At 61.4% G+C, this 44,663-nt stretch carries 36 protein-coding genes and 1 riboswitch; of the genes, 10 read left to right on the forward strand and 26 right to left on the reverse strand.

The features are described 5' to 3' along the window. Positions 1 to 95: 95 nt before the first annotated feature. The 19 genes from E7T06_RS17025 to E7T06_RS17120 form a co-directional block, all read right to left on the reverse strand. Positions 96 to 1,988 (reverse strand): DUF11 domain-containing protein, encoded by a 1,893-nt coding sequence (locus E7T06_RS17025; protein WP_136366964.1) that lies wholly within the window; start codon positions 1,986 to 1,988, stop codon positions 96 to 98. A 1-nt stretch (position 1,989) separates the two neighbouring features. Next, on the reverse strand, positions 1,990 to 6,882 hold the full coding sequence (locus E7T06_RS17030) for a porin family protein (protein WP_240741128.1): 4,893 nt from the start codon (positions 6,880 to 6,882) through the stop codon (positions 1,990 to 1,992). Continuing rightward, the gene (locus E7T06_RS17035) at positions 6,883 to 9,783 is read right to left on the reverse strand and encodes a DUF11 domain-containing protein (protein ID WP_240741129.1); all 2,901 of its coding nucleotides are present in this window, start codon (positions 9,781 to 9,783) and stop codon (positions 6,883 to 6,885) included. It lies immediately after the preceding gene. 186 nt (positions 9,784 to 9,969) lie between these two features. Continuing rightward, a complete protein-coding gene (locus tag E7T06_RS17040; protein WP_136366965.1) occupies positions 9,970 to 11,997 on the reverse strand; it encodes a DUF11 domain-containing protein in 2,028 nt (675 codons plus the stop codon). Between the two features lie 122 nt (positions 11,998 to 12,119). Then, the gene (locus E7T06_RS17045; RefSeq protein ID WP_136366966.1) at positions 12,120 to 12,644 is read right to left on the reverse strand and encodes a hypothetical protein; all 525 of its coding nucleotides are present in this window, start codon (positions 12,642 to 12,644) and stop codon (positions 12,120 to 12,122) included. Positions 12,645 to 12,710: 66 nt separating this feature from the next. Next, a riboswitch (cyclic di-GMP riboswitch) is annotated at positions 12,711 to 12,794 on the reverse strand. 187 nt (positions 12,795 to 12,981) lie between these two features. Continuing rightward, positions 12,982 to 14,166: a glutamine-hydrolyzing carbamoyl-phosphate synthase small subunit gene (gene carA, locus E7T06_RS17050; protein WP_136366991.1), complete on the reverse strand. Its 1,185-nt coding sequence runs from the start codon at positions 14,164 to 14,166 to the stop codon at positions 12,982 to 12,984. Between the two features lie 277 nt (positions 14,167 to 14,443). Further along, the gene (locus E7T06_RS17055) at positions 14,444 to 16,174 is read right to left on the reverse strand and encodes a hypothetical protein (RefSeq protein ID WP_136366967.1); all 1,731 of its coding nucleotides are present in this window, start codon (positions 16,172 to 16,174) and stop codon (positions 14,444 to 14,446) included. Positions 16,175 to 16,249: 75 nt separating this feature from the next. Then, complete coding sequence (locus E7T06_RS17060; RefSeq protein ID WP_136366968.1) at positions 16,250 to 16,900, reverse strand: DNA alkylation repair protein; 651 nt, start codon at positions 16,898 to 16,900, stop codon at positions 16,250 to 16,252. Next, complete coding sequence (locus E7T06_RS17065) at positions 16,897 to 17,424, reverse strand: N-acetyltransferase (protein ID WP_136366969.1); 528 nt, start codon at positions 17,422 to 17,424, stop codon at positions 16,897 to 16,899. Before E7T06_RS17065 ends, E7T06_RS17060 begins: the two co-directional genes overlap by 4 nt. A 97-nt stretch (positions 17,425 to 17,521) precedes the next feature. Beyond that, the gene (locus E7T06_RS17070) at positions 17,522 to 17,992 is read right to left on the reverse strand and encodes a GNAT family N-acetyltransferase (RefSeq protein WP_136366970.1); all 471 of its coding nucleotides are present in this window, start codon (positions 17,990 to 17,992) and stop codon (positions 17,522 to 17,524) included. A gap of 153 nt (positions 17,993 to 18,145) precedes the next feature. Further along, on the reverse strand, positions 18,146 to 19,222 hold the full coding sequence (locus E7T06_RS21920) for a GNAT family N-acetyltransferase (protein WP_240741130.1): 1,077 nt from the start codon (positions 19,220 to 19,222) through the stop codon (positions 18,146 to 18,148). Continuing rightward, positions 19,222 to 20,622, reverse strand: a complete 1,401-nt coding sequence (gene argH, locus E7T06_RS17085) for an argininosuccinate lyase (protein ID WP_136366971.1) — start codon at positions 20,620 to 20,622, stop codon at positions 19,222 to 19,224. Before argH ends, E7T06_RS21920 begins: the two co-directional genes overlap by 1 nt. Continuing rightward, a complete protein-coding gene (locus tag E7T06_RS17090; RefSeq protein ID WP_136366972.1) occupies positions 20,619 to 21,110 on the reverse strand; it encodes a GNAT family N-acetyltransferase in 492 nt (163 codons plus the stop codon). The genes argH and E7T06_RS17090 overlap by 4 nt, the downstream gene beginning before the upstream one ends. Further along, positions 21,107 to 21,577: a GNAT family N-acetyltransferase gene (locus E7T06_RS17095; protein WP_136366973.1), complete on the reverse strand. Its 471-nt coding sequence runs from the start codon at positions 21,575 to 21,577 to the stop codon at positions 21,107 to 21,109. Before E7T06_RS17095 ends, E7T06_RS17090 begins: the two co-directional genes overlap by 4 nt. Continuing rightward, the gene (locus E7T06_RS17100) at positions 21,574 to 22,011 is read right to left on the reverse strand and encodes a DinB family protein (protein WP_136366974.1); all 438 of its coding nucleotides are present in this window, start codon (positions 22,009 to 22,011) and stop codon (positions 21,574 to 21,576) included. The genes E7T06_RS17095 and E7T06_RS17100 overlap by 4 nt, the downstream gene beginning before the upstream one ends. Positions 22,012 to 22,015: 4 nt before the next feature. Continuing rightward, a complete protein-coding gene (locus tag E7T06_RS17105) occupies positions 22,016 to 23,245 on the reverse strand; it encodes an argininosuccinate synthase (RefSeq protein ID WP_136366975.1) in 1,230 nt (409 codons plus the stop codon). A 273-nt stretch (positions 23,246 to 23,518) separates the two neighbouring features. Beyond that, entirely contained in the window at positions 23,519 to 24,007 is a 489-nt protein-coding gene (locus E7T06_RS17110; protein WP_240741131.1) for a hypothetical protein, read from the reverse strand. A gap of 138 nt (positions 24,008 to 24,145) precedes the next feature. Next, positions 24,146 to 24,616, reverse strand: coding sequence for a hypothetical protein (locus E7T06_RS17115; RefSeq protein ID WP_240741132.1), 471 nt, complete (start codon positions 24,614 to 24,616; stop codon positions 24,146 to 24,148). Between the two features lie 77 nt (positions 24,617 to 24,693). Further along, positions 24,694 to 25,824, reverse strand: coding sequence for an aminotransferase class I/II-fold pyridoxal phosphate-dependent enzyme (locus E7T06_RS17120; protein WP_136366976.1), 1,131 nt, complete (start codon positions 25,822 to 25,824; stop codon positions 24,694 to 24,696). Between the two features lie 246 nt (positions 25,825 to 26,070). Here E7T06_RS17120 and E7T06_RS17125 point away from each other — a divergent pair, with 246 nt between their 5' ends. After that, positions 26,071 to 26,685, forward strand: coding sequence for a LysE/ArgO family amino acid transporter (locus E7T06_RS17125; RefSeq protein ID WP_136366977.1), 615 nt, complete (start codon positions 26,071 to 26,073; stop codon positions 26,683 to 26,685). A 59-nt stretch (positions 26,686 to 26,744) separates the two neighbouring features. Here E7T06_RS17125 and E7T06_RS17130 read toward each other — a convergent pair whose 3' ends face one another. Continuing rightward, on the reverse strand, positions 26,745 to 27,668 hold the full coding sequence (locus tag E7T06_RS17130; protein WP_168733613.1) for a GGDEF domain-containing protein: 924 nt from the start codon (positions 27,666 to 27,668) through the stop codon (positions 26,745 to 26,747). Between the two features lie 472 nt (positions 27,669 to 28,140). Here E7T06_RS17130 and carB point away from each other — a divergent pair, with 472 nt between their 5' ends. Then, a complete protein-coding gene (gene carB / locus E7T06_RS17135) occupies positions 28,141 to 31,233 on the forward strand; it encodes a carbamoyl-phosphate synthase large subunit (RefSeq protein WP_136366979.1) in 3,093 nt (1,030 codons plus the stop codon). A 6-nt stretch (positions 31,234 to 31,239) separates the two neighbouring features. On the opposite strand, the gene E7T06_RS17140 is transcribed toward carB, so the two are convergent. Beyond that, positions 31,240 to 31,590 carry a type II toxin-antitoxin system PemK/MazF family toxin gene (locus tag E7T06_RS17140; RefSeq protein WP_136366980.1) on the reverse strand — a complete coding sequence of 117 codons (351 nt, stop codon included), beginning with the start codon at positions 31,588 to 31,590 and terminating at the stop codon, positions 31,240 to 31,242. Continuing rightward, positions 31,581 to 31,823 carry a ribbon-helix-helix domain-containing protein gene (locus tag E7T06_RS17145; protein WP_136366981.1) on the reverse strand — a complete coding sequence of 81 codons (243 nt, stop codon included), beginning with the start codon at positions 31,821 to 31,823 and terminating at the stop codon, positions 31,581 to 31,583. The genes E7T06_RS17140 and E7T06_RS17145 overlap by 10 nt, the downstream gene beginning before the upstream one ends. 94 nt (positions 31,824 to 31,917) lie before the next feature. Between E7T06_RS17145 and E7T06_RS17150 the strand changes: the two genes are divergently transcribed. Further along, a complete protein-coding gene (locus E7T06_RS17150; RefSeq protein ID WP_240741133.1) occupies positions 31,918 to 32,313 on the forward strand; it encodes an excalibur calcium-binding domain-containing protein in 396 nt (131 codons plus the stop codon). Positions 32,314 to 32,413: 100 nt separating this feature from the next. Here E7T06_RS17150 and msrB read toward each other — a convergent pair whose 3' ends face one another. Further along, positions 32,414 to 32,875 (reverse strand): peptide-methionine (R)-S-oxide reductase MsrB, encoded by a 462-nt coding sequence (gene msrB / locus E7T06_RS17155; protein ID WP_136366982.1) that lies wholly within the window; start codon positions 32,873 to 32,875, stop codon positions 32,414 to 32,416. 81 nt (positions 32,876 to 32,956) lie between these two features. Between msrB and E7T06_RS17160 the strand changes: the two genes are divergently transcribed. Both E7T06_RS17160 and E7T06_RS17165 read left to right on the forward strand, forming a co-directional pair. Then, positions 32,957 to 33,745 (forward strand): DsbA family oxidoreductase, encoded by a 789-nt coding sequence (locus tag E7T06_RS17160; protein WP_136366983.1) that lies wholly within the window; start codon positions 32,957 to 32,959, stop codon positions 33,743 to 33,745. An 8-nt stretch (positions 33,746 to 33,753) separates the two neighbouring features. After that, the gene (locus tag E7T06_RS17165) at positions 33,754 to 33,969 is read left to right on the forward strand and encodes a hypothetical protein (protein ID WP_136366984.1); all 216 of its coding nucleotides are present in this window, start codon (positions 33,754 to 33,756) and stop codon (positions 33,967 to 33,969) included. A 49-nt stretch (positions 33,970 to 34,018) separates the two neighbouring features. On the opposite strand, the gene ftsH is transcribed toward E7T06_RS17165, so the two are convergent. After that, positions 34,019 to 35,887 (reverse strand): ATP-dependent zinc metalloprotease FtsH, encoded by a 1,869-nt coding sequence (gene ftsH / locus E7T06_RS17170; protein ID WP_240741134.1) that lies wholly within the window; start codon positions 35,885 to 35,887, stop codon positions 34,019 to 34,021. A 275-nt stretch (positions 35,888 to 36,162) separates the two neighbouring features. Here ftsH and dnaK point away from each other — a divergent pair, with 275 nt between their 5' ends. The 5 genes from dnaK to E7T06_RS17195 all read left to right on the forward strand — a co-directional run bounded on the left by dnaK (position 36,163) and on the right by E7T06_RS17195 (position 41,115). Continuing rightward, complete coding sequence (dnaK, locus tag E7T06_RS17175) at positions 36,163 to 38,049, forward strand: molecular chaperone DnaK (RefSeq protein ID WP_136366986.1); 1,887 nt, start codon at positions 36,163 to 36,165, stop codon at positions 38,047 to 38,049. 107 nt (positions 38,050 to 38,156) lie between these two features. Next, positions 38,157 to 38,855, forward strand: coding sequence for a nucleotide exchange factor GrpE (locus E7T06_RS17180; protein WP_240741135.1), 699 nt, complete (start codon positions 38,157 to 38,159; stop codon positions 38,853 to 38,855). Between the two features lie 7 nt (positions 38,856 to 38,862). Beyond that, positions 38,863 to 39,111 carry a VF530 family protein gene (locus E7T06_RS17185; RefSeq protein ID WP_064013758.1) on the forward strand — a complete coding sequence of 83 codons (249 nt, stop codon included), beginning with the start codon at positions 38,863 to 38,865 and terminating at the stop codon, positions 39,109 to 39,111. 369 nt (positions 39,112 to 39,480) lie between these two features. Continuing rightward, positions 39,481 to 40,419: a DnaJ C-terminal domain-containing protein gene (locus tag E7T06_RS17190; protein WP_136366987.1), complete on the forward strand. Its 939-nt coding sequence runs from the start codon at positions 39,481 to 39,483 to the stop codon at positions 40,417 to 40,419. Positions 40,420 to 40,479: 60 nt separating this feature from the next. Further along, positions 40,480 to 41,115, forward strand: coding sequence for a LysE family translocator (locus tag E7T06_RS17195; RefSeq protein WP_136366988.1), 636 nt, complete (start codon positions 40,480 to 40,482; stop codon positions 41,113 to 41,115). Between the two features lie 66 nt (positions 41,116 to 41,181). Here the strand turns inward: E7T06_RS17195 and E7T06_RS17200 are convergent, their stop codons facing one another. Beyond that, complete coding sequence (locus E7T06_RS17200; RefSeq protein WP_136366989.1) at positions 41,182 to 41,604, reverse strand: CBS domain-containing protein; 423 nt, start codon at positions 41,602 to 41,604, stop codon at positions 41,182 to 41,184. A 303-nt stretch (positions 41,605 to 41,907) separates the two neighbouring features. Beyond that, the gene (locus E7T06_RS17205; protein ID WP_240741136.1) at positions 41,908 to 44,433 is read right to left on the reverse strand and encodes a S8 family serine peptidase; all 2,526 of its coding nucleotides are present in this window, start codon (positions 44,431 to 44,433) and stop codon (positions 41,908 to 41,910) included. Between the last annotated feature and the right edge of the window lie 230 nt (positions 44,434 to 44,663).

A 44,663-nucleotide genomic window follows, 5' to 3' on the forward strand; every position in this document is an offset into this window, starting at 1 on the left:
AATGGTTCAAGTCCCACTTGAGTTCATCGAGCGCCTCACAGACGCGCTCTGCTATACCGCCTGACCCTCCTCAATGGCCAAAGTCGAGCTAAGGTTCAGCCGATGGTGGCGCGGAAGCAGACGGTGTACTTGGCACTGGGAACCAGCACGAAATTATTTGGATTGACCGTGACTCGGCCTGCAGCCAACACACCTTTATCGGCGTCGGCGGCAGAGGTGAGGAAGGTATCGCCGGTGGGATAGGTCACGCGAATATCTTTTCCTGCACCGTAAGCACCAACCTTAAAAGTGGTGTTGGCAGGCACGTTATCGCCGAAGCCGAGGTTGCCGAGGCCAACGTTACCGGTGTTGGTGGTGGTGATGCAGTACTCCAACACTTCGCCGGGTTTACCAGTGCCGGTGGTTCCGACAGGGCCGATAGGCGTACTAGAGATGTTCTGTACGGTCTTGGCAACAGTGGCAGCAGGAGTAGGCTTCACGCAGCCGAACAACTTGACGTCGTAGCCGAAGTCGTCGCCTACTTCGCCTGCTGCACTGCTGGATTTGAACACCAACTTGAAGGCCGTGATGCTCTTCACATCGGCAGGCAAGGTCAGCCACAGGCGCGAGAAGGTATAGCGGTTGATAGTCAACGTGGTGGCACCACCCACGAAGGTTGCGCCGTTTTCAGCCGTGCCACTGGCCTGACCGCTGTAGCCTGCTTCAGTGCGTAAGGTGGCATAAGAGGTGCCGTTCACGACAACTTGTAAGGTGCTGGCGTTACTGCCGGGGCCATAGCCGTTGTTGAAGTAGTAGCCGCCATCTATGACAAAGCGGTTGTTTGCTCCAGCAGCGGTATAGGTTTCAGCAGCTGGAATAAAGGTGGCGATGTTTTCTATGGTGGCGTTGTCGTTATCGTCGTACCGTCGCAAAACAGAAGACAAGAGGTTGACGGGTTGCCCGACAGCGCAGACCTGAATAGGGTCGGGACGAGCCGTCACCAGTGTGGTGTTTTCAGCGCACTGTTCGCCAAGGATGCAGGTCACTGGATCAGGCAAAGGCTGAGGATCGCTGCCGCCGCCAATGCTGGCGCGGTTGGTTAGAGAACCGGACGCTGAACCTGTGACCGTGACTGGGATAGTTAAGGTCACCGTGCCACCTTTGGGGATGACGTTGTTGGTCGTGCAGGTCAGGAGCTGCGCTTCATTCGGATCAGGTGCATAAGCTGTCGCCGTGGAATTTTGTTCGGCCTCACCGCTGTAACTGCAAATCCAGCCCGCAGCCGGAGAGAATCTGCTTGCCAACGCCGCACCGATGCCGCGTGGCAATTGATCGGTCAGGGTAATAAGGCCCGAAGTATCAGCGAACCCACTCAGGTTCTTCACGGTCAGCGTGTAGGTTGCGCCAGACTGAAAGGCTGCCCAAGGGCCGTTGCTGGCCTTGGTCACATTCAGCCTTGGGGGATCGCCTGCACAGATGTAGACCTGATCGGTATTGTTGACAGGATTGCTGTCTATTACTCCAGCGGGCGGGGTAATGTTGGACGTGCTCCTCAGTTGTGGATCTTCGGCGGTTACTTTGGCGGTGTAAGTCACGATAATATCGCTGCCCGCAGGGAACACAGGAATGGCAAAGTTAGGCAGTCCGGTGCCGATGGCAGCAGGACACTGTGCCCCGTTCTGACCGACACAACTCCACTGCACGTCTTCCAGGCCAGCCTCGGTCGTTTCTTTCAGTACAGCATTGTTGGCTGCGCTGGGGCCGTTATTGCTGGCGGTCAGGATGTATTTGACCCTCTGGCCCACATAGAACTTACCCTGAGCAGGGATCGGGCTATTAGACAGGTCGATGGTTTCGGTCACGGCCAGATCGGTGGTCTTGACCGTAGCCGTGTCGGTCGTTTGTGCAGAAGCGCCGCCTGCCAAGAGGGGCAAGGCAAGGGCGAGCACGGCCACAGATCGGCCTACAGTGCGGCCCAAGTGGGCAAAGCGTTCAGAAAAGTTCGTCATATCAGCGGCTCCCTTCCGGAGTGGTTCCTGTGGTCGGAGCGTAGGGGTCGGGCAAGGCAGGCTGGCCTACCACTGGGGCGGGGGTGCCGACTGCGACGCCGTTGGGCTGGCCGTCATCCAGCATCAGGTCGAGACGGAGGTACGCGCCCTGACGGGTGTAGATGTTGGTGCCGATGCCCTGAAAGCCCAGTGGGTTGTAGCCCAGCGTGACCCACGTGCCGGGGAGGGCGCGGTAGCTGCCTTCTACGCCCACGCTGAGGGCGCTGTAGCTGGTGGCAGGCTGCACGAGGGCGCGGGCGGCGAGGCCCAGACCCAAACGATCCGTGACGTAATAAGTGCCGCTGGCCGACGCCTGATAGGTGAGGCTGCCGGGGGTTGCCAGCAGCGCACGGGCGGCCACTCCACCGCGCACCGCAAACTGAGGCACGTGGTATTCGAGATTGGCTTCGGCAATCACTTCGGGTTTACCGCCCGACAGCACGCCGTCTTTGTAGCGCAGGTAGGCGAGGCCTTGCCACTGGCTGGCCCGCAGCGCACCCGACACGGCAAACGCGGTGCCACTTTCGGCGGCGGTTTGGGCAAACACGCGGGTGCCGTCGGCGCTGACCGTCCATTCGTCGTTCAGGCTGTAGGTGGCTCCGCCCTTCAGAACGGCGCGGAACTGGTTTCCGGTGTTGCTCACGTCGCCGCCAATGGTGGCGCTCAGGCGCTCTTCTTTGTAGCGCAGGCTGGCTCCGGCGTTCCAGCCGTCTGCGTCGCCCGCCAAGTCCATCACGTAGCTGCCGTTCAGGCCCAGCGACAGCTTGTCGGAGAGGGGCAGGGCGGTGTCTGCGCCGAAGCGGGCGCGGTTGCCTGCGCCGTCTGCGGTAGGCAGGTCGTAGTTGACGGCCAGATTGGTCATGCCCAGTTTGGCTTTCAGGCCCACCGAAGCGTTGTGGCCGACGCCCCACGTGTACACGTCTTGGGCTTCAGCCGTCACGTTTTCGATGACGGGCACGCTGGCTTTCAGGGTGGTAATGGTCGGCAGGTCGCCGCTGATGCCCTGTGCATGATCGAGGGTGACGCTGGTGCCGCCGCGTGCATAGCCCACGCTGCCCACCACGCCGAAGCCCTGCTGATCTCCGATGCCTGCCCGAATACCTGCACCCAGCGTGAACGGGGCGAAGGTGTAGAGGCCGCGCAGATCGGCGTAGCCGCCGCTGGCATCGTCGGCAGGATTGTTGTTGGTGTCGGCGTCGCGGTGGTAGGTGCCGCGTGCGTTCACGCCAAAGTTGTCGGTGAGTTTGTAGGTGGCGTCGGCAGCCACAGCCAGACCGGGTTTGACCCTGTTCAGGCCGGTGTAGCCGTCGCCCTGAAGGCGCACGCTGCCGCTGGCGCTGAAGCGGTCTGTTTGGGCGCTGGCCGTGCCGTTGAGCAGCAGACCCGATCCGGCGTAGGCGGCCAACACGTCGGCGCGGCTGGTGCCGTCGTCGTACTGGGCACGCGCTCCCACCGAGGTTACGCTGTCCATCTGAACCACGGCGGCCCCGACTTTCAGGTGATCACCGAGGCGGGAAGAGGCTTGCACGCCCCACGCCAACTGGCGCTCTCCGAGCGGATCGTTCAGGCGGTAAGACACGCGCACACGCACCTCGTTGCCGCGCTCATCGACGAGGTTCATGGGGCGCTGGAAAGACAGCACGCCCGCCGCCGGATCGAGGGTGTAATCGGTCATGCGGCGCAGGGTCTGAATCTGCTCGGCTCCGGTCAGGCGATCCAGCGTGACCAGTTCCACCGTTTCGCTGTCGGGTTGCAGGTCGCTGCTGCCCAACGTCAGGATGCGCGTGCCGTTGGCGGCAAAGGTTTTGGTGACCAAATCGGCGGGGAGTAAGGCCGCGAAGCCCGACACCTGCGGATTGCTGCGGGTAAAGCCGCTGAGCGCGGTGGGCGTGACGCCGACATTAAACACATCGACGGGTACGGCGGATTGGCGGTACTGCACATTAAAGGCGGGATGCTCGTAGCGGGCGGCAATGGGGTCGATGCCCTGCAATGGAATCTGCTCGCTGGAAGAATCGCCGTAAGTGGGGTAACGCTCCAGAGGGTTGGCGGTGGTGGGCAACTGAACGCCCAGATCGCGGGAAAAGGTCGTGCCCTGCCCGGTCACTGCGCCGCTGGCGGTCACGTACAACTTGCCGTCGCCAATCGGGGTCTCCAGGTAGCCATGCCCACGAGCTTCGCTGGCGATGGTGCCGCCCAAGTCGCCGCCCTGCTGCAAGATCGCGCCCACGCTGACCATGCCGATGCCCACGCGGGTTTTGCTGGGAACAGCTTCAAACGAGCGGCTGACTACTTTGTCACCCAACAGCAGACGCACCGTAAAGCTGGTGGGGGCACTGAGGGGTTCGAGTTCCAGTACACCCACGCCGTCGGTCAGCTTGACCTGATAGGAGCCGACACGCTTCTGGCTGTCGCCCTGCGTCACTTCGAGGTCGACTTGCACGGTCACGTTGGAACTGGCGGTGGTAATTCCGGCGGCGTCGGTGAGGCGGATGCCTACGCGCAGAGGAGTCGTGCCGTCAGCGACCAGTTGCTGGGGCGTAAACTGCGCCACCACCGGGCTGCCCGACAAGAACACCTTGACGCTCTGGGTGCCGTAAGTGATGGTGTTTTCGCCGGTTCGCAGCGGAATGCCGAAGTATTCCTGACGCTGGCTGGTCCCCGCAGGATCGACGACGGTTTTGCCGAGGGTGGCCGCGTCGATGGGCACGCCGTTGACGCTGGGCAAGGCCTTGTCGGTCACGTCGCCCTGCACCGCGATGGTAATCCGGTCACGGTCACGGAAGACTGCGCCCTCTAAGGGCAACTTCACTGCACCGTCGTTCTCCTGCGTGGCCGCCGCACTCTGGGCCAACGAGGTCAGGATAGTCAGGTCGTCGAGTTGACCGTCTCCGACCAAGACTTCGAGGCGGTCTTTGGCGTATTTGCCGATCAGGGTGGGGCTGGCGAGCGCGGGCAGATTGCCTTCATGCGTGACGCGGTAGGTCAGCACGCCGCTGGCTGCGCCGGGGGTCGTCCAGTAAAACTTGCCGCTGGGGCCGGTTTGGGGGTCGGAAATAGCCTTGCCGCTCAGGGTGCTGGTACCCGTCACGTACACCGAATCGGCGGGCGGCTGGTGCGCGATGACGATTTGGGTGGCCGCTTTGGGCGCGTTGAAGGGAATCCGCACGGTGCTTTCGCGGGCCATCGACACGACGGGCGTCGGGGCCACCACCACAGGCGGCGGGGTCTGTACGCCCAACACGCCGCCGACAGTTTGGCTGCTGGCGCAGTTGCTGGTCAGGGTGGCATTCAGTTGGCCTTCGGCTCCGGCGTCGCCACGCACGCGGGCGCGGTAGCTGAGTGTCTGCTCTTCGCCGGGTTTCAGCGTGCCGCTAAAGACCACCGGATCGAGGGCTTCCAGCGTTTCGCCGGGGGTATCGGTGAGGGTATAGGGGGCATCTACGGTGCTGGTGTTCTTGACCGTCAGGCTGACCGTAACCACTTCTCCGGCCAGGGTGGGGGCCAGAGGAGCGCGGCGCAGTTCGATTTGCGTGGCGGTGGGGAGCACCTTGACGCCGAGGGCCTGCGTTTTGTTCCACGGCAACAGGCTGGCGGTAAAGTCTCCGCTGCCTGCCGTATCGGCCTTGGCCTCGAAGGTCAGGACGCTGGGGTTGGCGGCGTCTACACGGGCGGTGGCGGTGGTTTCTCCGGCGGCGGTAAAGCCTGCGGGCAACTTGACGCGCAACTGGGCGGGCAAGGTCTGACGCTCGAATTCGGTGGTGGCGCGGGCCGTAAAGGTCACCACGTCGCCCACACACACCTCAGGCTTGTCGGCGGTAAAGGACAGCGCCACATCGGGCTTGACCTGCACCTTGACCTGCGCGGTTTCCTTCTTGACCACCGTGACGATTTCTTTGTCGACGGTGACGACTGCGCCCTTGATCGGCTCCACCTTGACCGGGTATTCCTTGGCGGGCACGGTCAGCGGGCCAACCGAGCCGTTCACGTTGTAGCTCTGGTCGCCTACCGTGACGGTGGCCTGCGTGGGCAGCACTTCATCGGGCAAGATCAGTTCGGCCAGCACTTCGAGGCGTCCGGTGGTGTCGGCCACCACAACTTTGATCGGGCCAGTGGTGAGTTCGAAGCCCACCGAGTTGGAATACTGGAAGGTTCCTTTGGGCTGGCGCAGGTACAAGGTGTAGTTGCCCTTTTCGGCAGGAACCTTGATGTCGTCCCACTGGAGCTGCCCGCTGACCTTCTGGGGGTACACGTTGCCCGCCGCGTCGCGCAGTTCGGCTTCCAGCTCGCCCGAACCGTCGCCGTCGTACATGCGGATGCCCATGTCGCCGCCGGGATTGACCACGTTCAGCGCGGGTACCCAGTCGTTAGACCGGATGGTGACGTTCAGGTGGTTGGCTTCGACGGCTGCACTGATGGAATTCAGGCGGAAGGCGAAGGTGTTTTTGCCGTTGCCCTCGGTGCGAACCCGCAAGGTGTAGTTTCCGGCAGGCAAGTCGGAATTCAGGAACGTTTGCCAATCTTGTGCGCCGATGCCGAAGTTCTGCTCTTTGACGACTTTGCCGCTGTCGTCGATCAGCGTAAAGGTGCTGGCGACAGGCGCTTTGGGGCGCTCGGTGGAGTAGTTCTCATCGCCGTAGTAGTCGTCGCTGCGGTAGTCCTTGGGATCAAACTGTGCGCCGTACACGTCGAGCTGCACGCGGGAACTCAGGCCCACCACCAGTTTCAGGTCTTGGTCGCCTACCGTCCACATCAGCTTGTTGCCGACGCTGGTCAGGGGCAAAGAAGTTGCGATTTCTTGGGCAACGGCTGTACTAAGCAGCGCCGCCGTTAGGGTTGTCAGAGCGCGTTTCACTCAGTACCTCCAGCTGGCCGTCGGGTCGGTGACGGCACCTTTGGAATCGCCAGCCCAGCGGAAGCGGTACGTGACCGCACGTTCTCCGGTGGGAAGCGTGTCGAAATTCAGGACGTTCTGGCCGTCTAGCAGCGCAGCGCCTACGGGCAATGGATCGGTGAGGGTGAAGGCGGGCAGGGCTGCGCTGGCCGACAGGATCAGTTGCACGCGGTACACCCCCGCTTCTTCGGTGGTAAAGACTTGCTTGCGAACGGTGAAGGCATTCTGGGCTTCGGGCAGGCCGCCACTGACGCGCAAGGTGGTATCGCGGATCACGGCGATGTCGCCGCCGTCTGGGGCCAACGGGAAATCGATGCTGGTGAGGTTCCGCACGTACACGAGGCGGCTGCCAGACAAGCCTGCATCCTGCGGCACGCTGAGATTCTGGGGAATGACGCTGTTGGGATCGAGGCGCACGGCCACCGTGCCTTCCATGACGTTGCCGAAGTGGTAGCGGCCTTCGAGGTCGGTGAGGGCGATCCGGCCATTGGCCAGAATCACGCGGGCGTTGGGGCAAGGCACGTCCAGCCCTTTGTCGTAGACACCGTCGCGGTCACGGTCAAGGAAGACGTAGCCCACGATGTCGGCGGTGCTGCGTCCAAAAATGGTCTTAGGATCGATTTTGGTCACGGTGCTGCTCGGAGGCGTCGGAATGTTGGACGCCTTATCGGGCGAGATGGCAACGGCAACGGCGCTGTTGCGAATTTCGGTGCCTGCTTCCGGGGTCACGAGGGCACGGAAACGGATTTCCGCGACTTGGCCCGCAGCGAGGCCGGGAATGCTCCAAACGTACTTGCGGCCCGATACGACGGGCGTAATGGCCGCGCCGTCCAGCGTGCTGCTGCCTTCCACGTACACCAAGCCTGTGGGGAGGTTATCGGTCACTTCGATCAGGGTCAGGTTGGCGGCGGTGCTCTTGTTGGTCACCGTAAAGGTGTAGGTAATTTCTTGGCCGTAAGAGACCAGTGCGGGCGTGCTGCTCTTGACGAGGGTCAGGTTGGCGGCGTCGAACACCGGGTTCTTGATGGGGTTAGAAGGCACGGGCGCAGGGATTTCGCTGCTAGCGACGGTAAAGATGTTCACGACACTTGCTCCGTCGGGGGTTCCGGCAGGCACGCGGGTCTTGAGGGTCAGGGTGAGGGTTTGTCCTGCGGCCACGCTGGGGAAGCGCCACACAGCTTCGGTGCCTTCCAGCACGCCGCCGTTATCGGCACTCACAAATTCCAGCGTATCGGTGCGGGTCAGCTTACCTGCGGCGTCTAGCACCTGAATGACTTTCAAGTTGTCTCGTACCACCGCGTTGGTCAGGGCAAAGCTCTGGGCGTTGGTAAAGGTCAGGGTGTAGGTCAGGTCTTGGCCTGCCTTCACGACTTTCAGGTCGCCTACGTCCACCGATTTCACGGGTTTCAGGCTATTGACGGCCAGCGTCAGGATGCTGTCGATGGTCTTGTTGTCGGCGGCTCCCATGCTGCTTTTTGCGGTCAGCTCTAGGCGCAGGGCTTCGGCGGGAACTGCGGTGCTGCCCACAGCCTTGGTTGGCGTCACGCACACCCGGAAATCGGCGGTGGCTTGCGGCGCAAGGTTAGGAATCTGGAACGGCTCGGTGATCGGCGTGCCATTGACCTGAGTAAAGCGGTAGGTGGCTTCTCCGATCAGCAGGCGGCCCGTGATGGTCAGGGTGTCGGCACGGTCACCGAGGTTTTGCACGGTCTGAACAAAGCAGACTTCCTGACCCAACACGGCCACGTCTTTCACTTGGAGGTCGTTGGCGCTCAGTTCGCCGCCGGTGAGGGCACGTGGGTTGCCCACTGGCCCCAGCGCAATTTCTGGGTTGTACTTCACGGTCACGTCGGCGGGGGCGTCTACCGTCTGGTCACCGCTGATGAGCGTGGCGATGTTGCGGCGCGTCCCCACTTCGGTCAGGGGCGCACGCAGGCGGAACGACAACACGGCGCTGGCGTTGGGCGCAAGGCTAGAAATCCGGCCCCGCAAGCCCGCCACAGGCACAGATTCGGTGGCTTGCCAAGCGCTGCCGTCGGGCGTGTATTCCACTTTGCCGAGGGCCGCACCCTGCGCGTCAAGGAGGCGGGCGCTGCCAGTGATGAAGGTGAAATCCTTCATGGCGGTGGTGTTGATCATGTCGGTGATCAGGACTTCGCGGGAAGCGCCTGCACCCGTATTGCGGGCCGTAATGGTTACGGTGGTGTCTTGGCCGGGGTTCAGGCTGGGGGGCGAAAAGGATTTGGTGACGGTCAGGGTGGGTGGCTCGCCAACGGTGACGCGGGCCACGTTATTGTCGTCGCGCTCGCCTGCCGTCCCTGTGATGTTGGTGGTACAAGAGCCGATCAGGTTCAGGAAGGCGGTTCCGCGTGCAGCCGTCGTCGTGGACACCCGCACCAGCACCTCTGCGCTTTGGTCGGCGGCCAGCGTGATCTGCGTGGCGGCGGGTTCGTTGGCGTCGATGATGCCGTTGCCGTTCGCGTCGATGTGCAGGCTCAGGTCGCCGGGGGTAAACTGGGAGGTCGTGTCGGTGGCGACTTGCAGCCCTAGCGTGTTGCTGGCGTTGCCCGTGTTGGCTACCGTGTAGCGCAGCACCGCGCCTTCTCCGGGCAGCAAGCTGTAGCTTTGGCCGGGTGCAGCAAGCGTGCCGTTGGGCAGCACACTGACAGAGCAGATGGGCAGCACGGTGGTTTCTACCGGAGTAGACGGGATAACAACCGGGGGCTGGCCGGGGGTGGGCGAAAATTCGAGGAATGCTTGGTTCTGGATGACGGTTCCAGCGGGCGTGCCAGCGGCAAACGCGGAACTAGAAAGGGCCAGCGCCAAGGCTGCCAGCGTATTGAGCACAAAGGGTTTTCGCACGGTGCCTCCCGGAAATGGACTGAAGAGTCTGATCTTCCGAAGTGTTGAGAAGTGTTTGGAAATGTTTGGAAAAAGAAGTCTGATGTTGTGTGGAACTGCTTGGAGTGGAGACAAAGGAAGCCAGTGGCGGCGAGTGGGCGGGAAGGGCGCACCCCACCAAGTAGGCAGGGTGCGCCGAGGAAAGGCTTAGTTCACCTTGACGGTAAAGGTGGCCGTGATGCTCTTGCCCGAGGGCAGGATGTCGGCGGTGGTGATGTTGCCGTCATTGTTGCTGTCGAGGCCCGCGTACACGGTAGGGCCAGCGGCAGGAGCAGTGGCGCTCCAGTTGGTGCCGTTGCTGCTGTACAAGATGGCGCCCGCAGCGTCGCTAATGGCGCTCCAGCTACCGAAGGTGGTGTTGGCAGGCACGGTGTCTTTCACGAACGCCTTGGTGATGTTGGCGTTGCTGGTGTTCTTGCCGACGATGGTGTAGGTCAGCACTTGGCCGGGCTTGGCTTCTTTCAAGTCAACGGTCTTGACAGGAGTTGCCACAGGCGTCGGGTTGATGGTCACGGTGTCGTTGATATCCGGCACAGTCACTTTGGTGATGGGCGAAGTGGCCGTCTGGTTCAGTACGATGGTCTGGGCAGCAGCGTCACAAGGAATAGCCAGCGCAGCAATCAGCTTGACTTCGGCACCGGGGGCGATCAGGCCCGTGTCGGGGATGCTGTCGGTGTCGTCGGTGGTGTCGGTCAACAAGGTGTCGCCGCCGTCAATCGCTCCGTTGCCGTTCACGTCGCGGTAGTAGACCACTGGGGTGGTCACGATGGTGCCGCTGGTGAGCTTGATAGGAGCCGTGCCCGTGATGTTGTACAGGTCGGGCATGTTGCCGAGGTTGGCGACTTCCATGGCGAAGTAGCTGGTAACCGTGGTAATGCACTGAGGGGTGCCGGGGATGACGGGGGTGCCGCCGGGGGTGATGGTTGGGGGCGTGCCAACCTGAATAGGCGTGGGGTCGCCGCCGGGGGTGCCGGGGGTAGGATCACCGAACGAAACTTTGGGCAACAGCACGATGTCTTTGGTGGTGTCGCTCTTGGTGGTGTCGTTGCTGCTGGTGGTGGTCACGACAATCGTAGGCTTGTCGGTGGGCGTTACGGGCGGGGTGCCAGCGGGGAACTTGACTTCGACCAGAATGTCGACGGTGCCGCCGGGTTGCAGGGTGCCAACATCGGGCTTGCCGTCGCCGTCGGTGTCAGGCAACACGGGGCCTTTGCTGCCGTCGGGGTTCTTGACGTACACGATCACGGTTGCGCCGGGGAAGTTCTCCGCAACGGTGGTGATCTCGAACACGTCGGGGCGGTTGCCGTTGTTCTGCACCGTATTAGTGAAGGTGACAACGGTGGTGGTGACGGTCACGGGGGCTTCCTGTGTATCGGTAGCCGTAGGCACGATGGTTACGGGCACAGGATCGGTGGAGGGGTAGGCAGGCGTTACAGGTGCGCCGTTGCCGTCAGGATCGCTCTTCGGCCCAATCACGCCAGCGTCGGTGCGCTTGACCGTAACGGTGTTGTAGTTGTCGTTGTCGATAGGCTGCACAAAGCCAGCAGCGGGTTCGAGGCCAGCGCCCGTGTTGGGATTACGCGTACCGAAGGGATCGGCACCGATCTTGTCGCCCTCTGCGGTAACTGTAGGCACGGTGTAGACCTGGAAGAACAGCTTTTTCTCGTCAATAGCTACGCCCGTGATGGTGGTAATGGGTGCGCTAGCGGCGATTTCAGCGGGGCTTAGCTTACCGCTGTTATCAGTGTCAGCGCTGACAGGGTAGTAGCGCACGTCAGAAGGCTTGGCCGCACCGTTCAGGCTGTCGGTCAGGGTAGTCAGGCCGTAGTTTTCGTTGGGCACGTTGCCGGTGTTGGTCAGCGTGTACAGGAATTGGGCCGTGTCGCCGGGGCGCAGCGTGTCCGTCAGCAAGGCGTTCTCGGTCACGAACGTGGGGCCAGTCGCACCCAAATCGTTAGGCGTGATGGTAAAGCTAGGCACGGGCAACACTTTGGTATCAACGGGGTTGGAAGGCACCGTGGTGGCAGGAGGAGGCGTCGTACCGGTAGGCACTTCAGGCGTAAATACAATCTCGGCGATGTTGGTGATGACGGTACCAGCGGTGGTGCCAGCGGCGGAAGCGGTGCCCAAAGCGAGGGCTGCCAGCATAGAAATGAATGACCAAGACTTCTTCATGTGTTCTCCTGTGTACTGCTCGTAATTCTTGACTTAAGGGCTAACTGGCAAAACAAATGAACCGTTGCAAATGAACTGCACCAAATGAGTTGCCGAACAAAAACTGCTGAACGGCGAATTTACTATTTGACTTTCACGCGGAAGCTGAGCTTCAACGATTCGTCCTTCTTGAGGGTGGCAACTGTCCAGCGCACGTTGGTGTACGTGTTGGTGGGTGCAGCAACCTGCTTGGTCACGCTTTTGCCGTTTTCGGTCACCGTGACCGTGCGGGTAGGCGTGGCGGCGTAGGTTTTGCCGTTGTCTACGGAATACAGCAGCTTCCAACGCTCGTTGCCGGGCGTGGCCTGCCCACTGAACTCGGTGCCTTTGGGCACAGGAATGCCCACGTACACAGTGTTCAGCGCCTTGCCACTGATGTTGGTCACAGTGACTTCTTCACGCAGGATGTCGTTGGGCAACACCGTTTTGGGGGCCAGCACCACTTGCTCGGTGGTTTTGCCGTCTACGGTGGTGGTTTTGATCAAATCCTGCGCCAGCACGAACTTGATGGCTTTGTTGACCGTGCCGCTGCTAGCTGGGGCGGAGGTGGCCGGGGTGGTCTGTGCGCCTGCCATGACCGTGAGGCCGAGCAGCAAAGTGGTTGTCAAAACTGGGGTGTATTTCAAGGTGGAGTCCTCCGAGGGGAAAAAAAAGACCGACAGGTGTGGAAAAATCCACAGTTCTGTCGGTCGCGCCACTCGCTCCGCACCTGGCAGGCGCCCGTATAGGCCAGGTGGTTCATCGCTCCGGAACAACTAGTTGTATGTCGAAAACTTCACAAGCTCCGCAGCGGGTAGCCAAGTCGTTCTGACATCCTTGTCACAAAACGTGGCAAGGGGCCAAGTCCGATGAGTAATCAGTGAGCGTGCTATGATAACTGACACGCCGGTATGAAATATCTCACGTCCTAGCCGAACAGTATCATCCCGGTCAGGAAGGGCGTTGTCAAACCCCCAAACGGCCTGTAGACGCTTTAGCGACGGGTGTGCCACTCCCCCCATCGAATAAATCTATTTCCTCTATGAATCTGTTGAACAAGTACCGACTATCGTGCGGGCCGGGGCTGGCCTCCGGGTGGTACTGCACCGAAAACACCGGATAGCGCGTGTGGGCCATCCCTTCTAGAGTCCCATCATTTAAATTGATGTGCGTGGCGACGAAAGCCCCGTTGGGAATGGATTCGAGGTCAACTGCATAGCCGTGATTTTGTGAGGTAATTTCTACGGTATTGGTTAAGAGGTTCTTAACGGGCTGATTGCCGCCTCGGTGACCAAATTTCATCTTGAATGTCTTGCCGCCTGCCGCGAGACCCAGAATTTGATGGCCCAAGCAAATGCCGAAAGTAGGCAGCAGGCCCATCAGTTCCCACGCGGCTTTGTGGGCGTATTCCAGCGGGGCGGGATCGCCGGGGCCGTTGCTGAGAAACAGGCCGTGTGGCTGAAGTGCCATGATCTGCGCCGGGGTAGTGTGCGCCGGAACCACGATAGGTTCGATGCCCACCTCGGCCAGCCGCTCGATGATGGTGTGTTTGATGCCGAAATCCATGAGCACCACGCGCTTGCCGCTGCGGAGGGTGGGGAAGGCATAGGGCAAAGCGGTCGTCACTTCACGGGTCATATCGAAGCCGTCTATGTCTTGGTGGCCCTGTGCGCGGCGTACATATACCTGTTCTTCGGCAGGCGTAAATTCGCCGTAAGAGTCCTCTGGGTGGGTGTAAGAGCGGTGGGCGATGACGCCCTTGACCACGCCGCCCGAACGCAGACGGCGCACCAGCGCCCGCGTATCGATGCCCTGAATAGACACGACGCCGTACTGCTGCATAAACGCCTCTAGAGACTGCTGGGCGCGGTGGTTGCTGTACGTCCCCGAAAACTCGCGGGAAATGAAGCCGCGCACATACGGCTTATTGGATTCCATGTCGTAGATGGCGACACCGTAGTTGCCCACGTGCGGGTAGGTAATAGTCACGATTTGCCCGTTGTAGCTGGGGTCGGTCATGATTTCCTGATACCCGGTCATGGAGGTGTTGAACACCACTTCGCCCACCGTTTCGCCCCGGTGTCCGTAGGCGTAGCCCCGGTAGACCGTGCCGTCTTCTAGGGCCAGAATCGCCCGTTCCTTTTTCAACATGCTGATTAAACTCATGCTTGGCCTCCTCCATTCGCGCCTCTCTGGACGCAGTTCATGGCGCGTGGTGCATCATAGCTGGCCTCAGCTGGGGCAAAGCAAGCCATATAGACACTCACGCGCCGGGGATGTTGTATTCATGCAAGCCAGCAAAAAGGCTGCCTGACCACAATGCAGTCTGGACAGCCTTTTCGGTTACCGCGCCCATTGCTGGGGCGTATTTTAATGCATCAGTAGTGAATACGGAAGGCCGAGCTTACGAGTCGGCCTTCCCAAACGCTCACCAGTTGAATTTGACGTTGGATTTGCTGACGATCAGGTTGCTGCTGACACTGGTCTGAGAAGTCATGCCGTCGTAGCGGTTGATCAGGTCGGTCAGGACAGTGCCCACCGGCTTGAACATTTCTGACATCCCTCCCTGCATGTCTTCCAAATCTGCGATTTCTTCCTCGGTCATGCCTTCGGTATCGGCCTCATCCAACGTTGCGGCGGGCAGGGCATTGGCAAACACACCCATCACCTGTTCCTCGGTCACGTCGGCGGGGTTGCGGGCGTACATCCAGCCTGCCGAACCCTGAGCCTTGAGATTGGCGGCCTTGAAGTCGGCGTCTTCGGCCAGCACAGAGGTATCTTCGGCCAAAGCGGCGTTAAGGGCCGTTTGGCTGTAGGCCGTAATCAGGTAGCCGTCCCGGAAGGCGTAAACCATCTTCAGGTCGGCCAGCACGTCAGTCAGATTGGAAACGCCGCTCAGTGCGCCCATCATGCCCATGCCCACACCCGAGGGGAGTTCGTCCATGCCCAGATCTGTCAAACCGCCTGCATTCTTGATCAGGCCGTCCAGACTCTTGGCGACGCCTGCAATCGCCATATTCACTGCTTCTGCATATTCAGGCATATGGGCTTCGGCGGCGTCCAGATCGGACACGCGCTGATAGGTCACGCTGTAATCGAGACTGCTGAGGGGGTTGGCGGCGTCGAAGCCTGCGGCCTGTGCGCCGTCCAGAGTGACTTGGGCGCATTCCTTGTCGAGGTACTGCGCCGAACGCTCCAGGTGGCTGGCAAGCTGGCTGTCGGTCAGGAAGCCCACCGGGTCAAGCAGATCGACGCGGGTAATCCAGCGGGCGGCGTAGGCGTTGCTTTCGGGGGCGCACGCGCTGGCCGTGACGGTCTCGGCAGTGGCCGGAATGATGTCCTGCACGGCAAAATCGGTAGTGGTGGTCAGAATGCGGCTCAGAGGCTTGTCTTTGCCTTCCGTGTTGACTGCGTGCGCCGATTGCCCGGTCAGGCCCGCCGCTGTGGTGGTAAATCCTGCCGAATACTGGCCCAACGTATCTACGGCGTCCACGATGGGCGACAGCAGGCGGGGTAGGAAAAAGCGTGAAAACTGGCTGCGGGCCACTTTGGCTGCCGCCGAAAAGTTGACGAAGAACGAGAGTTCCTGTGCGCCCTTCGCAGTGGTGGGAGCGGTGTAGGCCGCCGAGTTCAGCAGGCGCGGGGCAGTGCTTCCGCTGAGGCGTCCCAAGTAGTTCATCAGCAGGGTTTTGTTGCTGGACATATACACGAGGCCCTGAGACTGCCCCACGAACAGGCTGCCGTCACGCGAAAAGGAGTACAGGCCGACTTTTGCGCCGGGCTTGTCGGGCAGCATTTCACTCAGCATCTCGTTGGACAGTTCATCGGTACGGGAGACAGCCAGTACGTGCAGATCGAAGGGTTTGCCGGGTGCGCCAACGGTAAACACGCCCAGTGCGCCTTCTTTGCCCAACGAACCTTTCAGGATCTGCTGAAATCCGGTGAGCGTATCGGTCATGTCGGCCACATCGGGAGAGTCTTCGCCTACGGTTTCGGCCACTTGCCCCACCAGACCAAACAGGCGGTCAACGGCCCCGCCCGCGTTCCTGCTTTCCAACGTGAGTAGCGCCCCAGCGGGCATATTTTGGGCAAGCGTGGCAGCCTGCGCCCCCGAACCGAGGGCGGCAAGCAACAATGTCAGCGAGAGCGTTTTCTTCATAGCCCTATCTTAGCGGTCAGTCAGGTGGGATGAGCGGGCAAATTGGCCTACTCCCCACGTCAGGTGAGGACTTGATTAGCCCAGATGCTTGAGGGCTTCCCGCCGCGCCAGTCCGGTCAGACCCAGTGTTTGGACTGCCGACAGCACCCACGCCGGATCGGTTTTGGCGTACTCGCGTAAGGCCCAGCCAATCGCCTTCTGAAGAAAGAATTCGCGCTCGTGCTGCACGGCCCGGATGGTGTCTAGAAGCAAATCGGTGTCGGTGTTTGTCTTGGCCTTCAGTTGCGCCAATACCGCCGCCCGCCTTGTCCAGAGATGGGGGCTGACCCGCCATAATTCCACCCGCTCGCGCCGTTGCTCCGCGTTTGCAAAAGCCCCAGCCAGCAAAGGCGACAACGAATCCAACACGTCCCAATGATCGGCAGCAGGCAACAGGCCTTCCAAAAAGGGCAGGTCGGCAGGGCGGGGGCGACTGGCGGCCAACACGTCCAGCACCGCGTACCGCTCTTCGCGGAACTCGCCTGCCCACAAGTCCAGTGAGGCAGCAAAGCGCACAGCCCGGTCAGGCTCCAGCTTCAGCGCCGCCCGCACCACCTCGCGCCGCGCCGGAGTCTGCACGCCTAGAAACGGTTGAATGCCCTTCATATAGGCGAACATGACGGGCGCGAGGGCAGGATTGGCCCGGTCATGCAAACCCAGCCGAATCCTGCCCGCCAGATCGGTCAACTCAATTCTCTGTACATCGCAATCTCGTTGCAATTTTCAAAGAAAGCGCAGCGTTGGCATTCGCTCCAGACTTTGGGGTGCAGGTTGGTCTTATCTATTCGCACGAAGCCGCACTTTTCAAAGAATCCCTGCTGATAAGTCCATGCGAACAGAGCAGGCAACGCGATTTCCCGCGCTTCCTGTTCACAGGCTTCCACCAGTTTTTTGCCCAGCCCGCGCCCCTGCATGGCCGGATGAATGGCGAGGCCGCGCACTTCGGCCAAGTCGGGGGCCAGCATGTGCAGGCCGCACACACCCGCCAAGCCGCCGGGATGCCCCGCGTGTGGTTCGGCCAAGTACAGGTGAAAATCACGGATGGTTTCGGCCAGCAGCGCCCGCGAACGCACCAGCATCAGCCCACGCGCCGCCCAGTAGCCGATCAGTTCGTGAATGGCGTCTATGTCGCTGAGGCGGGCCTTGCGGGTGCTGAGAGGGGCGTCGGGGTGCAGGTCTGGAACGGCGATGGAGTCTAGAGAGAGGGTCATAGGTGGCCCCCAAGACTAGAGCTAGATCGTGGATCGTGGATCGTGGAAAAAGATTCAGTGCTGACTCCAATCCACGATCCACCCTCTACGTTCCCCTTTACGCTTTGCTTGCGCCCGTATCCAGTGCCCGCATCCATGTCGTTCCGCCGGGGCGCTCGCTTTTGGCTTTGTAGGCCTGAATTTGCGGCGCGTTGGGCAAGTCGCCCATCACCACAGCCAGCGGCACCTGCGTAAACCCGAAGGTGCCCCAGTCGCCGCCCTTGCTGAACATGTAGATGGCCCGGTCTCCGCGTCCCTGTGCGTATTCCACAGCACTCATGACCAAGCGCCTGCCCAGCCCGCCGCCCCGCGCTGTGGGCAAAATGGCCGCTCCACGCAGCAAGGAGGCCGTGTCGCCGTGTTCCAGCCCGATGGCTCCCACTGGCTGCCCGCCGCGCTCCGCAACCCAGTAGGTAGTTCCTTCGGCCAGCGCCGCTTCGGTACTCAGGCCCGCTTCTTCCATCACGCGCACGATGGTGTCTTTGTCTTGGGCATTGGCGAGACGAATTTGAACAGATGAGTCGGTCATGGTGAATGCCTCCAGTTAGGGGAATGAACGGTGCGGCGGGGAAGCTTGCAAGGGCGTCCGGGTCGCTTGGGTTTTGCGTGGCGACAGCATAGCGCACTGCGCCGATTTGGGAACGCTCCCATGTGCGAACAAGACTTAGATTCACGTGCTGTGTCACTGCCCCGCGTTCTCCTGCTGCACGAGTTCTAGTTTCCATGCCTGTTCTTCATGAATCCAGCCCCGGCACAGGCCGCTCTTAACCTGCGGCGCGTCACTCAGGGCTGCCGACAACTCATTGCCGCTGGTTGGCACAAAGCCGAAGCGCTGCCAATAATCGCCCGCCTCCTGACTGAACAGATAGACCGTATGGTCGCCGCGCAAACTGGCCTGCGTGAGTGCGCTGCGAACGAGGGCGCGGCCCAAGCCCTGAGAACGCGAGTCGGGCAGCACGGCAGTGGAGCGGATCAGGGACACGCCCTGCCCATGCTCCAGGCCGATGCAGCCGCCGGGAACGCCGTTCAGGTCGGCAATCCAGTAGGTGCTGCCTTCGGGTGTGAGGCTGGACGTATGCATACCGCAGCGGGTCAGCAACTCCAGAATCACGGGAAAATCGGCGGGGAGGGCTTCACGCAACTTCACATGCTGCTGGGTCAGGGGAAGAACGGCGGGAATGGTGGTCAGTTCAGTGGCAGTCATGGGCACTCCTTCAGGGGCAGATTCAGAGATGGGCGCGAGTTCGGCGGGGGCGGATGCTTCAGCCAACTGTCGTCGTCGCTCCTGCTCCTGTGCTTGGCTGCTCGCCACTTGCCGGAAAAACCAGCGCAGGCCCACGCCCGCCGCTGTATCGGTAGTCCAACGAGGAATGACGTGCAGGTGTACGTGTGGGATGTGTTGCCCGCCCGCTGGGTTCACGTTCCAGCCGACTGTGTAGCCGTCCGGTTGTACGGTGGCGTCAAGGTGCGCCTTCAGGTCGGCCAACAGTGCGTGGGTAGCAGCGGCTTCAGCGGGTGTCAGGTCAAACACGGTGGCACAGGGGCGTTTGGTCACGATCAGGCCGGAATAGGGCAGGCCGTCCGTATAACGGCTGTCATACGTGTACACGCACAGGTCATTTTCCAGCATGACTTCACCACGCTCAAACTCGGCACGGTTCAGCAACAGATTCTCTGCCGGATTCGCCAAATGGTGCGCCCATTCCTGCTGCCGCTTGCCTAGCAACGTGCCGTCCAGCCTGACCGTGACATCCATCATCAGCCTTCTAGCTTCTTCTTGGCATCGGCTACCGCTTCCCGCACCCGCTCTGGGGCAGTGCCGCCGTAGCTGGCGCGATTTTTCACGCTTTCCTCTACGGTCAGGTTTTGGGCCACTTCGGCGTTCAGGAGCGGGTGGGCGGCCTTCAGTTCGGTGTCGGTCAGTTCCCACAATTGGCGGTTAGAGCGGGAAGCGATGCCCACCAATCCGCCCACCACCTCATGCGCCTCGCGGAAGGGGACGCCTTGCCGGGCCAAGTAGTCGGCCACATCGGTTGCCGTGCTGTAGCCCCGTGCCGCTGCCGCTTTGGTTTGTTCGGCGTGCCACACGGTCTTGGGCATCATATCGGCATACAGGCGCAGCACGATGCTGAGGGTGTCATAGCTATCGAAGACGCCCTCTTTGTCTTCCTGCAAATCTTTGTTGTAGGCCAGTGGCGTGCCCTTCACCACCGTCAGCAGGCCCATCAGGTTGCCGAACACGCGCCCCGCCTTGCCGCGTGCCAATTCGGACACGTCCGGATTTTTCTTTTGGGGCATGATGCTGGAGCCTGTGGTGTGCGAATCGGGCAGGGTGATAAAGCCGAATTCAAAGGTGGAATACAAGATCAATTCTTCCGACAGGCGTGACAAATGGGCGCTGAGAATGGCACAGGCGCTCAGGAATTCCAGCGCAAAATCTCGGCTGCCCACGCCGTCTAGGGAATTGGCGGTGGGACGGGCAAAACCGAGGGCGGCGGCGGTAGCGTGACGGTCTATGGGCCAAGGCGTGCCTGCCAGTGCCGAACTGCCCAGCGGGGATTCGTCCATGCGCTCGGCGGCGTCGCGCAAACGGCCTTCATCGCGCTCCAGCATGGCGACGTAGGCCATGAACCAGTGCGCCAGAAAAATCGGTTGGGCCACCTGCAAATGCGTGTATCCCGGCAAAATTACCCTAGCTTGCAGGTGCTTGTCGGCCTCGGCCAGCATCACGGCCCGCAGCGCCCGCGTTTTGTCGGCCAAATCCAGCGCCGCTTCTTTGGTAAACAGCCGGAAATCCACCGCCACCTGATCGTTGCGGCTGCGGGCCGTGTGCAGCTTGCCCGCCACCGGGCCAATTCGGTCACGCAGCGCGGCTTCCACGTTCATATGCACGTCTTCGCGGTCTAGTCGCCATTCAAAGGTTCCGGCGCGAATGTCAGCCAACACGTCGTTCAGGCCGTCTGTAATCTGCGCGACTTCGGTAGCGTCCAGAATGCCCACGCTGCCCAGCATCGCCACATGCGCCAAACTGCCGCGAATATCCTGCTCGGCTAGCCTCTGGTCGAAGCCAACGGAAGCATTGAACAGTTCCACGAGGCCATCGGTGGCTTCGGCAAAACGGCCACCCCAGAGCTTTTTAGGTTGGGTTGTCTTGGTCATAAAAAAACCTCTGTTGTTGTGGAAATAACGGGCTTCACCAGCACCACTGGCGCAGGACTCTGCGGGCTGGCGTGGGCATACACTGCCGCCGAATCCTGCCTATATCCCAGCCGTTCGTAGAAAGGGATGACTTCTAAATTGAATTGCGAAACGGCCAACAGCACGCGCTCAAACCCCTGCTCTGTCGCCAACTCTTCCACCGCCCCTACCAGCGCCGCGCCGACGCCCTGACCCCGTGCGTCCGGCAAGGTGGCGAGTTTATTCAGCGTCAGCGTGTGCGAACCATCGGGGCGAAAGCCGACGCAGCCCACCGCTTCCGCGCCTGCCCAAGCCAAGAACCCGCCCGCGCCGACGCCGAACAAGGAACGTTCCAAGTCGGCAACGGTGGTGCGGCTCCAACTAGAGCGGGAATCCATGCCCGCCGCCATCATCACGGTATGAAACGTGGGCAATTCGGCGCGGGTGACGGGGCGCAGGCTGTAAGTCATGGCAAGACCAATTCCATTTCAGAGTTAGACCGGAAGCCCAGCCGTTCATAGATCGGGCGTCCGGCTTCGCTGGCGTGCAGGGAGACGACATGCACACCGCGCAGGGCGCACTCCGCCAGCATTTCTTCTATTAAAAACTGGGCCAATCCTTTGCCCCGGTGCGGCGGCTGCACGTACACATTCAGGATGTAGGCCCGCGTCTGCTCGGTGGTGTCTGGATTGGGCGGCCAGTCTCGCCACAGCAGTCCTGCTCCGGCCACCACTTCGCCCTCTGATTCCACCAAGAACCCTTCGTACAAGCCCGTTTGCAGCATGCGCCGATGCCAACCCAGCGCGGCAGTATGCACTTGCTGAAGCTTGTGGGGGTCTTTGCCCATATCTACAAACATGGCGTCGCGCTGGGTCTGAATCAGCGGCGCGTCGGCAGGCGTGGCCCGGCGCAGGGTATACCCGGCAGGCAACCTCATGCGCCCGTGCGCTCCCAAATCTGGTTCAGATGATGCATCTGATGGGCCACGTAATCCTCGGCCAGAAAACCCAGCGTGACGGCCTCTCCCCCACCCACACGCACGGTACGGGCCAGCGCAGGCGGCGGCAGGTGCGCGATGATGTGCGCCAACTGGAGTTGATAAGCCGCCCACAGCGACACCAGATCGGCCCAAGCCCGCGCCCCATACGCGCCCGCCGCTACCCAGTCGTTCTGGGCGTAACCGGGCAATTCTAGGCCGTCCCGCACGCTGGCCCGAACAAAACGGGCATGGTTATTCACGCCGCTGTCGATCAGGTGGCCCAACACTTCTTTTGCGCTCCACACGTCAGGCGCGGCTTTTGCGCTGGCCTGCGCGTCGGTCAGGGCTTGCAGACGGGGCAGGGTGTGGGCCACCAGATCAGTCAGCGTCATGCGGTCAGTCCTTCTTGGCGGCTTTGGCTTCCACCCGCGCCTGCACGCGCATTCTCAGGGCGTTCAGCTTGATAAAGGCTCCGGCGTCGTGCTGGTTGTAGTCGCCGCCCGCTTCAAAGCTCACGAGGTCTTTGTCGTACAGGCTCTTGGGGGCTTTGCGGCCCACCACAATGCAGTTGCCCTTGTACAGCTTCAGGCGGGCGGTTCCGGTGACGCTCTGGGCCACGTGATCCATGTAGACCTGCAGCGCCTCGCGTTCGGGCGCAAACCAGAAGCCGTTGTAGACCAACTCGGCGTACTTGGGGGCCAAAGCGTCGCGCTGGTGCAGCACTTCGCGGTCAAGCGTCAGGCTTTCCACGGCGCGGCGGGCGTGGTACAGCAGCGTGCCGCCGGGGGTTTCGTACACGCCGCGAGACTTCATGCCCACAAAGCGGTTTTCCACCAGGTCAAGGCGGCCAATGCCGTGCCTGCCGCCAATTTCGTTAGCTTTGGTCAGCAGGGCAGCCGGGCTGAGGTGCTCGCCGTTGATCGCCACCGGATCGCCGTTCAGGAATTCCACTTCCACGTATTCCGCCTCGTCGGGGGCGGCTTCGGGGGCCACCGTCAGCTTGAACATATGGGCGGGTGGCTCCGTCCAAGGGTCTTCCAAAATGCCGCCTTCATAAGAGATATGCAGCATGTTAGCGTCGGTACTCCACGGGTCTTTTTTGGTGGTGGGCACAGGAATACCGTGTTCGTGGGCAAAGGCTTCTAGGTCAGCGCGTCCCTGAAACTCCCAGTCTCGCCAAGGAGCCACCGTCACGATGTCGGGTTGCAGGGCATAGGCCGTCATTTCAAAGCGCACCTGATCGTTGCCCTTGCCCGTCGCGCCGTGAGACACCGCCACCGCGCCTTCCTTCTGGGCAATTTCCACCATCTTTTTGGCAATCAGTGGGCGGGCGATAGACGTGCCGAGCAGGTAGTAGCCTTCATACAGGGCGGACGAGCGGAACATGGCGAACACGTAATCGCGCACGAATTCTTCTCGCAAATCCAGCGCGTAGGCGGCCACCGCGCCCGTATTCAGCGCCTTCACGCGAGCCTCTTCCACCTCGTCGCCCTGCCCCAAATCGGCGGTAAAGCACACCACATCGTAATTGCGCTCGGTTTGCAGCCACTTCAGGATGATGGAGGTATCGAGGCCGCCCGAATAGGCGAGGACGATCTTTTGTTTGGGGGCAGGATCTTGGGTCATGGCTTATTGTCTCCGGTTTGGGGCAAGGCGGGGGCGAGGTTGTTGGGGCGGGCAGCACACAAAGCCCCGGCGCAAGGCGTCCGGCCAATCCTAAATTCAGGAAGGCCGGGGCTTCAGCGTCGGGGGGAAAGGGAGGTCATAGCGTATGGTTATGCGCTTTTAACGCATAGGTATGCAGAGCGTAGCAGGCGTGGGGGTGGGGGTCAAGCCGAACGCTGGGGCAAAACTGAAAAAGACCGCACGGGGCGGCCTCTTCGGGAAAGAAGAACTGGCTTAGCGGAGCTTGTAGTTTGCACCGAAGCGGACGCCGAAGCCGAGGCCGATATGTGCGCCGCCGCCGCCCAAGATCACGGTGGGGCCAGCCGAAGCTTCTGCAAAGGCGCTCCACTGATCGGTGAATGCGTGGTTTGCACCGCCCAACACGTTGGGGGAAAGCGAGAACACCGCTGCCGACGAGCTGCCCGTCGTAGCGAATACGGTGCCCAAGCCCAAGCCGCCGCCGTAGTAGGGCTGGAATGCGCCGGTTGTGGCTGGAGCGGTGTGGCGCAAGTAAGACACGTCGCCAGACAGGGCGATGACGCCGCCCGAACCGAACAGGCCAACGAGGGGCAAGCCCACGCCTACACGGTAAGAATCGGTGGCGTTGATGTCTTTTTCGTACTGGCCGCCGACCAGAAAGAAACCGACTTTTTCAGCCGCAGTGGCGGTAGAGACAGCCGACAGAGCGGCGAGGATAGACAAGCCCAGAAGCGTTTTATTCACCCCAGCACTGTAGCGGTCTTCATGAAGAAGGTGAGGAAGAGTTGCCCAGATGGAGTGTTAAGTTGTCTAGATACAGCGACATGACCTAAACAAAAAACCGCCCCACATGCAGCAGGGCGGCTAATTCAGAACTTGAACTTAAGGCAGTTGGTAGTTCAGGCCGATGCGTGCGCCGAAGCCGAAACCGATGCCCGTGCCGGCGCTGGAAATGCGGACGCTGGGGCCAGCCGAGCCTTCCACGAAGACCGAGATGGGATCTGCCACTTGAAACTTGAGGCCGAGAATGCCGTTGGGGTACACGGTCACGCCGGTGGGGTTGCCCAACGAAACGTATGCGCCGAGGCCGAGGCCGTAGTAGGGGCTGAGGCCGCCCAAATCCTGACCGGTGATGTCGTTCAGGTAAGCCACGTCGCCGCCGAGGGCCAGTGCGCCGCCACGGAACAGGTTAATAGCGTCGAGGTTCAGACCGTACCGGACAGCCGAAGCCGCGTCAAGGTCGTTCTGGAGGTGAACCGTCAGGCCTGTGCCGATAGAGCCACCAACGTAAGTGGCAGCCGAAGCAGAGGAAGCGGCAGCGAGTAATGCAAGTCCGATCAGAGCCTTCTTCATAAACGCAAGTGTAACGTTGCTCGCCATCGTGTGAAAGCCGGGAACCTTTACAAAGTCTGTACCTTTTGGCGACAAGTTCAAGCTGGGGTCTGCACTGCGTACTGGCTCAGGCTGTCTAGCGCCCGCTCTATTTCAGGTTGGGATTTGCAGAAGGCGAAGCGCAATAAGCCCTCTGGCGCAGCGTGTTGGGCATAAAAAGCCGCGCCGGGAATGACGGCCACACCTGCTTCTTTTACTAAGGTTTGGGCCGTCCAGTGGGGATGGCGAGCGGTAAGAAAATACGTGCCACTGGGCAAAAACACGGTGGCCCCCAACTCGCGCAGACCCGACGCCAACAGGTTCATGCGCCCGCCGTAGCCCGCCCGCAGCCCCGCATAAAACCCAGATTCGCGGGCCACCGGAAGTGCCGCTGCCACCGCCACTTGAAACGGCGTGGGCGCACAAAAAGACCCGTTCTGGCGAATGGCCGCCAGCATAGGCGCAAGCCCCGGCGGGCAGGCGATCCAGCCCACGCGCCAGCCGGTAGCCTCTAGGCGTTTGCCTGCGCTGCCCACCGTGAACGTGCGTTCGGGGGCCAACGTTCGAAAAGATGTGGGCTTGTCTCCGAAATAGAGTTCGTCGTACACCTCGTCGCTGATGATCCAGAGATCGTGGGCGCGGGCGAGAGCCACCAATTCGGCACACTCGGCGGGGCTAAAGACTGTGCCAGTGGGATTGAAGGGGCTGTTGAGCAAGATTGCCCGCGTCTGGGGCGTCACGGCGGCTTTGAGGGCGTCCATGTCCAGCGTCCAGCCAGAAACGTCGTCTAGGCGCATGGGCACGGTTACAGGTCTGGCCCCCGACAACCGCGCTTGAGGCAGATACACGTCGAACACAGGCTCCAGCATCATCACCTCATCACCCGCCCCATACAGCGACAGGGCCAGCACATTCAGCGCCTCCGTCGCGCCCGATGTGACCACCACATCTGCGCCGTCTACACCCAAATCTGCGCCAATCGCGTCGCGCAAGATGGGCAGACCTGCCGGGGGCGCGTACTGATCCCAGCGCCCCAGCGCACCCCGCGCCGCATCCAGCAAGAAGGCCGGGGGCGGGTCGGACGGGAATCCCTGCCCCAAGTTCACCGCGCCGTGTTGCAGGGCGAGGCGGCTCATCTGGGAAAAAATACTTTCCGAAGAAGCGCGGGCGCGGGGCAAGAGTTCGGGCATAGGTGCAGTCTGGGCGTAAGCGGAGCGGCGGCGGGCGGGGTGGTTCAGACAAGGGGGGGATTGGAGGGAGAGATTACGGGTGAACCCCCCGTTGCTGGCGCAACGCCCCCCTTAGAGGTGGGAACAACTGCTTTTGTGCTCCCCTAAAGGGGGCTGGCTGCACAGCAGACTGGGGGGCTACGCGGAAGCCTAGATTGAACACCCACCAATCCATCAGCTAGCTTCCCAGTCAGGTATCTTAGGCGCGTGCCTCCCTTCCTGCGCGGTTTGACCCTCGGTTTCTCCCTGATCGTGGCAATTGGGCCGCAAAACGCCTTTGTGCTGCGGCAAGGGCTGACGCGGCAACATGCGCTGTTGGCCGCCTTCGTGTGTGCGCTGGCCGATTCGCTCCTCATTACCTTGGGCGTGTTGGGCATTGGCGCTTGGTTGGCCCGCAGCCCCACCCTCACTTTGATAGGAACACTGGCTGGCGCAGCGTTTTTGCTGTGGTACGGCTGGCGCTCTTTTAGGTCGGCGCAGCATCCTGTGGCCCTTGATACGGCAGGCCAGACGCAGCAATCGCCCCGCGCAGTGTTGGCAACCGCCCTCGCGTTCACCTTCCTCAATCCTCATGTTTTCCTCGACACCTTCGTCCTCATCGGCGGGGCGAGCGCGGGCCTCAGCAGCAGCGGGCGCATGGGCTTTTTGGGCGGCACCGTGTTGTCGTCTTGGATTTGGTTTTTTGGATTGGCACTCGCAGGCCGCCAACTCGCCCCCGTCATGAAAAACCTGCGTGCATGGCAAGTGCTGGACATCATTATCGGCGTGATCATGTGGACTATTGCGGCGGGGCTGGTGTGGGGGGCGGTGCAAGGGCAGTGAGTTGAAGGTGCTCTCTGGCCGGGGTCATTCAGGCAACTGGCACAGAGAGCAGGCCCGCATCAGACCAATTCGATCTGCCCCGACTCGTCCAGCTCAGACTCTTCAGCGACGACCACCCGGTTGCGGCCCCCGAATTTGGCCTGATACATCAACCCGTCCACCCTTCTGAGGGTTTGTGCAACAGGTTCTTCTGGCAACTGTACCGCCACCCCGATACTGACCGCAATAGCGAGGCCATCGGGGTAGAGGTGCTGAATGCCCGCCCGCAGTTGCTCTCCCCACGCCACGACGCCCGCAACGGGAAGCTGGCGCAGCAGCACTAAAAATTCTTCGCCTCCCCAGCGCCCGACTTGAACATTCTGCGGGCTGCGCAGATTGGCGCTTGCCAGATGGATGCTTGCCAGATCGGCACTTGCCAGATCGGTACTCGGCGGGGCGGCACTTGCCAAGCCACTGAGGTAGTCTCCCACCGCCTTCAGTACAGCGTCACCCTGCTCGTGGCCGTAGGTATCGTTGATGGATTTGAAGTGGTCGATATCGAGCAGGGCCACCACTGCAATGCCCCGCTCTAGCTGCGACATCAGCCCCCGGCGGTTAAGGATTCCGGTGAGCGGATCGGTTTCGACCAACTTGTGCAGGGAGTGGGTGGCCTGTTCGGCCAGCACCACTGCCCGCTGATACTCGCCTACCAACATCAGGGGAATCAGCGTGGTCAGGGTAGCCAGCTCGGTGACCAGCCGGGCGGACTGCACGTCACCCCAAGGAAAGCGCAGCAGCAGCGGCCAACTGAGCAGGAGATGAAGGGAAAAAGGAATAGCCAGCAAGGGCAGGAGCGCCCGCTGCGGCACCATCAGGCTGAGGATGACCGACCCCAGCAAAAATACCGGCCCATGCGTGATGACCAACTCCCGGCTGGGCAGCACATTAAGGATCAGATACAAAGCGTCCCACAACAGCGCGTAAGCAAAGATACCCGTCGCCATCAGCAATTCTATGAGCCTGAGCCACTTGGGCCAACGCAAGCAGACGAGGGCTGTCAGCGCCACAACAAACCCGAAGGTATGCAGACCCAAATGAAATGGGAAAAGGAATGAATCCTTTTGCGCCAGAAAAGAGGTGAGCACGATCAGGAGCAACGACATGACCAGACAGACGCTGTAGATGCGCCGCTTGACACTGTGCAGTTGCGGGGTATCTTCCCACCGCCGCCGAAGGGGTGACCATTCTGAGAGCCAGACGAACACGCTTTTGGGCATTCTCTTTCACCCCCTGGTGTTGGCCGCATCTGGCCGCACCAACGCCTGTCCTGAACTGCCAAGCTGTCGAGCTTCGAAATTCAGGATAGAGCATTTTACCTGAACACTCTGCAAGAAAAAACCTACCCACTGCCCTGCATAACCTTGCACGCCGCTCCCACCCTCCCGGCCCCCAACCGTGACATACTCTTTCTCTGGAATGCCTAAGCGAACTGACCTCCAGACGATTCTTATTCTCGGTAGCGGCCCTATTCAGATCGGGCAGGCCGCCGAGTTCGACTATTCGGGAACGCAGGCGCTGAAGGCCCTGAAAAAAGAGGGCTACCGCGTGGTGCTGGTGAACTCGAACCCGGCGACCATCATGACCGACCCGGAATTGGCCGACGCGACTTACCTAGAGCCGCTGACACCCGAATTCGTGGAGCGCGTGATCGCCAAAGAGAAACCGGATGCCCTGCTGCCCACGCTGGGCGGCCAGACGGCCCTGAACTTGGCGATGGAACTGCACGAGCGCGGCACGCTTGAAAAGTACGGCGTAGAACTGATCGGCGCGGGCGTCGAAGCCATCAAGAAGGGCGAAGACCGCGAACTGTTTCAGGCCGCCATGAAGAAAATCGGGATAGAAACCGCACGCGGCCAGATGGTGCACAGCATGGAAGAAGCGGTGGAGTACCAGAAGGAAATTGGCCTGCCCATCGTGATTCGGCCTAGCTTTACGCTCGGCGGCACCGGCGGCGGCATCGCGCACACCTACGAAGAATTTTTGGCGATCACCGAAGGCGGCCTGCGCGACAGCCCCGTGACTTCGGTGCTACTGGAAGAAAGCATTCTGGGCTGGAAGGAATACGAGCTGGAAGTGATGCGCGATACCGCCGACACGGTCATCATCATCACGAGTATCGAAAACTTCGACCCGATGGGCGTGCATACCGGAGACTCCATTACGGTGGCCCCCGCCCAAACCCTCAGCGACGTGGAATACCAACGCCTGCGCGATCAGTCGCTTGCCATTATTCGGGAAATTGGCGTGGCGACGGGCGGCAGCAACATTCAGTTTGCCGTAGACCCTACCAATGGCCGCGTGATCGTGATCGAGATGAACCCCCGCGTGAGCCGCAGCAGTGCGCTGGCAAGCAAGGCCACCGGATTCCCGATTGCCAAGATTGCCGCGCTGCTGGCGGTGGGCTATCACCTCGATGAACTGACCAACGACATCACCCGCGTCACGCCCGCGTCGTTTGAACCCAGCATCGATTACGTGGTGACCAAGATTCCGCGCTTCGCCTTCGAGAAGTTCCCCGGCACCTCAGACGCGCTGGGCACGCAGATGCGGAGCGTGGGTGAAGTCATGGCGATTGGGCGCACCTTCAAGGAAAGCCTGCAAAAAGCCATGCGCTCGGTGGAATCCGACGTGCGCGGCGCGTTCGCGGCTATGACGGATGAAGAATTGCGCGGCCTGCTGTACGGCAATCCCCGCCGCCTTGAAGCCGTGATCGAACTGCTGCGGCGCGGCGAAACCCTAGAACAACTGTTTGACGCCACCAAAATAGACCCTTGGTTCCTGTCCCAGTTGGCCGAAATCGTGGCCGCCGAACGCGAGATTGCGGCGCTGGGGCCAATAGCCGACTGGAAGTATGAACTCTGGCGCGAGATCAAACGCCTCGGCTTCAGCGATGCCCGTCTGGGCGAACTGGTGGGCCTGAACGAACTGGACGTGCGCCAGATTCGCAAGGAAGCCAAAGCCCTGCCCGTGTACAAAACGGTGGACACCTGCGCCGCCGAATTCGAGGCCCACACGCCGTATCACTACTCCACCTACGAATGGGAAGACGAGGTGACGCACACCGACAAGCCCAAAGTGGTGATTCTGGGCAGCGGGCCGAACCGGATCGGGCAGGGCGTGGAGTTCGACTACGCCACCGTTCATGCGGTCTGGGCCTTGCAGGAAGCCGGATACGAGACCATCATGATCAATTCCAACCCGGAAACAGTCAGCACCGACTACGACACGGCAGACCGCCTGTACTTCGAGCCGCTGACCTTTGAAGACGTGATGAACATCGTGGAGCACGAGAAACCGGTGGGCGTGATCGTGCAACTGGGCGGGCAGACGCCGCTGAAACTGGCGGCACGCTTGGCGGCGGCGGGCGCTCCGATCATCGGCACGTCGCCCGAAACGATTCACGAGGCCGAAGACCGCGCCTCCTTCAATGCGCTGTGCGAGCGACTGGGTATCCGGCAACCGCTGGGCAAAGTGGCGGCCACGCCTGCCGAAGCCCGCGCACTGGCTGCCGAACTGGGGTTCCCGCTAATGGCCCGCCCTAGCTACGTACTGGGGGGCCGCGCCATGCGAACGGTTCGCTCCATGGAAGAACTGGTGACCTATCTGGACGAGGTATACGCAGCGGTGGAAGGCCAGCCGAGCATCCTGCTGGATCAGTTCTTGGAAGGGGCGCTGGAACTGGACGTGGATACGCTCTGTGACGGCCAGATTGCGGTGGTGGCCGGGATTATGGAACACGTGGAAGCCGCCGGAATCCACAGCGGCGACAGCGCCTGCGTGCTGCCCCCCGTGAGCCTCAGCGCCGAACTGCTGGCAGAGGTGAAGGCCACCACCGAACGCCTGGCCCTCGCGCTGGGCGTGCGCGGCCTGATGAATGTGCAGTACGCCATCAAGGACGGCCTGCCCTACATTCTGGAAGCCAACCCACGCGCCAGCCGCACCGTGCCGTTCGTGTCCAAAGCCATCAATCACGCGCTGGCGAAAAGTGCCGCCCGGATTGCCGTAGGGCACACGCTGGAGCAGATCGGCTTTATCGAAACCCCGACGCTTGCCATGTACAGCGTCAAGGAAGTCCACCTACCGTTCCTGAAATTTGCAGGTGTGCAACCCATTCTGGGGCCAGAAATGAAAAGCACCGGCGAGAGCATGGGCATAGACGCCGATCCGTATTTGGCGTTTTACCGGGCGCAACTGGGGGCCAAGAATTATCTGCCGCTGTCGGGCACGGCCTTGTTGCTCGGCACGGGGCTGGACGAGGTAGCCGCCACGCTGGAAGGCGCGGGCCTGAGCGTGCTTCGCGAACGCGACGGAGACAAGCTTCCTGACCTGTTGATTGACGTGACCGAATCCAAATTGCTGCGGCTGGCACTAGAGCGCGGTGTGCCCATCGTATCTACGCGGGAGGGCGCGGAGTGGACGGCGAAGGCGATTGCGGCGGCGGTAGGTGCTGAATTGGAAGTTAAGAGCTTGCAGGAGTGGGTGGGAACAATCTCAACCACTGAAGCTTAAATTTCTTTAGCCCAACGCCAGATGCTCCCTGACCCGCGCGTCCAGTTCGCCCATCAGGTCATCTGGCACAAAACCCAAGGAGCGGCGCACCCGGCTCACGGCCACCGAACGCAGCAGTTCCACTTGCGCTTTGCTGTCTTTGTTAAGTCCTGTTCGCTCGGTGGGCAACAAGACTTGAAAGGAGTACACGCGTTCCGTGTTGCTGGTCAACGGCACCACGACAATGCTATTGCCATTCAGATTGGCGGCGTTGTTGGTGATCACGACGGCAGGGTGGACGAAGTTGGCCTCACCGTCGCGGGCGGGCGCAAAGTCGATGAGTAAAATATCGCCGCGCCTGAACAGTCCTAGAGCCACTCGCTGCCGTCGCTCGCCTGTAATCCGTCTGCGTTTTCAAGGTCTACACACTCGCCTGAACGGGCATGCTCGGCGTAGGCGTCAGCCAACTCCTTTTCTCGCAAGGCACGAATGGCGTGGGCCACAGCCTCGCTCCGGCTAGGCAACTGATGGCTGTGTTGATACGCCTCCAAGTAGGCCGCAAGTGTGGGAGACAGACTCACCGTCAAACGCTGTGCATTTTCGTATGACATATTTTCATACTATCATGCATACTCCCCAATCCCTTCAGATTCCCCCAACTCCCCCCATCAGCCCAGCTTCATCTGCGTGTGAAATCTTGTTCTCATGAGAACCTATGTCCGAATGATCGCGCTGGCGGCAGCTTTGATGGGAATATCGGAGGCGGCGACGGCGTTGACCACCGCTACTGCGAACTTGCGGCGCACACCGACCAACACAGGTGCAGTGCTGGGAACCGTGCCCCAGAACACGCTGGTGCTGGTGGCCTGCTCCGGGCAGTGGTGCCGCACCACCTACAAGGGCACGGCAGGCTACGTGGCCCGCTCGCTGCTGAAACCCGTGACCGGCAGCGCCCGCCTCACCGGAGACGGCACCGTGTATTACCGCACCTGCGTACAAATGCGGGCGGCAGGCGTGGCCCCCGCTAAACTGGGCGAGCCTGCCTACCGCACCGCGCTTGACCGCAACCAGAACAGCATTGCCTGCGAGCGCGGGGAGTAAAATCGTCAGTGGTGAGTGGGAAAAGCTGAACACTACGGTGTAGGAACTTGAATTGGAAGAAGGCCGCCCCGATGATGTGGGCGGCCTTCTTTTTCCCAGTTTATTTGGAGAATAGACCCGCGAATTCTCCGTAGCCTTGGGCTTCCAGTTCTGCGACAGGCACGAAGCGCATGGCTGCCGAATTGATGCAGTAGCGCAGGCCGCCCGCTTCCTGTGGGCCGTCGGGGAAGACGTGGCCGAGGTGGGAATCAGCCTGCGTAGAGCGAACTTCGGTGCGGGCATAGCCGATCTTGTAGTCGGTGTTTTCGGTCAGGGCTTTGCCGGGAATGGGCCGCGTAAAGGAAGGCCACCCGCAGCCTGCGTCGTATTTGTCGAGGCTGCTGAACAGGGCTTCTCCCGACACCACATCCACGTAAATGCCCGCGCCGCCGTGATCCCAATATTCGCCCGTGTAGGCCCGCTCGGTGCCCTCATGCTGGGTCACGCGGTACTGCTCCGGCGTAAGGCGTTGGCGCAGTTCTGCATCTGTCGGCTTCTGAAAGTCGGATTTGGTAGAGGTCATGAATCAGTGTACGGGGCAGGCCAAATCTGCTTCGTGAGCCTTGTTCCTGCTTGACTTGAGACCGCGTGTCAGACTAAACGGATGACTGCCCTTCCTGCCGCCTCCGAACCTCTGCGCGTAGATATTTGGTCTGATATTGCCTGCCCTTGGTGCTACGTGGGCAAACGGCGCTTCGAGACGGCGCTGGAAGGGTTTGCGGGCCGGGACGCCGTAGAAGTGGTATGGCACGCCTTCGAGCTTGATCCGTCTGCCCCGGTGGAAGAAACCCGGAAGATGCGCGACATTCTGGGCAGCAAATACGGACAGGGCGCGGCGGGGGCGCAGGCCATGCTGGACAACATGACCCAAACGGCGGCGGCAGAAGGGCTGGAATATCCCTTCGAGCGGTTGGTGCCCACCAACACCTTCGATGCCCACCGCGTCATTCATCTGGCCGCCCATGAAGGCAAACAGGACGCCATGAAAGAACGCCTGCTGGCCGCCTATTTTACGGAGGGCAAACACGTGGGCAGCCGCGATACGCTGGCAACATTGGCCGCCGAAGTGGGGCTGGACGGGGCGGCGGTGCGGGCTGCACTAGACACCGACGCTGGGGCCGCCGAGGTGCGGCAGGATCAGACACAGGCGCGGGCTTACGGCATCAGCGGCGTGCCCTTCTTTGTGCTGGGCGGCAAATACGGCGTCAGTGGCGCACAGCCCGCCGAAGTCTTGCGCGGCGCACTGGAGCAGTTGTGGGGCGAGTTGAACCCCGCGCCGCTGACCATGCTGAGTCCGGTAGCCGGGGCAGGAGCGGCGGAAGGCTGCGAGGACGGATCTTGTGCGGTGCCAGAGAAAACGGTGCCGGAGCGGACGGCAGCAGAGCAGGTCTAGACTCCAACGTGGGCCTTGCCGACGATCCCTTCGCCTACCACTTGGTGCAAGACGGTACGGTGCGCGTTTCTCGCGGTGGGCGCGTGGTTGTGGTGGTGGGCGGAGTGCGTGCAGCACGTTTACGGGCAGACTTGGACAAGGCGTACTCGTTTGAAGCCGAGCAACAACTGCTGGCCCGTGTGACCGGAAACTATCGCCGGGGCAACGAAAAGCGTTCAAAATAAGGCCCGCCGACTCTCATCAGTCAGCGGGCGTTCAAATGGGGTGGGGTGTTTAAGCTGGGCCGGGCGTCAACTCTCCACTCGGCGCGGGGCCATCGCCACTGCTGATCGGCGGCACTTCCAGTTCCGGCAACAATCCCCCCGCCAACACGGTTCTTACGTCGTCTCCGCTGAGGCTTTCGCGGATCATCAGTTCGTCGGTGAGGCGGTGCAGCACATGAGCATGCTCCGTCAGCAAAGCGTGGGCGCGGTCGTACTGCGAGTTCAGAATCAGGGCCGTTTCGGTGTCGATGGTCTGGGCCGTGTGATCGCTGTAGTTGCTGGGCTGGGGGCCAAAGCCGAGGTAATTGCTGCTGTCCTGCGCCAATGCCAGCTGCCCCGCGCCCGACATGCCCCATTCCGTGACCATGCGGCGGGCAATGGAGGTGGCTTTCTGAAAGTCGTTGGCGGCTCCGGTAGTGACCTGTCCGGTGGCTACATCTTCGGCAGCGTGTCCGGCCAGCGCCACACAAATCAGGTCGAGCAGGGCGGCGCGGGTATGGTGCATGCGGTCTTCGGGCGTGTACAGCGCCGAACCGAGTGAGCGGCCACGCGGAACGATGGTCAGCTTGTGGGCTTTGTCTGCGTGCGGCAACAACTGAGCGGCGAGAGCATGCCCGACTTCGTGGTAGGCGGTCACTTTACGGTCTGCCTCTCTGACCACGAGGCTGCGGCGTTCCGGCCCCATCAGCACCCGGTCACGCGCCTCATCCACATCCCGCCCCGTAATCCGCGTCCGTCCTTCCCGTGCGGCGAGGAGTGCTGCTTCGTTGAGCAGGTTTTCAAGATCGGCTCCCACCATGCCTGCGGTTCTTCTGGCGACCAGAGCTAAATCCACGCTGGCATCCAGTGGCTTTTTGCGGGCATGAATCCGCAACACCATTTCCCGCCCCCGCACATCCGGCGCATCCACGACGACTTGACGGTCAAAGCGTCCGGGTCTGAGCAATGCGGCATCCAAGACATCGGGTCTGTTCGTCGCCGCCAGAATGATCACTTCTTGTCCACTGCCGAACCCGTCCATTTCGACGAGGAGTTGATTCAAGGTTTGTTCGCGTTCGTCATTCCCACCTTGCAAGCTCACACCCCGTTTACGGCCCACTGCGTCGATTTCATCGATGAACACGATGCAGGGCGCACTCTTTCTGGCTTGTTCGAACAGGTCACGGACACGGGCTGCCCCGACACCGACGAACATTTCCACGAAGTCGGAACCGGAGATGGAGTAATAGGGCACTTTGGCTTCTCCTGCGACGGCTTTAGCTAAAAGTGTCTTACCGCTGCCGGGGGGGCCAACCAAGAGGACGCCGTGGGGAATCCGTGCGCCGAGTTGGTGGTAGCGCTCGGGGTGGCGCAGGAATTCGACGACTTCTTGCAGGTCTTGCTTGGCTTCGTCGCATCCGGCCACATCGGCAAAGGTCTGTTTGATCTGGCCCTCCGCGATCACTGCCGCCTTGGATTTCCCAAATTGGCTGGCCGCATCGGTACCGCCGCCTTGCCGCCCACGCAGCAGCAGCACGATCAGGCCGCCGATCAGGGCCAACGTGAGCAGCGCACTGATGATCGTGAGGGCGCTGATGCGGGACGCCTGCGCGTAGGTCACATTGACGCCCGCCGCCTGCATGTTGGTCAGGGCAATGGCGGGATCGGCGGCCACGGTGCGCGTGCGGTACTCACGCCCGTTGTCCAGCACGCCGGTAATGGCCGCCGTATTGTTCTGAAACGACACGACTGCCGTTTGCACCGTGCCGTTTTTGAGGGCGTCGGTAAATTCGGTGAGCGGCAAATCGCTGCCCCGGCCACGCGGAGTCACGATGCTGATGAGCAGCAGCACGGCCACGACGCTGGCCGCCAAGCCCCATGCCCACGAGGGGCGCTTCACTGTTCCGGCCTCTGCGAATGAGACCTCGCAGGGAGGGGGTTGCACATCTGTTGGCTGACCACAGGCGACATGCATCAGTCTATGCCGACAGCGCAGGGTAAGTATGGAAGAAAAGGGGGAAAGTTTCGGATAAGCTCACTCTTCACTCCATCTTGAAGTTGAGCGCACTACACTCAACTCTATTGACTGTTCTGAACTGTGGCCCTATGATGATCCAAGTTTAGAACTGCTGTTCTTGCAGCGGCAGAATCTTATCCATTCAAGGAGTCACATACATGCCAAAAGCAGTCGGAATCGATTTGGGAACCACCAACAGCGTTATTTCCGTGATGGAAGGCGGACGCCCCGAAGTGATCGTGAACGCCGAGGGCGCACGCACGACCCCCAGCGTCGTGGCCTTCAAGGGCGACGAGCGCCTTGTGGGGCAGATTGCCCGCCGTCAGGCCGCGCTGAACCCGCAGGCCACTATTTTTGAAATCAAGCGTTTTATTGGCCGCCGCTGGGACGAAGTGTCTCAGGAAGCGGGCCGCAGCCCCTTTAAGGTGAAGGAAGGCGCGGGCGGCAGCGTGCGTGTGGATGTGAACGGCAAGGAGTACGCCCCCGAACAGGTCAGCGCGGAAGTGCTGCGGAAGCTGGTGGCCGACGCCAGCGCCAAATTGGGCGAGAAGATCGTAGACGTGGTCATCACCGTGCCCGCCTACTTCGATAACAGCCAGCGTGAAGCCACCAAACAGGCAGGCGAAATTGCGGGCCTGAACGTGCTGCGCGTCATCAACGAACCCACCGCCGCCGCTTTGGCCTACGGTTTGGAGCGCAAGGGCAACGAAACCGTGCTGGTCTTCGACTTGGGCGGCGGCACGTTCGACGTGACCATCTTGGAACTGGGCGACGGCGTGTTCGAAGTGAAATCCACGTCGGGCGACACCCACCTCGGCGGCGCGGACTTCGATCAGCGCATCGTGGACTGGCTCGCCACCGAGTTTCAAAAAGAAAACAGCTTCGATCTCCGCAAAGACCCGCAAGCGTTGCAGCGCCTGATCGAAGCCTCTGAGAAGGCCAAGATCGAACTGTCCAGCGGCTCCGAGACCACTGTGTCTCTGCCCTTCATCACCTTTGATCCGGAAACGCGCACGCCTCAGCACCTCGAGCGCACGCTGACCCGCGCCAAGTTCGAGGAATTGACCGCCGATCTGCTGCGCCGCGTGCGTCATCCCGTGGAGCAGGCGTTGGCCGATGCCAAGATGAGCGCCAGCGACATCAACGAAGTGATTCTGGTGGGCGGCTCGACCCGAATTCCCGCCGTGAAGCGCATCGTGAAAGACATTACGGGCAAGGAACCCAACGAGTCCGTGAACCCTGACGAAGCCGTCGCGCTGGGCGCTGCCGTGCAGGCGGGCATCATCATGGGCGACAGCAGTTTGGGCGACATCGTGCTGGTAGACGTGACACCGCTGACGCTGGGCGTAGAAGTGAAGGGCGGCATGATCGCCCCGATGATTACGCGCAACACCACCGTACCCGCCAAGAAGACCGAGATCTACACGACGGCGGCCAACAACCAGCCCGGCGTGGAAATCAACGTGCTGCAAGGCGAGCGCCCGATGGCGAGCGATAACAAGAGCCTAGGCCGCTTCAACCTTGAGGGCATTCCCCCGATGGCCGCCGGACGCCCGCAGATCGAAGTGACCTTCGACATCGACGCTAACGGCATCCTTCACGTGACGGCCAAAGAGAAGACCAGCGGCAAGGAAGCCAGCATCCGCATCGACAACACCACCACCCTCGACAAGAGCGACGTGGAGAAGATGGTGAAGGAAGCCGAGCAAAACGCCGCCGCCGACAAGATTCGCAAAGAGAAAGTGGAGAAGCGCAACAACCTCGACTCCCTGCGCGTGCAGGCCCTCAGCCAGATTGAGGAAAGCGCCGGAGCTGACCAAAGCGCCAAAGACACGCTGAAAGCCGCCGCTGACGAAGCCGAAGAAGCCGTTCGCAGCGACGACGACACCAAGATTGCCGACGCTCAGAAGAAGCTGGAAGAAGAACTCCGCACCTTTATGACCGCCGCGCAGGCCGCGCCCGCAGCAGACGGCGGCGGCGTGGATTTGGGCAAAGACAAGAAAGACGACGACGTGATCGACGCCGATTTCAAACCGGCTGACTGAGCGCTCCGTCCAACCCGCAACCCATGCAGGACAGACCAAGGGGAGAGGACGGCCTACACGCCACCCTCTCCCCTATTGACTGCCGCCGCACCCTACACTGACGCCTAATGTTCCGCAGACGAGGTAAACCCATGACCCAGAACGACGACACCAACAATGCCCCGAAAGAAGCACCGACCAAAGAAGCCAAGACGATTGATATGGACGGCTTGGATATTCCAGAAAGCGACACCGACAACATGGAAGAGGATGTCGAATTGATGGACGCTGACTTGATGGACGAGGAAGGCGGCTTTCCCGGCATGGACGCCGATTCTCTAGATGCTGGCATGTTCGGGCAAGTGCAGGAAATGATGGCGAAGCTGCAACAGGCCGACGAGCTGGAGAAGGAAAACGCCGACTTGAAAGGCCGATTGGCCCGCCTCGCTGCCGACTTCGAGAGCCAGCGCCGCCGCTTGCAGGGTGAAGTAGACGCCGCGCAGGGTCAGGGCATTGCCAAGGCCGCCGAAAGCCTGATGCCCGTGTACGACGACCTTGACCGCGCCGTGAGCATGGGCGTGGGCGACCCCACCAAGCTGATTCCGGGCATGCAGGCGGTGCAGGCGACCATGCTGCGCGTGTTTGGCGGGCTGGGCCTAGAAGTGACCGGGCGCGAGGGCGAGACCTTCGATCCCCAGTGGCACGAGGCGCTGCAAGTGGTACCCGGCGACGCCGACGACATCATCGTGCAGGTCTATCAACTCGGCTTCCGCATGGGAGACCGCCTCGTGCGGCCCGCCCGCGTGGTGGTCAGCAAGCAGGGCTGAAACCGCTATGACTGCCCCCGATTCCATGCCTTCCGACCCCATGCACGGCGTCACGTTGGCGCAGATTCTAGAGCGGTTGGTAGACGCTTACGGCTGGGAAGGCATGGCAGACCGAGTCCCCGTGCGCTGCTTCGAGCTGAACCCCAGCATGCAGAGCAGCCTGAAATTCCTGCGCCGGACGCCTTGGGCGCGGGCCAAAGTGGAAGCCCTGTATCTGGAATTGGTGCTGGGCGGGGCCGGGTTTACGGGGCGGTAAGGGAGTCGCTGCGCTCACTTCCCCCCTCTGCTAGCGCAGCTCTGCGGGTCCCAGCCTCCCCCGCAAGGGGGGAGGAGCGAAAACAAAATCTTCTCTACAGCCCTCAATTACGTGTTCAGAGAGTTGGTTTAGCTGGCGTAATACGAAGAGAACATCGTTTCCTTGAGCTTTTACTCCCTCTCCCCTTGCGGGGGAGGGTTGGGGAGGGGGGTAAGTGAGCGCAGCAATTGCTGTTCTCCAGGCGACTTGCCAAAACCAACAACCCTTATAGGCAGTCCCTAACAGCATAGCCCCCCGAATCTAAACAGATCAGCGCCTTAGACCCTTGGACACTCACGCTCTCGCAGACTTCAAAAGGAGACGCCCCACATGGCCTACAAAGACTATTACGACGTGCTGGGCGTGTCCCGCAGTTCATCCGACGCCGACATAAAAACCGCTTACCGCAAGATGGCCAAGCAGTTTCATCCCGACAAGAACGCGGGCGACGCGGCTTCGGGCGAGAAATTTAAGGAAATTGGCGAGGCGTATGCCGTGCTGAGCGACCCCGAAAAACGCAAGGTGTACGACCAATTTGGGCATACCGGACAGGTGCCGCCCGGCTACAGCAGCGGCGGCGGCTTTCAGGGCGGAGATTTTGCGGGCTTCGATGCCAGCCAGTTCAGCGATTTTTTTCAGGGCTTGTTTGGCGGCGCGGGTGGGCGGCGGCCCGGTGGCGGCGGGGCATCTGGCATGGGCGGGGCAGGCTTTCCCGGCGGCACTCAGGTAAATCTGGAAGACCTGTTGGGCGGCGTGGGCGGTACGCAAGGCAGACGCTTTGTTCAAAACGTGGAAGGCGAATTGCAGGTCACGTTGGCCGAGGCCTTCTCCGGCTCCGATGAAGTGATCAATGTGGACGGCAAACGCCTGAGCCTGCGCGTTCCTCCCGGCACCCGCGACGGCGCTCGGCTGCGGCTGGCGGGGCAAGGGCCGGGCGGCGGCGATATTCTCCTCACCATCCGGGTGCTGGAAGATGGCCGCTTCGATCTGGACGGCGACGACCTGACCACCAGTGCCGAAGTGCCCGCCCCTGTGGCCGCGCTGGGCGGAGACATTACGGTGCAAACGCTGAACGGCAAAGGCAAACTGAGCGTGCCACCCGGCAGCAGCGGCGGCCAACGCATGAGGTTGCGCGGGCAAGGCTGGCCCAAAAAGGAAGGCGGGCGCGGCGACCTGTATGTGCGCCTGAATATCACGCTGCCCAAAACGCTGACCGATGAGGAAAAGGAGTTGTACCGGAAGTTGCGGGAGTTGCGGAAAGAGGGCTGACCCGAAAAAGCGACTGGCTTGGGCTTGACTCTTGGCCCCGCACCTGCGTAACTACACCCTATGCCCGATCTGTCTTCGCTGGCCCTGTTTGCCGTCGCCGCCCTCGCGCTGCTGATTATTCCCGGCCCTGCCGTGCTGTACATCGTGGCCCGTTCGGCACATCAGGGGCGGCGGGCGGGGTTGCTGTCGGTGCTGGGCGTGCAAACAGGCGGGCTGGTGCATGTGCTGGCAGCCACCGTTGGTCTTTCGGCCATCGTATTGTCGTCGGCGGTGCTGTTCAGCGCCCTCAAATATCTAGGGGCCGCATACCTGATCTACATCGGCATTCGCACGCTGCTGGCGCGGGATGAGGAAACAGATACCGAGATTCCTGTTCCTAAAGTTCAGTCTATGAAGCAGCTTTTTTGGCAAGGCGCACTCATCAACGCGCTAAATCCCAAAACGGCGCTGTTTTTTCTGGCCTTCCTGCCGCAGTTTATTCACCCGGAGCGCGGCCCGGTGGCCCTGCAAACCCTGACCTTTGGCCTCTTGTTCCTGTGTTTGGCCGTGTGCAGCGACGGGATGTACGCCTTACTAGGCGGCAGCTTGGGCGCGAAGCTGCGCGGGAGTCCCCGATTTGCACGGCGGCAGAAATACGTGACAGGCGGCATTTACATTGCGCTGGGTGTGGGAACGGCGACGGTAGGGCAGAAGTAAAGGCAGAACAACAAGGGGGCCACTTCTCCACACCGGAAGAGTGGCCCTTTTGACTTGCCGTAACACTCAGATTGTGGGCTGACTGATGCCTTGAAGCGCCTGCTCGTCGGCGCGGCCTGTGGCGTTGGTGGCGAGGTCGGCAAGCGACACGATACCCACCACCTTGCCGCCCTCGGTAATCGGCAGGCGGCGCAACTGGCGGTTCGACATCTCCTGCGCGGCGTCCTGCACGCTGCTACTGGCGTTCATCGTGAACACGTTGTCGCTGGCATAGTCGGTAATGGCGCTGCCCAGATCGTGCCCATACGCCACCGCCCGGATCACGATGTCGCGGTCGGTCACGATTCCGGTCAGGCGTTCGCCGTCCATGATCAGCACGTTGCCGATGTCCTGTTCGCGCATCAGGCTGGCGACTTCCTTGAGGGTCGCGCCGCCGTCTACGGTGGTCAGGTCACGGGTCATGATGTCTCGTAAGGTCAGTTGCGTCATGGGTGTACCGTACTTGCCGCACAGTTGGCGACGGTGGGAACGACATAAAGGCGGCTTGTGTAGGCTTTCAAGCTTTGAGCGGGTCATGACAGACCAAATAGCCACACAGCAGCAGAGGCCAACGCTGGGGCTGGCCTCTGCTTACTAATTTGGACGAATCTAGGGTGTTGCTGCCCTATACGAATTCCGTCCAATTCCCGGACACCCAGAACACCACAGGGTGTCCGTCCATCTCCCAGAATTCGTATCTCTTCCCACTCGCTTTGCTCGGATTGAATCCCACAAACCGGGACTCAATCGGAATTACTTCATCAGCCATTCAAAGCTGGTCTTGATCAGGGCGCTGCGGCTGCTGGGCGTCAGGCCTTCCAGACCGAAGCCCATATTCACGGTGCGGTAAGCGCCCGCGTTGTTGATGACGATGGCTCCGGCGTTTTCGTTCACGTTTTGGGCCGTGACGCGGGGGCGCTGGGTAGGCTGCTGGCCGCCAAGAACCTGATTCAAGATGCCGCCGATGATGTTGGCCGCGAGTTTTTCCACGAGGCCGCGAGGGTCTTGCACCTTCTGGGTGGCGCGGTTGCGGTTGGGGTCGACGCGGATGCTCTGGGCCGTGATGGTTCCTGCAGTGGCCCCAGCGGTTCCCCAGCCTGCCACTGTGCTGCTGCCGTTCAGGTCAGCGATCACGTCGGGGTAAAACTGGTTGGCGGCGCTGCCCTGCGCGTTCAGGGTAAAGGCGGTGCTGCCGAAGGCTCCAGCCGTGACAAACTTGGCGGTGCCGCTGCTGTCGGCCACAAAGCGGGTTTTCAGCGTGGCGCGGTAGAAGTCGCTGGCCCCGATGTCGTAGCCCACGTCTTGCCCGGTCAGCAGCAAGTTGCCGCCGCCTGCAAGGTACTGGCGCAGGGTGTTCTGGTCGGCGGCAGTCAGGGTGTTCTGATACTGCTCGCCAGTGGCCCACAGCACCACGTCGTAGGTCTTCATTTCACTCAGGGGAATCGCGCCCATGGTCTGCACGTCCCAGCGGAAGGCAGAAGCGGCATTGGCTTTCACGGCGTCGCGCAGGGCCGCCGTGACATCTGCGCCCTGACCCATATCGTCATCGACAAGCAGCACGGTGGGCTTTTTGCCGCCGCCACTGGGTGCGGGTGCAGGCGTGGGGGCCGGAGCGGGCGTGGGTGAGGGCGCAGTGCCGGGGCGAGCTTTGATGAAGCAGCCCTTGCGGACGCCCGCTGCCGGATCGGTACCCCACTCGGCTACCGTGCAGTTGAAACCGTCGGTGGCCACACCGGAAATGTATTTGCCGTTGGTGCCGAACACGGCGTCTCGCTGGCCGCTGAAATCGCACTTGGAGCCCTCGATGGCGCAGAGGGTGTACCCGGCTGGCCCGGTGGGAGCGGCAGCTGGGGGCGCAGGTGTAGGCGTCGGGGTGGGTGTAGGCGTTGGCGTTGGTGTAGGAGCGGGTGGAGGTGTGGGGGTAGGCGTCGGAGTCGGGGTGGGTGCAGGAGCAGGAGCGCCCGCATTTACGCCCAGTTTGCCCAGTGCGCCGGGCACGCTGATCAGGCCGTAGCCCACGTTGTTGTTTTTGCTGCCCGCGTTGCTGGCGCTGGTATACAGGGCGTTCTTAATCGCGTCTACGCCTGTGCCGGGTTTGGCGCTCAGCATCAGGGCCACCGCGCCCGCTGCAATAGGGCTGGCCTGAGAAGAGCCGCTGAGTGCGCCGTATTGTCCGTTGGGGAAGGAACTGGTAATGGCGACGCCGGGCGCGGCGATGTCAGGCTTGATGAACACGCCGTTGATCGCGCCTTGCCACGCCACCGGGCCACGGCTGCTGAAGCTGGCGACTTGGCCGTTTTGATCGACTGCGCCTACACCCACCGCGTCGGGCAGGTTGCCGGGGCTGCCGGTACTGCCGCTGGCGGGGCCAAAGTTACCGATGGCGAACACCGGAACCACGCCCGCTTTGATCATGTTCTGCACGGGCACGATGAATTCATCGAAGGTGCCGGGGATGCCGAGGCTCATGTTCACCACGTCGGCCCCGTCGTCGGTATCGGCGTTGTTGTCTGGGTCAAGGACATATTGCATTCCGGCAATGACCTGTGCAAACGTGCCTTCATTGTTGGGCAGCACCAGCGCACTGATGATTTTGGCGCTGGGAGCTACGCCCACCGTGTCGCCTACCAGCAGGCCCGCCGTGTGCGTACCGTGGTTAGAAGAATCGCGGGGCTGCGTGCCGATCCGGTCTCCGGCAGCATTGAATTCGGCAAACGACAAAATCTTGCCGTTCAGTTGAGGATGAGAGGCGTCCACGCCGCTGTCGAGGTGCCCGATACGGATGCCCTGACCCTTGAATCCGGCGGCCCACGCCTGCGGCGCACCAATGCTCTGGAGGTGCCAAGGCGTTCCGGCAGGGGCAGAAGCCGCGCTGAGGGCCACCGCTTTAGGAATCTGCACCTTAAAGTTCTCGAACACGTCGGAGACGAAGGGCAGCAAGGCCAAAGCGCGGGCCTGCACCGGGGTCATGGGCAGATAGACGCTCTGATCGAGCCACAGTTGGGTGGCCCGGCCCGACGCGATGGCCTGATTCAGAAACCCGGCGGCGGGGCCGACCTGTGCAATTTTGCTGCTCAGTTGGGTACGCAGGTTCTTGAACAGGGCGCGGCCCCGCTCATCGTTGGCGACCTTAAAGCGCACGATTACGCCTACCTGCGTCTGGTCACCCTTTTTGGCCCGCGCCAGCAATGTAGGAGAGAGGCCCGCCGCCTCCGCCGTAGAGACGCCGCCCAAAGCGAGGGCCGCGCCGAGCATCATCATTCGGGTCAACTTATTCATGCTTGCAGCCTAGCGGCCCGGACGTGACGCCCCCTGAAGCAGTCATGAGGAACCCTTGAGGTGAGGTCAGAGATTCATCAGGCAAGTGGGAGCGGGGGAGATTGAGCCGGAAGGTGAAGCCCCCGTTGCTGGCGCGGGCGTCCCCCCTTAAGGGGAGGACAACAGCTCTTGCGCTCCCCTTATTGGTAGTCCGTTGACTTTGAAGAAGAATGCCCTTGTGGACGGCATTT

This window comes from Deinococcus sp. Arct2-2 (assembly GCF_004801315.1).
GTDB lineage: Bacteria > Deinococcota > Deinococci > Deinococcales > Deinococcaceae > Deinococcus.

Bases quoted from the DNA above. Each gene is read 5' to 3' on its own strand.
- E7T06_RS17070 (WP_136366970.1), bottom strand. From the start codon at position 17,992: ATGACCGACTCATCTGTTCAAATTCGTCTCGCCAATGCCCAAGACAAA.
- E7T06_RS17200 (WP_136366989.1), bottom strand. From the start codon at position 41,604: ATGACGCAACTGACCTTACGAGACATCATGACCCGTGACCTGACCACC.
- E7T06_RS17105 (WP_136366975.1), bottom strand. From the start codon at position 23,245: ATGACCCAAGATCCTGCCCCCAAACAAAAGATCGTCCTCGCCTATTCG.
- carA (WP_136366991.1), bottom strand. From the start codon at position 14,166: ATGTTGAAAAAGGAACGGGCGATTCTGGCCCTAGAAGACGGCACGGTC.
- E7T06_RS17190 (WP_136366987.1), top strand. From the start codon at position 39,481: ATGGCCTACAAAGACTATTACGACGTGCTGGGCGTGTCCCGCAGTTCA.
- E7T06_RS17160 (WP_136366983.1), top strand. From the start codon at position 32,957: ATGACTGCCCTTCCTGCCGCCTCCGAACCTCTGCGCGTAGATATTTGG.
- carB (WP_136366979.1), top strand. From the start codon at position 28,141: ATGCCTAAGCGAACTGACCTCCAGACGATTCTTATTCTCGGTAGCGGC.
- E7T06_RS17145 (WP_136366981.1), bottom strand. From the start codon at position 31,823: ATGTCATACGAAAATGCACAGCGTTTGACGGTGAGTCTGTCTCCCACA.
- E7T06_RS17185 (WP_064013758.1), top strand. From the start codon at position 38,863: ATGACTGCCCCCGATTCCATGCCTTCCGACCCCATGCACGGCGTCACG.
- E7T06_RS17120 (WP_136366976.1), bottom strand. From the start codon at position 25,824: ATGCCCGAACTCTTGCCCCGCGCCCGCGCTTCTTCGGAAAGTATTTTT.
- E7T06_RS17065 (WP_136366969.1), bottom strand. From the start codon at position 17,424: ATGACCCTCTCTCTAGACTCCATCGCCGTTCCAGACCTGCACCCCGAC.
- E7T06_RS17025 (WP_136366964.1), bottom strand. From the start codon at position 1,988: ATGACGAACTTTTCTGAACGCTTTGCCCACTTGGGCCGCACTGTAGGC.
- E7T06_RS17055 (WP_136366967.1), bottom strand. From the start codon at position 16,174: ATGAAGAAAACGCTCTCGCTGACATTGTTGCTTGCCGCCCTCGGTTCG.
- E7T06_RS17095 (WP_136366973.1), bottom strand. From the start codon at position 21,577: ATGAGGTTGCCTGCCGGGTATACCCTGCGCCGGGCCACGCCTGCCGAC.
- dnaK (WP_136366986.1), top strand. From the start codon at position 36,163: ATGCCAAAAGCAGTCGGAATCGATTTGGGAACCACCAACAGCGTTATT.
- E7T06_RS17130 (WP_168733613.1), bottom strand. From the start codon at position 27,668: ATGGCGACGGGTATCTTTGCTTACGCGCTGTTGTGGGACGCTTTGTAT.
- E7T06_RS17100 (WP_136366974.1), bottom strand. From the start codon at position 22,011: ATGACGCTGACTGATCTGGTGGCCCACACCCTGCCCCGTCTGCAAGCC.
- E7T06_RS17090 (WP_136366972.1), bottom strand. From the start codon at position 21,110: ATGACTTACAGCCTGCGCCCCGTCACCCGCGCCGAATTGCCCACGTTT.
- E7T06_RS21920 (WP_240741130.1), bottom strand. From the start codon at position 19,222: ATGATGGATGTCACGGTCAGGCTGGACGGCACGTTGCTAGGCAAGCGG.
- E7T06_RS17195 (WP_136366988.1), top strand. From the start codon at position 40,480: ATGCCCGATCTGTCTTCGCTGGCCCTGTTTGCCGTCGCCGCCCTCGCG.
- E7T06_RS17040 (WP_136366965.1), bottom strand. From the start codon at position 11,997: ATGAAGAAGTCTTGGTCATTCATTTCTATGCTGGCAGCCCTCGCTTTG.
- argH (WP_136366971.1), bottom strand. From the start codon at position 20,622: ATGACCAAGACAACCCAACCTAAAAAGCTCTGGGGTGGCCGTTTTGCC.
- E7T06_RS17150 (WP_240741133.1), top strand. From the start codon at position 31,918: ATGAGAACCTATGTCCGAATGATCGCGCTGGCGGCAGCTTTGATGGGA.
- msrB (WP_136366982.1), bottom strand. From the start codon at position 32,875: ATGACCTCTACCAAATCCGACTTTCAGAAGCCGACAGATGCAGAACTG.
- E7T06_RS17205 (WP_240741136.1), bottom strand. From the start codon at position 44,433: ATGAATAAGTTGACCCGAATGATGATGCTCGGCGCGGCCCTCGCTTTG.
- E7T06_RS17180 (WP_240741135.1), top strand. From the start codon at position 38,157: ATGTTCCGCAGACGAGGTAAACCCATGACCCAGAACGACGACACCAAC.
- E7T06_RS17115 (WP_240741132.1), bottom strand. From the start codon at position 24,616: ATGAAGAAGGCTCTGATCGGACTTGCATTACTCGCTGCCGCTTCCTCT.